The 54,422-nt window shown below is 71.1% G+C and carries 55 protein-coding genes (1 of these 55 running past the window's edge); 24 read left to right on the top strand and 31 right to left on the bottom strand.

All coding sequences use genetic code 11. From position 1 onward, the window contains the following. The 4 genes in view from NFT33_RS00270 to iolB are tightly spaced (at most 58 nt apart) and all read left to right on the top strand, a layout consistent with a single transcriptional unit that may run on beyond the window. Nucleotides 1-492, top strand: partial view of a bifunctional 5-dehydro-2-deoxygluconokinase/5-dehydro-2-deoxyphosphogluconate aldolase gene (locus NFT33_RS00270; protein ID WP_251672495.1) — the final stretch only. It extends 1,464 nt beyond the left edge of the window; 492 of the gene's 1,956 nt are visible here — the last part of the coding sequence; the start codon falls outside the window, past its left edge; it ends in the stop codon at nt 490-492. Between the two features lie 58 nt (nt 493-550). Beyond that, nucleotides 551-2,440, top strand: coding sequence for a 3D-(3,5/4)-trihydroxycyclohexane-1,2-dione acylhydrolase (decyclizing) (gene iolD / locus NFT33_RS00265; protein ID WP_251672494.1), 1,890 nt, complete (start codon nt 551-553; stop codon nt 2,438-2,440). Nucleotides 2,441-2,493: 53 nt separating this feature from the next. Continuing rightward, on the top strand, nt 2,494-3,432 hold the full coding sequence (iolE, locus tag NFT33_RS00260) for a myo-inosose-2 dehydratase (RefSeq protein WP_251672493.1): 939 nt from the start codon (nt 2,494-2,496) through the stop codon (nt 3,430-3,432). A 23-nt stretch (nt 3,433-3,455) separates the two neighbouring features. Then, the gene (gene iolB, locus NFT33_RS00255) at nt 3,456-4,271 is read left to right on the top strand and encodes a 5-deoxy-glucuronate isomerase (protein ID WP_251672492.1); all 816 of its coding nucleotides are present in this window, start codon (nt 3,456-3,458) and stop codon (nt 4,269-4,271) included. A gap of 11 nt (nt 4,272-4,282) precedes the next feature. Here iolB and NFT33_RS00250 read toward each other — a convergent pair whose 3' ends face one another. Further along, nucleotides 4,283-5,143: a methyl-accepting chemotaxis protein gene (locus NFT33_RS00250; RefSeq protein ID WP_251672491.1), complete on the bottom strand. Its 861-nt coding sequence runs from the start codon at nt 5,141-5,143 to the stop codon at nt 4,283-4,285. 223 nt (nt 5,144-5,366) lie between these two features. Here NFT33_RS00250 and NFT33_RS00245 point away from each other — a divergent pair, with 223 nt between their 5' ends. Next, nucleotides 5,367-6,323: a putative bifunctional diguanylate cyclase/phosphodiesterase gene (locus NFT33_RS00245; protein WP_251672490.1), complete on the top strand. Its 957-nt coding sequence runs from the start codon at nt 5,367-5,369 to the stop codon at nt 6,321-6,323. 6 nt (nt 6,324-6,329) lie between these two features. On the opposite strand, the gene NFT33_RS00240 is transcribed toward NFT33_RS00245, so the two are convergent. From NFT33_RS00240 to NFT33_RS00195, 10 genes are all read right to left on the bottom strand, one after another. Next, nucleotides 6,330-7,070, bottom strand: coding sequence for a PEPxxWA-CTERM sorting domain-containing protein (locus NFT33_RS00240; RefSeq protein ID WP_251672489.1), 741 nt, complete (start codon nt 7,068-7,070; stop codon nt 6,330-6,332). Between the two features lie 97 nt (nt 7,071-7,167). Further along, nucleotides 7,168-8,154 carry an SdiA-regulated domain-containing protein gene (locus NFT33_RS00235; protein ID WP_251672488.1) on the bottom strand — a complete coding sequence of 329 codons (987 nt, stop codon included), beginning with the start codon at nt 8,152-8,154 and terminating at the stop codon, nt 7,168-7,170. After that, nucleotides 8,148-8,702 carry a PEP-CTERM sorting domain-containing protein gene (locus NFT33_RS00230; RefSeq protein ID WP_251672487.1) on the bottom strand — a complete coding sequence of 185 codons (555 nt, stop codon included), beginning with the start codon at nt 8,700-8,702 and terminating at the stop codon, nt 8,148-8,150. Before NFT33_RS00230 ends, NFT33_RS00235 begins: the two co-directional genes overlap by 7 nt. Nucleotides 8,703-8,758: 56 nt before the next feature. Then, nucleotides 8,759-11,095, bottom strand: coding sequence for an ExeM/NucH family extracellular endonuclease (locus tag NFT33_RS00225; protein ID WP_251672486.1), 2,337 nt, complete (start codon nt 11,093-11,095; stop codon nt 8,759-8,761). Between the two features lie 146 nt (nt 11,096-11,241). After that, nucleotides 11,242-11,658, bottom strand: a complete 417-nt coding sequence (locus NFT33_RS00220; RefSeq protein WP_251672485.1) for a hypothetical protein — start codon at nt 11,656-11,658, stop codon at nt 11,242-11,244. A 398-nt stretch (nt 11,659-12,056) separates the two neighbouring features. After that, nucleotides 12,057-13,220 carry a TIGR03364 family FAD-dependent oxidoreductase gene (locus tag NFT33_RS00215; RefSeq protein ID WP_251672484.1) on the bottom strand — a complete coding sequence of 388 codons (1,164 nt, stop codon included), beginning with the start codon at nt 13,218-13,220 and terminating at the stop codon, nt 12,057-12,059. Beyond that, a complete protein-coding gene (locus tag NFT33_RS00210; RefSeq protein WP_251672483.1) occupies nt 13,204-14,358 on the bottom strand; it encodes an iron-containing alcohol dehydrogenase in 1,155 nt (384 codons plus the stop codon). The genes NFT33_RS00215 and NFT33_RS00210 overlap by 17 nt, the downstream gene beginning before the upstream one ends. 7 nt (nt 14,359-14,365) lie before the next feature. After that, nucleotides 14,366-15,181: a phosphonate ABC transporter, permease protein PhnE gene (phnE, locus tag NFT33_RS00205; protein ID WP_251672482.1), complete on the bottom strand. Its 816-nt coding sequence runs from the start codon at nt 15,179-15,181 to the stop codon at nt 14,366-14,368. After that, entirely contained in the window at nt 15,178-16,134 is a 957-nt protein-coding gene (gene phnD, locus NFT33_RS00200) for a phosphonate ABC transporter substrate-binding protein (protein WP_251672481.1), read from the bottom strand. Before phnD ends, phnE begins: the two co-directional genes overlap by 4 nt. Before the next feature lie 62 nt (nt 16,135-16,196). Further along, nucleotides 16,197-17,078, bottom strand: coding sequence for a phosphonate ABC transporter ATP-binding protein (locus NFT33_RS00195; RefSeq protein ID WP_251672480.1), 882 nt, complete (start codon nt 17,076-17,078; stop codon nt 16,197-16,199). A 174-nt stretch (nt 17,079-17,252) separates the two neighbouring features. On the opposite strand from NFT33_RS00195, the gene NFT33_RS00190 reads away from it, so the two are divergent. Then, a complete protein-coding gene (locus NFT33_RS00190) occupies nt 17,253-17,819 on the top strand; it encodes an HD domain-containing protein (protein WP_251672479.1) in 567 nt (188 codons plus the stop codon). Nucleotides 17,820-17,852: 33 nt separating this feature from the next. On the opposite strand, the gene NFT33_RS19125 is transcribed toward NFT33_RS00190, so the two are convergent. The 6 genes from NFT33_RS19125 to NFT33_RS00165 all read right to left on the bottom strand — a co-directional run bounded on the left by NFT33_RS19125 (nt 17,853) and on the right by NFT33_RS00165 (nt 24,585). Then, entirely contained in the window at nt 17,853-17,981 is a 129-nt protein-coding gene (locus NFT33_RS19125; protein WP_259373313.1) for a hypothetical protein, read from the bottom strand. A gap of 110 nt (nt 17,982-18,091) precedes the next feature. After that, nucleotides 18,092-18,772, bottom strand: coding sequence for a hypothetical protein (locus tag NFT33_RS00185; RefSeq protein ID WP_251672478.1), 681 nt, complete (start codon nt 18,770-18,772; stop codon nt 18,092-18,094). After that, nucleotides 18,759-20,414 carry a vWA domain-containing protein gene (locus NFT33_RS00180; protein WP_251672477.1) on the bottom strand — a complete coding sequence of 552 codons (1,656 nt, stop codon included), beginning with the start codon at nt 20,412-20,414 and terminating at the stop codon, nt 18,759-18,761. The genes NFT33_RS00185 and NFT33_RS00180 overlap by 14 nt, the downstream gene beginning before the upstream one ends. Next, nucleotides 20,411-21,622, bottom strand: coding sequence for a toxic anion resistance protein (locus tag NFT33_RS00175; RefSeq protein ID WP_251672476.1), 1,212 nt, complete (start codon nt 21,620-21,622; stop codon nt 20,411-20,413). The genes NFT33_RS00180 and NFT33_RS00175 overlap by 4 nt, the downstream gene beginning before the upstream one ends. A gap of 43 nt (nt 21,623-21,665) precedes the next feature. After that, entirely contained in the window at nt 21,666-22,808 is a 1,143-nt protein-coding gene (locus tag NFT33_RS00170; protein ID WP_251672475.1) for a hypothetical protein, read from the bottom strand. A 4-nt stretch (nt 22,809-22,812) separates the two neighbouring features. Continuing rightward, nucleotides 22,813-24,585: a PhoX family protein gene (locus NFT33_RS00165; RefSeq protein WP_251672508.1), complete on the bottom strand. Its 1,773-nt coding sequence runs from the start codon at nt 24,583-24,585 to the stop codon at nt 22,813-22,815. 216 nt (nt 24,586-24,801) lie between these two features. Here NFT33_RS00165 and NFT33_RS00160 point away from each other — a divergent pair, with 216 nt between their 5' ends. Genes NFT33_RS00160 through NFT33_RS00150 form a run of 3 tightly spaced genes read left to right on the top strand, consistent with a single transcriptional unit; the run spans nt 24,802 to nt 26,290 of the window. Beyond that, nucleotides 24,802-25,191, top strand: a complete 390-nt coding sequence (locus tag NFT33_RS00160; protein WP_251672474.1) for a DUF2946 family protein — start codon at nt 24,802-24,804, stop codon at nt 25,189-25,191. A 50-nt stretch (nt 25,192-25,241) separates the two neighbouring features. Continuing rightward, nucleotides 25,242-25,808, top strand: coding sequence for a PepSY-associated TM helix domain-containing protein (locus NFT33_RS00155; protein WP_220786675.1), 567 nt, complete (start codon nt 25,242-25,244; stop codon nt 25,806-25,808). Continuing rightward, entirely contained in the window at nt 25,805-26,290 is a 486-nt protein-coding gene (locus NFT33_RS00150; RefSeq protein WP_251672473.1) for a copper chaperone PCu(A)C, read from the top strand. Before NFT33_RS00155 ends, NFT33_RS00150 begins: the two co-directional genes overlap by 4 nt. On the opposite strand, the gene hppD is transcribed toward NFT33_RS00150, so the two are convergent. The 3 genes from hppD to NFT33_RS00135 form a co-directional block, all read right to left on the bottom strand. Next, complete coding sequence (gene hppD, locus NFT33_RS00145; protein ID WP_251672507.1) at nt 26,284-27,351, bottom strand: 4-hydroxyphenylpyruvate dioxygenase; 1,068 nt, start codon at nt 27,349-27,351, stop codon at nt 26,284-26,286. The genes NFT33_RS00150 and hppD overlap by 7 nt on opposite strands. Nucleotides 27,352-27,759: 408 nt before the next feature. After that, complete coding sequence (locus tag NFT33_RS00140; RefSeq protein ID WP_220786672.1) at nt 27,760-28,503, bottom strand: FadR/GntR family transcriptional regulator; 744 nt, start codon at nt 28,501-28,503, stop codon at nt 27,760-27,762. A 20-nt stretch (nt 28,504-28,523) separates the two neighbouring features. Beyond that, the gene (locus tag NFT33_RS00135; RefSeq protein WP_251672472.1) at nt 28,524-29,570 is read right to left on the bottom strand and encodes a LacI family DNA-binding transcriptional regulator; all 1,047 of its coding nucleotides are present in this window, start codon (nt 29,568-29,570) and stop codon (nt 28,524-28,526) included. A gap of 194 nt (nt 29,571-29,764) precedes the next feature. Here NFT33_RS00135 and NFT33_RS00130 point away from each other — a divergent pair, with 194 nt between their 5' ends. The 11 genes from NFT33_RS00130 (at nt 29,765) to ilvD (ending at nt 39,295) form a co-directional block, all read left to right on the top strand. After that, on the top strand, nt 29,765-30,733 hold the full coding sequence (locus NFT33_RS00130; RefSeq protein WP_251672471.1) for a TRAP transporter substrate-binding protein: 969 nt from the start codon (nt 29,765-29,767) through the stop codon (nt 30,731-30,733). Nucleotides 30,734-30,749: 16 nt separating this feature from the next. Further along, entirely contained in the window at nt 30,750-31,238 is a 489-nt protein-coding gene (locus tag NFT33_RS00125; protein WP_251672470.1) for a TRAP transporter small permease, read from the top strand. Further along, entirely contained in the window at nt 31,229-32,521 is a 1,293-nt protein-coding gene (locus tag NFT33_RS00120; protein ID WP_251672469.1) for a TRAP transporter large permease, read from the top strand. The genes NFT33_RS00125 and NFT33_RS00120 overlap by 10 nt, the downstream gene beginning before the upstream one ends. A 22-nt stretch (nt 32,522-32,543) precedes the next feature. Then, complete coding sequence (locus NFT33_RS00115; protein ID WP_376744107.1) at nt 32,544-33,374, top strand: NAD-dependent epimerase/dehydratase family protein; 831 nt, start codon at nt 32,544-32,546, stop codon at nt 33,372-33,374. A 1-nt stretch (nt 33,375) separates the two neighbouring features. Then, the gene (locus NFT33_RS00110; protein ID WP_251672467.1) at nt 33,376-34,359 is read left to right on the top strand and encodes an SMP-30/gluconolactonase/LRE family protein; all 984 of its coding nucleotides are present in this window, start codon (nt 33,376-33,378) and stop codon (nt 34,357-34,359) included. Nucleotides 34,360-34,557: 198 nt separating this feature from the next. Next, entirely contained in the window at nt 34,558-34,902 is a 345-nt protein-coding gene (locus tag NFT33_RS00105; protein WP_251672466.1) for a hypothetical protein, read from the top strand. Nucleotides 34,903-34,906: 4 nt separating this feature from the next. Beyond that, complete coding sequence (locus NFT33_RS00100; protein WP_219340996.1) at nt 34,907-35,425, top strand: hypothetical protein; 519 nt, start codon at nt 34,907-34,909, stop codon at nt 35,423-35,425. A 1-nt stretch (nt 35,426) separates the two neighbouring features. Continuing rightward, entirely contained in the window at nt 35,427-35,963 is a 537-nt protein-coding gene (locus NFT33_RS00095; protein ID WP_251672465.1) for a hypothetical protein, read from the top strand. Nucleotides 35,964-36,003: 40 nt separating this feature from the next. Next, complete coding sequence (locus tag NFT33_RS00090; protein ID WP_251672464.1) at nt 36,004-36,501, top strand: hypothetical protein; 498 nt, start codon at nt 36,004-36,006, stop codon at nt 36,499-36,501. Further along, nucleotides 36,501-37,337 carry a hypothetical protein gene (locus NFT33_RS00085; protein WP_251672463.1) on the top strand — a complete coding sequence of 279 codons (837 nt, stop codon included), beginning with the start codon at nt 36,501-36,503 and terminating at the stop codon, nt 37,335-37,337. The genes NFT33_RS00090 and NFT33_RS00085 overlap by 1 nt, the downstream gene beginning before the upstream one ends. Nucleotides 37,338-37,435: 98 nt before the next feature. Then, the gene (gene ilvD, locus NFT33_RS00080) at nt 37,436-39,295 is read left to right on the top strand and encodes a dihydroxy-acid dehydratase (RefSeq protein ID WP_251672462.1); all 1,860 of its coding nucleotides are present in this window, start codon (nt 37,436-37,438) and stop codon (nt 39,293-39,295) included. Between the two features lie 46 nt (nt 39,296-39,341). On the opposite strand, the gene NFT33_RS00075 is transcribed toward ilvD, so the two are convergent. From NFT33_RS00075 to NFT33_RS00060, 4 genes are all read right to left on the bottom strand, one after another. Beyond that, the gene (locus NFT33_RS00075; protein WP_251672461.1) at nt 39,342-40,343 is read right to left on the bottom strand and encodes a PDR/VanB family oxidoreductase; all 1,002 of its coding nucleotides are present in this window, start codon (nt 40,341-40,343) and stop codon (nt 39,342-39,344) included. Beyond that, nucleotides 40,340-41,368, bottom strand: a complete 1,029-nt coding sequence (locus tag NFT33_RS00070) for an aromatic ring-hydroxylating oxygenase subunit alpha (RefSeq protein ID WP_251672460.1) — start codon at nt 41,366-41,368, stop codon at nt 40,340-40,342. The genes NFT33_RS00075 and NFT33_RS00070 overlap by 4 nt, the downstream gene beginning before the upstream one ends. Before the next feature lie 99 nt (nt 41,369-41,467). Further along, entirely contained in the window at nt 41,468-41,977 is a 510-nt protein-coding gene (locus NFT33_RS00065; protein ID WP_251672459.1) for a MarR family winged helix-turn-helix transcriptional regulator, read from the bottom strand. A gap of 13 nt (nt 41,978-41,990) precedes the next feature. After that, nucleotides 41,991-42,383 (bottom strand): winged helix-turn-helix transcriptional regulator, encoded by a 393-nt coding sequence (locus tag NFT33_RS00060; protein WP_251672506.1) that lies wholly within the window; start codon nt 42,381-42,383, stop codon nt 41,991-41,993. Nucleotides 42,384-42,476: 93 nt separating this feature from the next. On the opposite strand from NFT33_RS00060, the gene NFT33_RS00055 reads away from it, so the two are divergent. Then, nucleotides 42,477-43,340, top strand: coding sequence for an SDR family oxidoreductase (locus NFT33_RS00055; RefSeq protein ID WP_251672505.1), 864 nt, complete (start codon nt 42,477-42,479; stop codon nt 43,338-43,340). Here the strand turns inward: NFT33_RS00055 and NFT33_RS00050 are convergent. The 5 genes from NFT33_RS00050 to iolG form a co-directional block, all read right to left on the bottom strand. Beyond that, nucleotides 43,313-44,767: an FAD-binding oxidoreductase gene (locus tag NFT33_RS00050; protein WP_251672458.1), complete on the bottom strand. Its 1,455-nt coding sequence runs from the start codon at nt 44,765-44,767 to the stop codon at nt 43,313-43,315. The genes NFT33_RS00055 and NFT33_RS00050 overlap by 28 nt on opposite strands. Before the next feature lie 46 nt (nt 44,768-44,813). Continuing rightward, complete coding sequence (locus tag NFT33_RS00045; protein ID WP_251672457.1) at nt 44,814-45,599, bottom strand: SDR family oxidoreductase; 786 nt, start codon at nt 45,597-45,599, stop codon at nt 44,814-44,816. Nucleotides 45,600-45,644: 45 nt separating this feature from the next. Further along, nucleotides 45,645-46,634: a Bug family tripartite tricarboxylate transporter substrate binding protein gene (locus tag NFT33_RS00040; RefSeq protein WP_251672456.1), complete on the bottom strand. Its 990-nt coding sequence runs from the start codon at nt 46,632-46,634 to the stop codon at nt 45,645-45,647. 142 nt (nt 46,635-46,776) lie between these two features. After that, the gene (locus NFT33_RS00035) at nt 46,777-47,817 is read right to left on the bottom strand and encodes a Gfo/Idh/MocA family oxidoreductase (RefSeq protein ID WP_251672455.1); all 1,041 of its coding nucleotides are present in this window, start codon (nt 47,815-47,817) and stop codon (nt 46,777-46,779) included. 31 nt (nt 47,818-47,848) lie between these two features. Beyond that, the gene (gene iolG / locus NFT33_RS00030; RefSeq protein WP_220786652.1) at nt 47,849-48,844 is read right to left on the bottom strand and encodes an inositol 2-dehydrogenase; all 996 of its coding nucleotides are present in this window, start codon (nt 48,842-48,844) and stop codon (nt 47,849-47,851) included. Between the two features lie 256 nt (nt 48,845-49,100). Here iolG and NFT33_RS00025 point away from each other — a divergent pair, with 256 nt between their 5' ends. Together NFT33_RS00025 and NFT33_RS00020 are read left to right on the top strand one after the other, a co-directional pair. Beyond that, complete coding sequence (locus NFT33_RS00025; protein WP_251672454.1) at nt 49,101-49,940, top strand: TIM barrel protein; 840 nt, start codon at nt 49,101-49,103, stop codon at nt 49,938-49,940. Between the two features lie 19 nt (nt 49,941-49,959). Continuing rightward, nucleotides 49,960-51,087 carry a LacI family DNA-binding transcriptional regulator gene (locus tag NFT33_RS00020; RefSeq protein ID WP_251672453.1) on the top strand — a complete coding sequence of 376 codons (1,128 nt, stop codon included), beginning with the start codon at nt 49,960-49,962 and terminating at the stop codon, nt 51,085-51,087. On the opposite strand, the gene NFT33_RS00015 is transcribed toward NFT33_RS00020, so the two are convergent. Both NFT33_RS00015 and NFT33_RS00010 read right to left on the bottom strand, forming a co-directional pair. Continuing rightward, nucleotides 51,077-51,952, bottom strand: coding sequence for a MurR/RpiR family transcriptional regulator (locus NFT33_RS00015; protein WP_251672452.1), 876 nt, complete (start codon nt 51,950-51,952; stop codon nt 51,077-51,079). The genes NFT33_RS00020 and NFT33_RS00015 overlap by 11 nt on opposite strands. Before the next feature lie 156 nt (nt 51,953-52,108). Then, nucleotides 52,109-52,744 carry a TetR/AcrR family transcriptional regulator gene (locus NFT33_RS00010; RefSeq protein ID WP_251672451.1) on the bottom strand — a complete coding sequence of 212 codons (636 nt, stop codon included), beginning with the start codon at nt 52,742-52,744 and terminating at the stop codon, nt 52,109-52,111. Nucleotides 52,745-52,897: 153 nt separating this feature from the next. On the opposite strand from NFT33_RS00010, the gene NFT33_RS00005 reads away from it, so the two are divergent. Then, a complete protein-coding gene (locus NFT33_RS00005; protein WP_251672450.1) occupies nt 52,898-54,346 on the top strand; it encodes an efflux transporter outer membrane subunit in 1,449 nt (482 codons plus the stop codon). The last annotated feature ends 76 nt before the right edge of the window (nt 54,347-54,422 follow it).

Here is a 54,422-nt window from a genome sequence, read left to right as displayed (position 1 = left end):
CTGGAGCAGGAGCAGCGCGTGCTCGAACTGTGGGAGGCCACCCGCGAGAGCGGCAACGAGCTGCTGCTGGAGATCATTCCCCCGAAGGCGATGACGGCCGCCGGCACCGAGGACGAGGCGGTGCTGCGCGCGGTCAAGCGCTTCTACAACCTGGGTGTCCGGCCGGAATGGTGGAAGCTCGCGCCGATGAGCCCCGAGGGCTGGACCCGCCTGGCCGCGCTGGTGGCCGAGCGCGACCCGCACTGCCGCGGCGCCGTCATCCTGGGCCTGAACCAGCCGCTGCAGTACCTGGCCGACAGCTTCGCGCTGGCGACCAACCCGATCGTCAAGGGCTTCATGGTCGGGCGCACGCTGTGGGTCGAGGCCTCGCTGAAGTGGTTCGCCGGCCAGATCGACGACGCGGCCTTCATCGACGAGGTGGCGCGCAACTTCGCCACGCTGGTCGAGGCCTGGAAGCGCCGCCACGACGGCCGCAGCGCAGCCGCCGCCTGAGTCCTGCAACACGCCACCGTTGCCTGCTGATCCCCCGAATTTTCTACCGAGATCCATGATGGACAGGAAGACCGTGAGACTGACCGTGGCCCAGGCGCTGGTGCGCTACCTGGCCGCGCTGAAGGCGGAAGTCACCCAGCCCGACGGCCGCACCGAGGTGCTGCCCTACTGCGGAGGCGTGTTCTCGATCTTCGGCCACGGCAATGTGGCCGGCCTGGGCGAGGCGCTGCAGGCCGAGAAGGCGGTGCTGCCGACCTTCCGCGCCCACAACGAGCAGGGCATGGCCAACGCGGCCATCGCCTACGCCAAGACGAACTTCCGCCAGCGCATCATGGCGGTGACCTCCAGCATCGGTCCCGGCGCCACCAACATGGTGACGTCGGCCGCGCTGGCCCATGTGGCCCGCCTGCCGGTGCTGCTGCTGCCGGGCGACGTCTTCGTCAGCCGCCTGCCCGACCCGGTGCTGCAGCAGGTCGAGAGCTTCGAGCAGGGCGATCTCAGTGCCAACGACTGCTTCCGCCCGGTCACCCGCTACTTCGATCGCATCACCACGCCCGAGCAGCTGCTGGTGGCGCTGCCGCGGGCCATCCAGGTGATGACCGACCCGGCCCAGTGCGGCCCGGTCTGCCTGGCGCTGCCGCAGGACGTGCAGACCTTCGCGCACGACTGGCCGGAGGACTTCTTCCAGCCCGAGGTGATCCGCTTCCGCCGCCCGCCGGCCGAAAGCCGCGAGCTGGCCGCGGCCGCCGAGCTGCTGAAGTCGGCGAAGAAGCCGCTGATCGTCGCCGGCGGCGGCGTGCTCTACAGCCAGGCCTGGGCCGGGCTGGCCGCCTTCGCCGAGGCGCACGGCATCCCGGTGGCCGAGTCGCAGGCCGGCAAGGGCAGCCTGGCCTGGAACCACCCGCTCAACCTGGGCTCGATCGGCGTCACCGGCTCGCCGGCGGCCAACCGCCTGGCCGAGGACTGCGACGTGGTCTTCGCCGTCGGCACCCGGCTGCAGGACTTCACCACTGGCTCGCATGCGCTCTATGCCCACGCCAAGCTGCTGAGCCTGAACGTGCAGCCCTTCGACGCCGGCAAGAAGCGCGGCCGCATGCTGGTGGCCGACGCCCGCGACGGTCTGGTCCAGCTCGGCGCTGCGCTGGGCGACTGGAAGGCCGACGCGGCCTGGACCGCGCAGGCCCGCGATCTGGCCGCCGGCTGGGTGGCCCGCGTGACCGAGCTGACGCTGAACACGCCCGCCGCCGGCACCCTGCCCTATGACGCCGAGGTGATCGGCGCGGTGCGCGAGTCCGCGGCCGACATCGGGCTGGACTCGGACGCCCAGGACATCGTCGTCTGCGCCGCCGGCACCCTGCCCGCCGAGCTGCACAAGCTGTGGCGCTCGGGCGTGCCCGGCAACTACCACATGGACTATGCCTATTCGTGCATGGGCTACGAGGTGGCGGGCGGCCTGGGCGCCAAGATGGCTCGCCCCGAGCGCGAGGTGATCGTCATGGTGGGCGACGGCTCCTACATGATGCTCAACAACGAGCTGGCCACCTCGGTCATGCTGGGTCGCAAGATCATCGTCGTGCTGCTGGACAACCGCGGCTACGGCTGCATCGAGCGGCTGCAGCTCAAGTCGGGCGGTGCGAGCTTCAACAACATGCTCGACGACTGCATCCCCGAGGGCGGCGTGCCCTCGGCGATCGACTTCGCGATGAACGGCCGCTCGCTCGGCGCCGAGGCAGTTCATGTCAAGGACGTGGCCGAGCTGCGCCGCGAGATGGCCCGCGCGCGCCGCGCCACCCGCAGCCAGGTGCTGGTGATCGACACCACGCACCATCGCACCACCGGCGACGGCGGCGCCTGGTGGGAGGTCGCCGTCCCGCAGGTCTCGCAGCGCCCCGAGGTCGAGGCTGCGCATGCCCGCTACCTCGACGCCAAGAAGAAGCAGTTCAACTGAACTGCCCCCTCGAACCACTGAACATCCCCATCTTCTTTCTCAGGAACCCCACCATGACCTGGAACGTCCGCATCGGCATCAATCCCCTGTCCTGGATGAACGACGATCTGCCCTCGCTGGGCGGCGAGACCCCGCTGGAGACGGCGCTCTCCGAAGGCCGCGAGATCGGCTACGCCGGCTTCGAGCTGGGCAACAAGTTCCCGAAGGACGGCCCCGGCCTGAAGGCCAAGCTCGACGAGTTCGGCCTGGTCTGCGTCTCGGGCTGGTATTCCGGCTTCCTGGCTGAAGTGCCCGCCAGCCAGACCGACGCCCAGGCGGTCGCCGCCGAGATCGAGCGCGCCCAGGCCCACCTGCGCAAGCTGCAGTACAACGGCGTCAAGGTGGTCGTGTACGGCGAGTGCGCCGGCACCATCCAGGGCCAGATCGACACCCCGGTGGCCAAGCGCCCGAAGTTCAAGGACGAGGCCGCCTGGGCCGGCTACGCCGCGCGCCTGAACGCCTTCGGCCAGCACCTGATCGAGACCTACGGCATCAAGCTGGCCTATCACCACCACATGGGTGCCTATGTCGAGAGCCCGGCCGACGTCGACCGGCTGATGGCCCTGACCGATCCGGCCAAGGTCTTCCTGCTGTTCGATACCGGCCACGCCTACTTCGGCGGCGCCGCCGACCCGGTCGCGGTGCTGAAGAAGCATGTCGACCGCGTGGTGCATGTGCACTGCAAGGACGTGCGCGCCCAGGTCATCGCCAAGGCCCGCAACGACGGCTGGAGCTTCCTGCACGGCGTGATCAACGGCACCTTCACCGTGCCCGGCGACGGCGTGATCGACTATGACGCGGTGCTCTCGACGCTGCACGACGCCGGCTACGAAGGCTGGCTGGTGGTCGAGGCCGAGCAGGATCCGGCGGTGGCCCCGAGCTACGAGTACGCCAGGAAGGGCTACGACACGCTGCGCGCCATCGTCGACCGCATCGACGCCAGCGTGGTCTGACCGCTCAACCGCCAGGAGCCGAGATGCCCCAGTCCCCCCTGCTGGTCAAGGCCGCCGCCGGCCGCCAGATCTGCGACATCACGCCGGAATCGGCTGGCTGGACGCACGTCGGCTTCCGGGCCCTGCGCCTGGAGGCCGGCGAGAGCGAATCGCTCGAGACCGGCACGCGCGAACTCTGCCTGGTCGTGCTGACCGGCACGGTCGACGTTCAGGTCGGCGGCACGACGCACGCCGGTCTGGGCTCGCGCGAGAGCGTCTTCGAGGAGAAGTCGCCCGACGCGCTCTATGTGCCCGGCGGCGAGACGGTGGTCATCACCGCGCGCGGCGCGGCGGAAGTGGCGCTGTGCACCGCCCCGTACGAGGGCGGCAAGTCGGTGCGGCGCATCGACGGCAGCTCCATGCGCCGCAGCGTGCGCGGCCAGGGCAGCAACACCCGCTATGTCTGCGACGTGCTGATGGCCGACGACCCGACCGCCGACCACCTGCTGGTGACCGAGGTCATCACGCCGGGCGGCCACTCGAGCAGCTATCCCCCGCACAAGCACGACCGCGACATGCCGCCGGAGGAGACGCTGCTGGAGGAGACCTACTACCACCGGCTCAACCCGCCGCAGGGCTTCGCCTTCCAGCGCGTCTACACCGACGACCGCAGCCTGGACGAGGCCTGCGTGGTCGAGGACCACGATGTGGTGATGGTGCCGCGCGGCTACCACCCCTGCGTGGCACCGCACGGCTATGACCTGTACTACCTCAACGTGATGGCCGGTCCCGGCCGCGCCTGGCATTTCAGGAACGACCCGGCGCACGAGTGGATGCTGCAGACTCCGCCCAAGGCCTGATCCGGGCGTCCTCAGGCCGCCTGGGCCTGAAGCCTGAAGTCGCCGACCAGCTCGCCGAGCCGGTCGGCCTGCTCGGTCAGCGCGCTGACCGCGGCAGCGGTCTGTTCGGCCATCGCCGCGTTCTGCTGCGCCACCGAGTCGAGCTGCTGCAGCGCGCCGCGGGTCTGCTCCAGCCCGCCCATCTGGCCGCTGGCCTGCTGCGAGATGGTGCTGATCAGGCCGAAGACCTGCTCGATCGAGCACATCAGCGCCTGGGTGCTGCGCTGCGCCAGGCTGCGCACCTCGCCGGCGACCACCGCGAAGCCGCGGCCCTGCTCGCCGGCACGGGCGGCTTCCACCGCCGCATTCAGCGCCAGGATGTTGGTCTGGAAGGCGATGCCGTCGATGATGCCGATGATGTCGGAGATCTTGCGCGCGGCGGCCTCGACCTCGCCCATCGTCGACACCGCCTGCGAGACGGTGCGCCCGCCATGGGTGGCGACCTCGCTGGCCGAGCGCGCCAGCTCGTCGGCCTGGCGGGCCGAGCCGCCGGTCTCGGTGACCGAGCCGCTCAGCGTGTCGAGCGTGCCCAGCGTCACCTGCAGCGTGGCGGCGGCCTGCTCGGCGCGCTGGCTCAGATCCTGACTGCCGCTGGCGAGCTCGCCGCCGGCCAGGCTGATCGAGGCCGCAGCCTCGTGCACGCCGCTGACCATCCGGTTCATCTGCTGGCGCAGATTCTCGAGCGCCAGCAGCACCTCGCCGATCTCGTCGGCGCGGCCGTCACCGATGCCAATCCGGCCCGGATGGCGGTCAACCGCATCGGGTTCATCACCCTGCTGCTGTGGCCGCTGGCGGCCTGGCGCAGCCCGACGCCGCTCGACGAGGAGCGCCACCGGCTGCGCTGGATGCTGACACTGAGCTGGGCGGTTCTGCTGGTCTACGTGATGCTGGCGCGGGGCGCGCCGCACCCGCAGGCCCTGCAGCTGCTGCAGGACGAGCTGCGGCTGGACCGGCTGGTCATCGGCGCCACGCTGATGGTGCAGTTCTCGATCTGGCGCAACCGGCGCCGTACGGCCGGGCGACGCGCCGAGTTCCTGGCCTTTCACGACGCTGGCCGTGCTCTATCTCGACCTGGACAAGTTCAAGCAGGTCAACGACACCCATGGTCATGCGCTGGGCGACCGGCTGCTGCGCGCGGTGGCCGAGCGCATGCGCGCCAGCCTGGGCGAGGCCGGCAGTGTCTTTCGCCTGTCCGGCGACGAGTTCATGGCCACCGTGCCTGAGGCCGGACCGGACGGCGAGCGTGCCCGCTCGCTGCGCCAGGGCGACTTCCGGCTCGAGTTCCAGCCGCAGTGCCGGCTGTGCGATGGCCGCATCACCGGCGTCGAGGCGCTGCTGCGCTGGCGCCTGCCCGACGGCACGGTGCCGGCCTCGCCCGAGCGCTTCATTCCGGTGGCCGAGGAAAGCGGCCTGATCGTGCCGCTGGGCGACTGGGTGCTCGACGAGGCCTGCCGGCAGGCCGCGGCCTGGCCGGAGCTGGTGGTCGCGGTCAATGTCTCGGCGATGCAGTTCCGTGGCGGCGACTTTTCCATGCGTGTCGCGGCGGCGCTGGCACGCCACGGCCTGCCGGCGCATCGCCTGGAGCTGGAGCTGACCGAGTCGGTGCTGATCGGTCACGAGGACGAGGCCCTGCGCTGGCTGGCCGAGCTGCGTGCGATGGGCGTGCGCCTGGCGATCGACGATTTCGGCACCGGCTACTCGAGCCTGTCCTATCTGCACCGCTTTCCGGTGCATCGGCTGAAGATCGACCGCAGCTTCATCCAGCAGATGGAGTCGGCCGGCCCGACGGGGGAGGCCACGCTGGTGGCCGCCATCCTGCAGATCGCCCGCCGGCTGGGACTGGAGACGGTGGCCGAGGGGGTGGAGTCGCCCGCCATGCTGACGCGGCTGGCCCGGATGGGCTGCGATGTGGCGCAGGGCCACGCGATCGCGCAGCCGCTGCCGTCCCAGGAGATGCGCCGCTGGCTCGATGCGCAGACGGACCGGCCGCAGGTGGCCGCAACGACCGCCTGATCCTGTTCAGCCCTGGCTGGACAGGCGGCGCCGACCGACGCTGCCCAGCGCGGCCAGGCCGGCGAGCATCATCGCCCAGGTCTCGGGCTCCGGAACCGGCGCGATCGGCGTGCCGCTGATGGTGACCATGTCGAAGCGCCAGGTGCCGCCGGCATAGCTGCCGGTCGGGCTGCTGGCCTCGTACAGCGAGCTGCCCGGCGCGAAGGCCGCCACCACGCGCAGCGCGAAGCTGGCGTTGTCGGCCACGCCGGCGATGGCGCTCAGGTCGACGCTGCGGCTGTTGAACCAGGTGTCGCCGGCCGCGCCCGAGAAGATCGCGGCATCGACGAAGTTCAGGCCGTCGATCGAGTACTGCACCAGCTCATGGCGTGCGCTGGTGTTGCTGTGGCGCAGGTCGTAGGAGAACGACACCGCCTCGTGACCGACGGTGCTGACATTGAACTGCACGCCGAACTGGCCATTGCCCAGGCCCTGGGCGGCATAGCCGGTGGTCTGCCAGCCGCTGTCGTCGCTGATGGCCGGGTCGGAAGAGCCGCCGTTCGCAGCGCCCGAGGCGAAGGATGCCGTCACGCCACCGAGCGTCAGCGCCGTGCCGCTGCCGGTCGAGGGATCGCTGCTGCCAGTCGAGGTCGAGCCGTCGGCAACGACCGAGTTGAAGTTCCATTGGGTGATCACGTCGGCGCGGGCGGCGCCGGCACCGGCCACCAGGGCCGGCAGGATCAGCAGGGACAGGGCGGGCTTGAACATCGGAACACTCCTTGAGGGGTGATGGTGCGAAGGGATTCGGGATGTCGGGAAGGTCGGGACAGGGTGGGCGCCCCGGCGATGCCGGACGCCCGGGTCTTCAGCGTCGCTGGCGGCGGCGCGCCTGCAGGCCCAGAGCGCCCAGGCCGGCGGCCATCAGCGCCCAGGTGCTGGGCTCGGGGACCGGCGCGGCGCTCAGCACATAGAGCGCGGGCGTCTCGCCGACCAGATAGAGGGTGCCGTCCGAGCCGATGGTCACGCCCTCGATGTCGCCGGCCACGCCGGAGAGATCCAGACGCGCCAGCACCCGGCCGCTGCGATCGACCTGCAGCAGCGCGGGCGACTCCTGGCTGAGCAGCAGCAGATGATCGGCACTGGCGCTGCCCGACAGCGCCGCGAAGGTCGACAGCACCTGCACATCGGCCAGATCGGCCACGCCGAGGCCGGCCGGATCGAACAGGGCGCTGACCGCCGGTGCGGCACCGCTGCCGAAGGTGGCGTTCATCGAGAGCACGGCCGACGGGGTCTTTTCCTTGACCGCGACGAAGCTGCCGTCGCGAGGATCCCAGGACAGGCCTTCCAGGCCGATGTTGCCGACGGTCGGGCCGAAGACGGCCGAGTCCAGCTGCGCCCGGTCGATGCTGGTGCCGGCGCCATAGCTCAGCAGGTAGCCGGTCTGCAGCCGCTCTTCCAGGACGACGAAGCGATGGGCGCCGCCGGCATCGGTGCCGATGTAGGTCAGGCCTTCGGTGTCGTGAAAGCCGGTCAGCGTCATCGCGCTGAGGCGACGGCCCTGACGGTCCACCTCGACCAGCGCATCGCCCTCGTCGCCCAGCACGAACAGCGTGCCGGTGTTCCAGTTCCAGGTCACGGCCGAGGCTTCGGCGGCCTCGATGTCCGGCAGCGCATGGGTGGCGCTCAGGCTGTAGCGCGACAGGTCGAAGTCCAGCGCCGCGGCGGGGCGGACGATGGCCATGCTGGACAGGGCCGCCAGCGCCGCCAGGGCGAGCGGGCGGGCGATGCGCCGCATCAGGCGGGATCCGCGTTCCTGCTTGTGCTCGTGCATGTTCTGGTGCTCCTTCAGCATGTCGGTTTCCTGAGAGGGGGGGTGACCGCGAGTGCGGAGTGCCGGCGAGCCCGGGCGCCCAGCATCAGCAGTCCGGCGCCGAGCAGCGCCATGCTGGCGGGTTCAGGCACCGGACTGATCTGGTAGCTGCCGATGCCGGCGCTGCCCGGAATGCCCGGCAGCTCGTAGGCCAGCCAGGCCTCGCCGAGCTGGGTGAAGCCCGGCACGAAGGCGATCGAGGCCAGGCCAGGCGAGTCCAGATCGGTCAGCTCGAGGCCCAGCAGCGCGCCGTCGAGAAAATGCACCTGGGCCGGGGCATCGGCCGCATCCAGGCGGCGGATCTGGCCGTCGAGCAGCATCTCGAAGCGGTCGATCGCGACCGCCTCGAGGCCGACGCCGGAAATCATGCCGTCCTGCCAGGACAGCAGGGCGGAAAAGCTGCCGCCGCTCAGCGCGCCGCTGTCGATCTGGCCGTCCAGACGGTAGTCGGCCGCCTTGACAGGCGAGTGGGCCAGCAGCCCGTAGAGCAGCAGCGGGACGAGCGCAGCCGCTGCGCGGAAAATGCGCATGGGAGTTCCTTTCGGGGCGGGGGAGAAGAGGCGCCGTGGAGGGGGCGCCGGTCGGATCAGAGCTTCAGGCTCTCGGGGCGTGCCAGCAGGGCGGTGCAGCCGACACCGCGCAGCAGCAGCAGCGGCCGTGCAGCCAGCGGACCGCGGGCGCCGTCGACATCGATGCCGATCAGCGCGTCGCTGCCATGGGTGGAGCAGACCAGCCAGCCGCCCGACAGGGCCTGGCTGCCCGCGATGCCCAGCGAGCGCAGCAGCTCGTCGAGCACCAGCACGTCGATGCCCGGCTGGAAGTCGCCGATGATGTCGCCCGCCTCGAGCAGGCTGCGCATCACGAACTGGTCGCGGCCGGCGCCGCCGCTGAGCAGGTCGCGGCCGGGTCCGCCGACCAGGATCTCGTCGGCGGCGCTGCCGGTCAGGCGATCGCTGCCAGGGCCGCCGGTCATCAGGCGCGGGGGCGTCAGCCGCAGATCGATCAGCACCGGATCGTGATCGGAGCTGCGGAACTCGTCGGCGGCGTACAGCGAGGCCTGCAGGCCGGCGCTCTTGAAGTTGATGTTGTAGTCCAGCGCGGCCGGCTCGTCGGCGTTGATCGCCCAGTGCTGCGCACGCACCACCTGCGCCGCCATCGAGGCGCTGGCCAGCGCGTGGTCCAGATAGCCCCAGCGGCCATCGAAGACATGGCTGGTGGCCTGGATGCCGCCGGCGTCGCGGCCGATCAGGTCGGTCCAGCCCTGGGCGGTGAAGGCGCTCACCGCATCCTCGCGGGCATAGGCGTTGAGGTCGCCGATCACCAGCAGGTCGGCCTCGCCGGTGCCGGTCGGATCGGTGGCCAGCCACTGGCGCAGCGCGACCGCGGCGCGGCGGCGCACCTGGGCGCACTCGCCCTGGCCGTCGCCGGCATCCGGCGTGTCGCAGGCGCTGCCCTTGCTCTTGAGGTGGTTGACCGCGACGACGAAGCGTGCGCCGTCGCCCTGCTCGAAGGCCTGCGCCAGCGCCGGACGGTTGCGCTCGCTGGCATCGCCGCCACGCACGAACTCGGCGCTGTCGAGCACCGCGGTGCGGCCGACCGGCTTCACCCGTGCCGGGCGATAGATCAGCGCGACCTTGATCGCGTCGCTGCCGAGGCGGTTCGGCGTGCCCAGGCGCGTGTCGACATCCAGCGCTGCCCAGGTGCCGGGCGCGCTGGCGGCATCGAGCGCATCGACCAGTGCCTGCAGCGCGCTGCCCGGTCCGTGCCCGTCGTTCTCGATCTCGATCAGGCCGACCACGTCGGCGTTCATGCGACCGATCGCCGCCACCGTCTTGGCACGCTGGCGCGGATACTCGATCGCGAACTGCGCGAACTGCGCGGCCTGGGCGGCCGCACCGCTCGCATCGGAGCCGGCACCGCGGCAGGCCAGGCTCGGTCCGCCGACACCGCCGCTGCAGCCGGCGACATTGTCGAAGAAGTTCAGCACGTTGAACGAGGCCACCCGCAGCGTGCCCTGGGGCTGAGGTGCACCGGTCGGGCGCGCGTGGGTCGGCTGGAAGGCCGGCAGGGTGCCGCCGAGCGCGCCGATCGGACGCACGCGCCAGGCATTGCCGCTGGCGCTCGCACCGGCCCAGGTCCAGGTCATGACGCCGACCACGCCGCTGACGCTGTCGCCGCCACGCAGGGTGTTGGCGGCCGACAGCGGCAGGCCGCCGCGGGCGAACAGGATCGGGTCGTCGTTCTGGGCGTTGCGTGCGTCGTCGAGGATCAGCCGGTCGAGCTGCTGTGCCTGCAGCAGCGCCTGCGCGGCCGCGCCGGGCGGATGGATCTGGGTCGGCTGGATCTGGCGGCCGGCCGAGCTCAGCAGCACCTGGCCGAAGCGGGCGAGCTGGTAGTGCTCGGTGACCTGCAGCGTCTGCGGCAGTCTCACCAGCATGCCCTCGAGGCGCTCTGCATCGTCGGCGCTGGCGAAGGGCAGTCGCAGCTCCACCGGCGCGACCGTGCCGCTGCCGCAGGCCACCAGCGTGCCGGCCTGGGCGGAGATCTGGGTCTGGCCCTGGAATTCCGACACCGTGCCGGTCACCCGAACCCGCTGGCCGACGCCGACCTCGTCGCGGTCGGCGTTGAAGACGAAGATCGCGTCCGAGGTGGCTGCGTCGCCGTCGCCCTGCTCGTCCTGCAGATAGAAGCCGCGCAGGGCCGGCGACGGTCCCTCGAAGTCGCCGACGACGATGCCCTGGACGGTGACGGTCGCGCCGGCCAGGGCGGTGGCGGCACCCCGGCCCTGGATCGCCGGTGCGGCGGTGAAGGAAGCCGCGCAGGCGGCCGACTGCGCCGCTGCCGGCAGCGTGGCCGCCGACAGCAGCAGCGCGGGCCAGGCCAGGCGCAGTCCGGTCGCGATGGAACGAGCAAGCGGTTTCATGAGCACATCCTGGTGGAAACCTGTGGGAGGAGTCGGATGGGCTCAGGCTAGGCAGCGTTCGTGACGCTTCGGTGATCCGTGCAGGCTTGCTGCGCCCTCCCCCCCGCAATCCGGGGGGATTTTGCGCTTTCGGGTCCGGATCGACTTCAGATCGGCCGGGCGCCGTCGGCCAGCCAGCGGTCGATGGTGCGGATCACCGAGGGCAGCTCGGCCACCGAGTCGATGATGAAGTCGGGCTCGGCCACCTCGAGCTGACGGCGAGCCTGCACCGAGCAGGCCTCGCGCGCCTCGTCGTCCAGCGCCTGCCACTGCGCCAGCGTCAGGCCGCAGGCATTGCCGCTGGCCGCGATGCCGACGGTCCAGCAGCCGGCATGGCGGCCCTCGAGCAGGCCCGGCACGGTGTCGTCGACCTTGACCACCCGCCAGGCCGGCCAGACGCCCAGCTCGAGGAAGCTGCGGTACATGCCCATCGGGCTGGGGCGGTTCTCGCTCAGGTCGCCGGCGCAGACCAGGCTGTCGGGCACGAAGCCCTGAGCGGCGGCCAGCGGCGCCAGCACCGCCATGATCGGCCGGGTGTAGCCGGTGGTCGAGCCGATGCGCAGGCCGCGCGCGCAGCCAGGCCAGCGTCTCGAGCGTGCCGGGAATCAGCTCGGCATGGCCGGCGACCGCCTCGGCGCTCATCGGCGTGAACTCCTCGTGCAGACGGTCGGCGTCATGCTCGTCGAAGTCGCGTCCGTGCACCGCGCGCCAGGCCGCCTTGATGCGCGGCTGCCGGCCCAGGGCCAGGATGTGGTGCCATTTCGGCAGCCCCATCGGCGCACGCGCCTCGTCGATGTCGATCGGCACGCCGTGACGCTCGAACAGCCGCACGAAGGCGCCCATCGGGGCCAGGCTGCCGAAATCGACCACCGTGCCGGCCCAGTCGAAGACGACCGCGGCCAAGGCCTGGGTCTGCGGTGTCTCACCAGTCATTGCAGACCTCCTCGGCGATGCCGAACGCGGTGCTGGCCCCGGTTCCGCTGGTGACCACGACCACCCTCAGCCCGGGCTCCGGCGCGACGATCAGGCAGTCCTGGTCGTGGCCGGTCGGATAGACCCCGGTCCAGCGCTCGACGACCCGGCACTGCGTCAGCTCGACCGACTCGCGCAGGTGATCCAGGATCAGCCGGTCGACCGCCTCGCTGGCGAAGGGTTCGGGCGTGGCGTCGTCATGGTGGGAGTCGCCGACCACCAGCGAGCCGTCGCGGCCCTGCACCGCGATCAGGTGGATGCCATGAGCCAGGCTCTCCGGCACCTCCTCCTCGAGCTGCCGGTGCAGCGCCGCGACCTCGGGCAGCGCGGCATAGCCGGCGTAGCGCACCAGGCCGAGGTCGGACATCACCGGTGCGGGCAGCCGGAAGCCGGGCTCGGGCTGCACCCTCAGCATCTGCAGCCGGGTCAGCTTCAGGGCATGCGGCGCCAGCCAGGGCGCGGCCACGCCGGTCAGCTCGGTGCCCGGGCACAGCACCACCCGGCCGGCCTGCAGCGTGCGCAGGGCGGTGCGCACGCCGCCGGGCCGGACCTCCAGCACCGCCTCGCCGCGGATGAAGTCCACCCCATGTCGCTCGGCCAGCCAGGCGGCCAGACGTGGAACGGCGTGACGCGATTCCACCCGCAGCTCATGCGGCGAGTGCAGCGCGCCGCTCAGGCGCTCGGCCCGCAGGCCCGGTGCCAGCGCGGCGACCTCGGCGGCGTCATGCAGCCGGCAGTCCTCGCCCATCGGGGTCTGCGCGAAGGCCTCCAGCACCGCACGTGCCGCCGGCCGGTGTGCCAGCATCCACAGTCCGCGCTGCTCGATGGCGATGCCTGCGTCCGGCGCGATCTCGGCCCAGACCTGGCGCGACCGCATCGCGCGCTGCCAGGTGGACCCCTGGCGCTGACCGGTCACGGTGACAAAACCGAAATTGCGGATCGAGGCACCGACGCAGCGCCAGTCGCGCTCGACGACGGTGACCCGCCAGCCGCGACGCACGCCCGCCAGCGCATGCGCCAGGCCGACGATGCCAGCGCCGACGACCAGCAGGTCGCAGGCCGAGGCGGTGGCCCGGGCGGCTCCGGGATTTCCGATATCAGCAGGCAGGGACATCGATCTGCGGCTCCTGGGGGAAGGGTTTCGGGACAGGTGCGATGAAGTTGCGCCCGCGCGGACTGTCCAGGGCGGCGCGAATGCGGTCTTGCGCCTCGGTGATGCCGAACGCGGCTGGATCGGCCTGTGCGCCGACCGATCCCAGCCAGCGCGCCAGATGCACCGCGCCGAGTTCAGGCGCGGTGTCGAACACCCGGGCCAGACCGGCATCGACCCGCTCGTCATGCCCGACCGCCAGTTCCCAGCAGGCCACCAGCCAGCAGGCACAGGCCTGCCCGTGCGACAGCCCGTGCTCGAGCGTCAGCGCATAGGACAGCGCATGCGCCAATGCGGTGCGGGTCTGCGCGAAGGCCAGTCCGGCCTCGAGCGCGGCCAGCGACAGGGCGCTGCGGTGGGCCAGATCGTGTGGCTCGGCCTGCGCCCGGGGCAGTGCAGCGATGACGCGCCGGGCTGCGCTGACCGCCAGCAGGTCGCTCAGCGGGCTGGCGTGGTGGTTCCAGATCGCCTCGAGCGCATGCGAGAGCGCGTCCAGCGCCGCATCGCGCAGCACGGCTGGCGGGCAGCTCAGCGTCAGCACCGGATCGATCAGGGCCCGCTCTGCATGGCCGAAGGGCCTGTCGAAGGAGCGCTTGACCGGGGGCTCGGCACCGGTGTCCCAGAGCGTGGCCCAGCGGGTCACCTCGCTGCCGGTGCCCGCGGTGGTCGGCACCAGCCAGAGCCGGTCGATGCTCAGCATCGGCCAGTCGCCGCGATCGCACAGTGCCGCCTCGAGCGTAGCCGCATCGCCATCGAGACTGCGGCAGCGCAGCACCTTGGCCAGATCGAGCACCGTGCCGCCCCCGACCGCCAGCAGCACCGTCTCCGGCCAGCGCGCCATGATCGGCCACAGGCGTGCGGCCAGCGGTTCGAGCCGGCTCAGCTCGGCCAGCCCCTCGGGCACGAGCTCGACATGCAGCAGCTGGTCGCCGAGCAGCCCGCGCAGCCGGCTCAGCAGACCGCAGGCCTCGGCTCCGGCGAAGGTCAGCAGCACCACCCGGTCGCCGTCGAGCCGTGCCGGCAGGGTCTCGAGCACGCCGGCACCGAAGTGCAGCGCCACCGGCATCTGCCAGTCGAACATCGCAGTCAGGGCATCCGTCATCATGGGTTCAGATGAAGCGTCGTCGCAGCCAGGCCGAGGCCAGGTCGATCAGCGACACCACGACCACCAGCATCAGCAGCACCGCGCAGGTCTGCGCGTACTGGAAGCCGCGGATCACCTCGAACAGCACCACGCCGATGCCGCCGGCACCGACCATGCCGACCACCGAGGCCGAGCGCACGTTCGACTCGAAGCGGTAGAGCGCAAACGACAGCCACAGCGGCATGACCTGGGGCAGCACGCCGTGGCAGATCTCGTACAGGCGCGGCGCGCCGCTGGCGCGCAGGCCTTCGACCGGGCGCGGATCGATCGCCTCGACCGCCTCGGAGAACAGCTTGGCCAGCGTGCCTGCGGTATGCACCGCCAGTGCAAGCACGCCGGCAAAGGGCCCGAGCCCGACCGCGACGATGAACAGCATCGCGAACACCATTTCGTTGATCGCGCGGCAGGCATCCATCAGCCGGCGCACCGGCTGATGCAGCCAGGGTGGCGCGATGTTGGCCGCGCTCAGCAGCCCGGCCGGCACCGCGACGATCACCGCCAGCAGCGTGCCCCAGATGGCGATGTGCAGCGTGACCAGCATCTCCTTCAGATAGATGCGCCAGTCGCGGAAGTCCGGCGGGAAGAAGTCGCCGGCATAGGTGGCGATGTTGCCGGCATCCCGGATCAGGTCGAGCGGGCGGATCTCCGCGCCGCGCCAGGACAGCAGCAGCACCGCCAGCACCAGCGCCCAGCCGAGCGCATGAGGCCAGCCCGGCCGTTCGGCCGCGGCGCGGGCCTGCAGCCGCTCCAGCGCCGGTGGCAGCGCCACGGCCGGGTTCATTTGAGCGCGGCCAGCTTGCGGTCGATCTCGGCGAGCTGCCGGGCACGCTCGTCGGCGCCGAGCTTGTCGTCGGTCTCGATGCGGCGGCGCTCCTTGAACAGCTCGAGCTGGCGGATCGGCAGCAGCTGCGCATTGCTGGACTCGCGGAAGCCGCCGTAGTTGTAGATCACCTTCAGCGTGGCCTTTTCGGCCGGATCGGTCTTGGCATAGCCCAGCACGAAGGTCTTGAGCCGGGCCTTGACCGCCGGGTCGAGATCCTTGCGCCAGACGAAGGGGTCGCTCGGGATCAGCGGGCTCTTCCACAGCACGCGGATCTGCGCGAACTGCTCCGGACGGGCGCTCTCCAGCTTGCCCATGTCCTCGGTGTTGTTGGTGGCGACATCGACCTGGCGGGCCAGCACCGCCTGGATGTTGGCGCCGTGGCTGGCATTGCGCACCGTCTTGAAGGCGGTGCGATGGTCCAGGCTGTTCTGCGCGAACAGGTAGTAGGTCGGCACCAGGAAGCCGGAGGTCGAGTTCGGGTCGCCGATGCCCAGGTTGATCGACTTCGTGTTCTTCAGCACGTCGTCGAGGCTCTGGTAGGGGCTGTCCCTGTGGGTGATCAGCAGGCCGTGATAGCCGTAGCTGCCGTCTGCATACATGACCTGCGCGAAGACCTCGCCCTGGGCGCGGTCGACCGCCTCCATCGCCGCCTTGTTGCCGTACCAGGCCACCTGGATCTTGTTGAAGCGCATCGCCTCGATCACGCCGGCATAGTCGGGTGCATAGAAGGCGTTGATCTTCAGGCCGGTCTTCTTCTCCATGTCGCGGAAGAAGGGCTCCCAGCGCTCGCGCTGGGTGCTGGCGGAGTCGGTGGCGATGATGCCGAAGCCGATTTCCTGGGCCTGGGCGGACAGGGACAGGCTCAGCGCGGCCAGCGCGGCCAGCGTGACGCGGGGCAGGAGACGAAGCATCGTGGGACTCGCGAGGATGGGGTTGAAGGAACGGGACGGTGAAGCGGATCAGGCTACGCGACTCAGGCCACGAGCGTCCGCTCCGGCAGGTCCTGCCGGCGGATCTCGTCGGCCGGGTCCGCATCGGCCAGCAGCTCCCCGGCATCGGTGCCGTAGAGCTGTCGCAGGAACTCGGGCGTCAGCGCGCCGGTCGGGCCGTCGAACAGCAGCGTGCCGTCGCGCAGGGCCAGCACCCGATCGAAATGACGCCGCGCCAGTCCGACGTGATGCAGGCTGGCGATCAGCGTCAGGCCCTGTGTGCGGTGCAGTTCCTGAAGCAGTTCCATGACCCGTCGGGTCGACTCGGGATCGAGCGAGGCCACCGGCTCGTCGGCCAGCAGCACCCGTGCACCCTGCACCAGCGCCCGCGCCAGCGCGGCGCGCTGCTGCTGTCCGCCCGACAGGGTCGATGCGCGCTGGAAGGCCTGTTCCGACAGCCCGATCGCGTCGAGCGCCTGCAGCGCGCGCACCCGGTCGGCCATCGGGAACCAGCCCGGCAGGCTGCGCCACAGCGGCACCGTGGCGCTGCGCCCGGCCAGCACATTGCGCATCACGCTGGCCCGGCCGACCAGGTTGAACTGCTGGAAGACCATGCCGACCTGACGGTGCAGTGCCCGTGCCTCGGCGCTCGGTCGGCCGTCGACCTGGGCCGGCCGGCCGAACAGCTCGATGCGACCGGCGCCGGCGTCGATCGTCTCCAGTCCGCACAGGCAGCGCAGCAGCGTCGACTTGCCCGAACCGGAGGCGCCCAGCAGGGCCACCCGCTCGCCTTGGCGGATCTCGATGTGGAGATCGCGCAACGCCGGGCGCAGGCCGCTGTCCGTGCGGAAGGTGCGGCTGGCCGCCACGAGCCGCACCACCACTTCGCGATCGGCGATCGGGGTGAAGAAGGGCGGTTCGGACACGGGCAGCGGTATGGGGTCGACCATGATGGGCGCATGCTGAACGCTGGCAGTGAAGCACTGATGACAGCCGCGACGGCTCGCAGCGATGGCCGTGCCGATGCCGGATCGGGACATGCCGCCGTCATGGGCCACGCGCAGCATCCGGCCCATCGCACGACCGAGAAGCCCCCCGCCATGCTCAACTCCTCCGATCTTGTCGATCTGTACCGCCGCCGCGGCGCGCTGGCCTATGAAGGCGAGGGCGTGTCGCAGTGGCTGCATGGCTGGCAGTGCGGCCATCTGGCTCTGCAGGCTGGCGCCGAGCCGGCGCTGCAGCTGGCCGCCTGGCTGCATGACATCGGCCATCTGCTGGACGAGCAGCCGGGCACGCCGACGCTGCAGGGCCTCGACGACCGGCATGAAAGCCGTGGTGCCGCACTGCTGGACGCCGTCTTCGGGTGCGATGTGGCTGCACCGGTGGCGCTGCATGTGCAGGCCAAGCGCCACCTGGTGGCGATCCGGCCGGACTATCTGCAGCGGCTCTCGGCGGACTCGCTGCGCAGTCTGGCGCTGCAGGGCGGCCCGATGAGTCCGGCCGAGTCCGCGCACTTCAAGACCCTGCCCGGTGCGCAGGAGTCGCTGCGCCTGCGCGCCTGGGACGATTTCGCCAAGGACCCGCGGTGGCAGCCTGAATCCTTCGATGCGGCGCTGCATGAGCTCGAGCGGCTGATCCATCGGGTGCGGCACACCGCACCGTGCTGACGCGCCGGCCCGAGCGGGCGGGCCATCCGGTGCTCAGGTCATCAGCCCGAACAGCAGCGTGCAGGCCAGGGCCAGCAGCTGCAGGCCCAGGACCGAGCCCCGGAACGCGAACACGGAACGGGCGGGCCGGTTGCGGCGGGCGGTGACAGGCAGCGTGGACATCGCGGACTCCTGATTCCTGTGGCACGGTGACAGGATCTCACGATCGGCCCTGGCGGTGACAGGCGCGTGAAGACGACGGGACAGCGCGATGACGCGCCGCCGGCTGCGCTTCAGTCAGCCCGGAAATCCGCATGGCCGAAACGGTCCTGGAGGAAGCGGCCGTTGGCGAGCAGGGCCTGCGCGTCGCCGCGGGCCACCAGCAGCACCGCCTGCCGCAGCTGCTCGTCGAGCAGCGCAAGCTGGCCGTCGAGCAGCTGCCGGGCGGTCCGGCCGCCTTCGAGCGGATGCGCCACCCGGAAGGCCGGTGGCAGCGCGGCATAGTTGGCCAGCGTCTCGGGCAGATAGCGCATCACCGTCTCGCGCAGCGTGAACGAGAGCTCGCCGCTGTCGCCGCCCTGGCCCTGGGCCTCCAGCCGGGGCAGCACATCGCTCACCGAGGCGCGAATGCCGGCCAGATGCGCCAGCGCGGTCTCGCCCAGGATCGGCCGCACCTCGTTGATCAGCGCATCGAGCCGGACGGGCAGTTCGGCCAGCGTCAGGGACTCGTCCAGACGCTGCACCAGGTGCAGCGGGCTGGGCGCCAGCAGCGCCCCGATCGCGTACAGCCCGGCGGTGATCGCCCACCAGCCCTCGCGGATCACGCCGGCGAACAGCAGCCCCGGCCCGGCACAGGCCAGCAGGCTGCCGGCGATGTGCCTGTTCGAATAGAGCCACAGCAGCAGGCGCCGGCGCAGTCCCGACCCTGGCCGCGACCGTGGCCGGCCCTGCCGGTGGTCCTCACTGGTAGCCACGGATGTCCTTGAAGACCGCCTCGAGCGAGGCCGATCGGGCATCGAAGACCCGTCCGCCGCCGAGCGCGGCGATGTGCTGCATCTCGCTCTGGCTGGCATCGCCGAACAGGATCGGGAAGATGCGCACCGGGTCGCCGTCGTGCCAGCGCTGCTCGAAATCCTGCAGATCGATGCCGGCGGTCTTCAGGCCGTCGGACAGCAGCACCACCGAGACCAGCCGGTCCGGGTTCATGCGCATTTCCTGGCGGGCGATCTCCAGCGCCCGGACCAGCGCCGAGTACAGCGCGGTGCCACCGCCGGTCGACAGCGCCTCGGCATAGGCGCGGATGCGCGCGGCGGCCTGCGTGTCCGCGGCCTGGGCGCTGGCACCGATGTCGGTGCCGGCTGCGCCGAACTCCACCCGCTCGACCGGACCGACCTCGGAGCCGAACGGCAGCATCACCACCCGTTCTCGCTGCTGGAAGCGGGCATGGCGGGCGCTGAGGCTGTCGGCCGGCTCCGCGCCGGCCAGCAGTCGCAGCGACTGCCGCAGCGCCGCGATGCGCTCGCCCTCCATCGAGCCGGAAACATCGAGCACGAAGATCGCGGTGGCGGGCCGACGCCACTCGCCCTGCCAGGCGCCGAGCACCGCGTCGATCACCTCCAGACGGCCGGGAAAGGCCAGCTCGACCACTGGCGTGACCGGCAGCGCCGCAGCCGGGCGCACCTCCGGATTCGATGGCCGCAGGAAGGCCTGGGCCAGCACCTCGCCCTGCACTGCCGGACTGCGCCAGGCCTGCACCAGCTTCTGGAAGCGCGCACGCAGTGCCTCGTCGGCGGGCGCCAGCAGCATCAGCGGATAGTCGGCCGAGATCACCCCGTCGGCCGGGTAGACCGGCACCAGCGGCTCCTTCAGCGCATCGGTGCCCTGGCGGGCGTTCAGACCCAGGATGACCGATTCGTAGTTGACCATCGCGTCGAGCGTGTCCTGCTCGCGCCCGTAGGCCTCGGCCAGCCAGCCCGAGCTGCCGGCGGTGAGCTTGTGGCCGGACAGGAAATCGCGCAGCAGCGCCTCGGCCTCAGGCGTGCGCACGTCGGCCAGCGTCATGTCCTCGGTCTTGCCGGCTGCTGCGGCCGCGACCGCGAACAGCGCGCTCATGCCGCTGTTGGAGCGGCTGGGGCTGCTCATCGCGTAGCGCAGCCGACCCGCCCGCACCGCCTCGGCGATCTGCGCCCAGCCGGGCGGCTGGCGGTCCCAGCCCAGCTCGCGCCAGCGCGATGTCTTCACGCCCAGCGCGATGCGGGAATAGAACAGCCGCTCGACAGCCAGCGGCGGACTTTGCAGCGCCAGGGCCGGATAGGCGCCGCCCGCGGGCAGGATCGCGTCGAAGCCGCGCGCGTCCGAGCCCGGTCCGGCGCGGTTGCTGCGATCGACGATGTCCAGCGAGCCGGCGAACTCGAACTGCACCGGCACGCCCGCCTGCTGCGCGGCCTGCTGCAGCGCCGGGGCCAGCTCGCGCAGCTCGGAGCCGGCCAGGATCCGCAGCGCACCGGCGGACGAGGAGGACGCGGCCTGGGGGGAGGGCGCCGGACCGGATCGGTCGCAGCCGCCCAGCAGTGCAGCGGCCAGCAGCGTGCCCGCCAGCGCGGCCAGGGCGTTCACGGGCGTGCTCCGGCTGGATGCTCGGGCAGGCCGGACAGCAGCGTGCCCTCGGACTGGCGTGCCCGCACCACCTGCTGGCGTGCCTTGTCGACCTCGGCGCCGAGCAGCTCCACGGTGGCCTGCATCGAGCCCAGCGCCTCGGTCTTGAAGCTGGCGATCGCATCCATCGTCTGGTAGATGTTCTGGAAGGCCCGCTGGAGCTGGGCGATGTCGAGCGTGCTCGAGGCGGCCTGCTGGTGCAGGGTGCCGGTCTGCTGGCGCAGCATCTCGCTGGTGCGCTCGATCAGGTGGCCGGTGGTGGTGTTGAGCGCGCCGATCTGGTCGAGCACCAGCTTCTGGTTGGCCAGCGCCTGTGCCACGATCACCGCGGTGCGCAGGGCCGACACCGTGGTGGTGGTGGCCCGGTCGACGCCCTTGATCAGTTCCAGGTTGTTGCGCCGCACCATGTCCAGCGCCAGATAGCCCTGGATGCTGACACTGAGCTGGGTCAGCAGGTCCATGACCTTCTGCCGCATGTAGAACAGCATGTCCTCGCGCACCACCCGGGCTTTTTCGGGGTCCTGCAGCTCGAGCCGGGCGGCACGGTCCTCCAGCCTGGCGTCGAGCTGGCGGCCGAGGTAGACATGGCCTTCCAGCCGTTCCATCAGCGTCCACAGATGGAGCTTTTCCTGCTCGATCGCGGCGTTGTCGCGCATCAGCTCGTCCTTGCCGCGTCGCAGCGCCTCCAGGATGGCGTTCAGATGCGCCTGGGAGGACTGGAAGCGTGCGAAGTAGTCCGCCAGCCGGTTGCCCATCGGAATCATCCCGAGCAGCCGGCGGGGCGCCAGCAGGTCGCCCTGGCGCGAGGGGTCGAGCGCCTCGACGGTGCGGCGCAGGTCCACGAGCGTGTGCCCGATGCCCGAGCTGCCATCGATCAGGCCGTTGTTCAGCGTGCGCACCGGCCGCTCCAGCATCCGGCTGGAAACGGCCGCCGCGCCCTCGATGTCGCGGCTGCCCAGGCCGTGGATGCGCTGCACGCAGTCGCGGAACTTCGGGTCCTGGGGGTCGAGCGTGCTGACCTGCTGGACGAAGTCGGCGACCTGCGCATCCAGCGCTGCCACCGCCTCGGGCTTGAGCCGCACCCGGCCGCTCGCGCTCTCGACCGGGATCGGGGTCAGCGCCTCGGGCGCCTGCAGCGCCAGATCGCTCGGGGGGGACAGCTCGTTCATCACGGACTCCTCATGCTCGTCGACGGACTTCGGACTTCGGATTTCAAAGGGGCGTCTCGATGGCGGTGATCAGCGCTTCGAGCCAGCGGGGATCGGGCGGATCGACCACGTCGACCAGCGTTTCGGGCACCTGGACGCCTTGCCGGGCCCAGGTCGCCGGGCCGCGCTCCTCGCCGCCGGTGCGCAGGCCGAACTCGTGCGCCAGCGTGCGCAGCGCGGCATCGCCCTCGAGTGCCGCTGCCAGCCGACGGCCCTTGTCGCTGAAGGGCACCAGCACATGCTTGGAGTAGACGGTCGGTCGTGGATAGAGCATCACCTGCGCCGCCTCGGCGCGCCGCTGCGGGTGCCTCAGCCAGAACTCGACCAGCTGCGATTCGTAGGCCACCAGCAGCGGCGCCTTGCCCATGCCGAGCGCCAGATAGTCCTGGAAAGGCTCCTGGCTCGAGCCCTGCTGGAAGCCCTGGCGGCGGAACAGACCGGCCACCGCGGGCAGCACCCGCTGCACCTGCTCCGGCCCCTGCACCACCGCGTCGCCATTGGCGACATAGCTCAGCAGCGACAGGTACATCGCCGCGCTGTTGGAGGAGCTCAGGTCGGTCGAGCCGACCAGCACCGCCTTGCGGGTCGGAAAGGCGGCGCTGTCCTTCAGCTCGGACCAGCGCGTGCCCCGGTTCATCAGCGCGATCAGCTGTGGCAGATCGGTCAGGAACCAGTGCTCGCCCTCGCGGCGCGCCAGGCCGTTGGCCTCGAGAATGGCCGCGATCGGCTGCCAGCTGGCGATGACGATCGGGGTGTAGAACGGGGTGGTCTCGCCGCCGGACACGCCGGCGGCCCGAGCCCGGGCGCGCAGTTCCACCGCCGCCGGCTCACCGGCCGGAAAGGCGAAGTCGTGCCGCGCCGGATCCAGCTGCGCCGCCATGGCCCGCGAGCCGGCCTTCTCGGCGGTCACTTCCAGGCCGTGGCGCGCCAGCGCGGCCCGGACACGGGCATCGGCGAAGAACTCGGCCTTTTCCGAGCCGATCAGCCCGACCAGCCGGATCTGCCGGGCCTGCTGCTCGGCCGCCTGGCGCTGCTGCGCCCGTTCGGCCTCGTCCTGGCGCAGCAGCACTCCGGACTGCCAGATGCCGGCGCCCACCGCGATGGCCAGCACGCCAGCCAGCGTCGGACCCAGCCAGCGCCTGCGCATCGCCTCAGCTCCCGATCACGCCGCCGTCGTCCTTGCGGATCACCACGGTGGCCGAGCGCGGCCGGCCGGCGCCGTCGGGCCAGCGCGAGAGCTTCATCGGGTCGGCCGGATCGCTGCGCTCGCTGGGCGACTCGCCCGGGTGCTGGATGTTGACGAACATCGTGCGCAGGTCGGGCGTCATGACCACCCCGGTCACCTCGCAGCCGGCCGGGCCGAGCAGGAAGCGGCGGATCTCGCCCTGGGTCGGGTCGCAGGCCAGCATCTGGTTGTTGGGCAGGCCGGCGTAGTCGCCCTTGCCCAGGGCCGAGGTCGACACGTCGGTCTGGATCCACATCGTGCCGCGCGGGTCGATCCACAGGCCGTCGGGGCTGCCGAAGGCGTCGCCGCGGATGTTGCCCCGGGCCTCGGCACGCGCCAGCGTGGCGTCGCCCGCCAGCACGAAGTGCGTCCAGGCGAAGCGGCGCGCGTCCAGGTCGCCGTCTTCCTTCCAGCGGATGATGTGGCCCATCGTGTTGTTCGCGCGCGGGTTGGCCGCGTCGACCGCCGGATGGTTGTTGCCGCCCCGGTTGGTGTTGTTGGTCAGCGTGCAGTAGACCTCCTTGCTGACCGGGTCGACGGCGGTCCATTCCGGGCGGTCCATCTTCGTCGCGCCGAGCAGGTCGCTGGCCTGGCGGGCCTTGATCAGCACCTCGCCCTGGTCGGCGAAGCCCCGGGCTGCGGTGAGCGGGCCCTGGCCATGCACCGGCGGCAGCCATTCGCCGCGGCCGTCGGCTGTCAGTGCAAGCGCGGCGCCCTCGTGTGCGGCACGGCCCAGCGCGGTGCGCTTGACCGGCGTGGCCTTCGGGTCGGCGGGATCGATCTCGACCACCCAGCCGAAGCGGTTGAACTCGTTCGGATGCCGGCTGGCGTCGAAGCGCTCCTCATGCTCGTGCCAGCGGTAGAACTGGCCATTGCCCTTCTTCATGCCCCAGCGCTTCTGATGCGCGTCGGGCTGCTCGGGGCCCTCGAAGTAGTTGACGAAGTTCTCCTCGCAGGTCAGGTAGGTGCCCCAGGGGGTGGCGCCGTGGCCGCAGTTGTTGAGCGTTCCCAGCACGGTGCGGCCGGCCGGATCGGCGGCGGTGCGCATCAGCGCATGGCCGGCGGCCGGACCGGCCAGCGCCATCGGCGTGGCCGCGGTGATGCGTCGCGCGTACCGCGACGGCGACACCACCGACCAGGCCGCGCCCTGGCGCTGCACCTCGACCACCGACACGCCATGTGCGGCGATCGACTTGGCGACCTTCTCGGCCGACCAGGTCTTCATGCCGTCGGCATGCAGCAGGCCGTCGTCGACATACTCGTGGTTCATCGCCAGCAGGCCGCGTGCCGAGCCGTCGGCGCCGCTGCCGAGCGGGAAATAGTGGATGCCGTCGTGATGCATGCCGGCCTGCAGCGCCTGCTCGGCCGCGGTGTTGCCGGCATCCGCGCGGAAGACGGGCTGGCCGGCGGTCGCGCCGACCGGATCGCCCCAGCGGTACAGCACCGAGGCGGTGTAGCCCGCAGGCACCACCACCTGGTCGACCGCGCGCATCGGCACCGAGGCGAAGCCGATGCCGCGGCCGGCCGATGCCGTGCCCTGACCCAGGCTGGCGCAGCCACCCAGGCCGCCGAGCAGGCCGGCGGCCACGCCGCCCAGGCCGCCGCGCAGCAGCAGGCGGCGGGTCGGGTTCGACATCTCGTGAATGCTGGGGTTGGTGCTGCGGTTGGAGTCTTCCATCCGCGAAAAGTCCTTGGCCATCGTGTCCTCGCAGTCAGCGTCGCCGGGCGACAGGGTGATGCGGCACATCGTGGACACGGGTCATGAAAGTGTCATGACATGACGCGGTGAGGCGATGGCGTGCGGGCGCGCAGGTGCCAGGTGCGCCAGGGCTCGGGTCTTTCCCTGAATGTGGGCATCCGGCAACATCGTGACGGGATCATGAAGTTTCATGTCCGACTTCACTATCATCGCAGGATGCTTTTCTGGCGTCGTCACAGCTTCCGTCTCGTCAGCGCGGCCATCGCGCTGCTGATGATGGTCGCGCTGGCGCCGACGCTGTCGCGCCTGCTGGCCGCCGCCGATCCGGTGCGTGCGGCGATGCTGGCCGAGATCTGCTCGGCCACGATGCCGGCGTCCTCGCGCACCGATGCCGGTGCGCTCGGCATGACCGACGCCGCCGGTGGCAGCCACTGCCCGGCCTGCCTGAGCCCGGCACTGGGCGCCCTGCTCCCCGAGCCGGACCGCCGCGCTGACTACCGCCTGATCGAGCCCCGGCCTGCGCCGGTGCTGCGCATCGACTTCGTGCCGGATGCGGCGGCACATCATCCTCCCCTGCCCGCCCGGGCCCCGCCTGCGCTCTCCTGAGCGCGAACTGATCCGACGCCTTCACGCCAGCGCGCGCCATCGGGCGTGTCATGGCCGCAGCACGCCTGCGGCGGCTGCCGCACATCCGTCGATCGTTCTCCACCCCGCCTGAATCCTGTCCTGGCCGCACCGGCACGGTGTGGCCCGGCTTGCGCTCGTCCGGACCTTCGCTCCGGCCCGCGACGGGCTGCCGCTTTTCCTTGCGAATTTCCGTTCATGCCTGCCATCACATTCACCCCCTCGCCGGTGCCGTTCCCGAAGAAGACGCTGCCGTTGCTGTGTGCGCTGATGCTGCGGAAGGCGATCATCCCGGCGACCGCTTCCCCGACACCCTGGTCTGGATCGATTCGACCCGCGGCGAGATCGTCGCGCGTCGCGATCCGCGCCATTTCAGCGCTGGCGACACCGTCTGGCAGTGGATGCATCCGCTGCACAGCGGCGAGGGCTTCGGCCCGGTCGGCCGCCTGCTCGTCTGCCTGTGCGGCGTGCTGCCGGTGCTGCTCGCAGTGACCGGCCTGTGGCGCTGGCTCGACAAGCGCCGCGCCCGGCGTCGGACCGCGCCCAGGTCGCCCCGCGTTCTTCCTGTTTCCCCTGTCACCGAAGGAGTCTCCCGATGATCACCCTCCGTCCCCTGCTGCGCGCTGCGGCGCTGTCCGCCCTGACCCTCGCCAGCCTGGCCGTCCAGGCCCAGGTCAGCGTCAAGGAACCCTGGGTCCGCGCCACCGTCGCGCAGCAGAAGGCCACCGGCGCCTTCATGCAGATCAGCAGCACCGAGCCGGTGCGGCTGGTCGAGGCGAAATCCACGGCGGCCAGGATCGTCGAGATCCATGAGATGCGCATGGAGGGCGACCGGATGATGATGAAGGCGATCGACGCACTCGACATCGTCCCGGGCCGGACGCTTGAGCTCAAGCCCGGCAGTTATCACATCATGCTGATCGACGTGCTCAAGCCGGTGAACGCCGGCGACAAGCTGCTGCTGACCCTGGTGATCGAGGGCCGCGACGGCAAGCGCAGCGCGGTCGAGGTCAGCGCCGAGGCCCGGGCGATGAACGCGGCTCGGCCGGCTGCGGCGGCCGAGCACAGGCACGCTCACTGATCGGTCTGCAGCGTGCCGCGGCGCATCTGGTCGCGCTCCAGCGACTCGAACAGCGCCTTGAAGTTGCCTTCGCCGAAGCCCTCGTCGCGCTTGCGCTGGATGAACTCGAAGAAGACCGGCCCGAGCAGCGGCTGGCTGAAGATCTGCAGCAGCAGGCGCGGCGTGCCGCCGGCGGTGGAGCCGTCGAGCAGGATGCCGCGCGTCTGCAGCTCGGTCACCGGTTCGCCGTGGCCGGGCAGGCGCTCGGCCAGCATCTCGTAGTAGACCGCGTTGGGCGCGCTCATCAGCGGCACGCCGGCCATCTGCAGCGCGTCCACCGTCGCGATCAGGTCATCGCAGAGCAGCGCCACATGCTGGATGCCCTCGCCGTTGAACTGCATCAGGAACTCCTCGATCTGGCCGCCGCCCTGGCGCGCCTCCTCGTTGAGCGGGATGCGGATCAGGCCGTCGGGCGCGGTCATCGCCTTCGAGGTCAGGCCGGTGTACTCGCCCTGGATGTCGAAGTAGCGGATCTCGCGGAAGTTGAACAGGTGCTCGTAGAAATGCGCCCAGTAGGCCATGCGGCCGCGGTAGACGTTGTGCGTCAGGTGGTCGATCAGGCGCAGGCCGTGGCCGACCGGGCGGCGGCGCGCGGCGTCCTGGAATTCGGGCAGGAACTCGAAGTCGATGTCGTAGATGGACTTGCCGTCCTCGAATCGGTCGATCAGGTAGAGCGGCGCGCCGCCGATGCCCCTGATCGCCGGCAGGCGCAGCTCCATCGGACCGGTCGGGATCTCCACCGGCTGTGCGCCCAGCTCCAGCGCCCGGGCATAGGCGCGGTGCGCATCCTTCACCCGGAAGGCCAGGCCGCAGGCGCTGGGGCCGTGCTCGGCGGCGAAGTAGGCCGCCAGGCTCCTGGGCTCGCGGTTGACGATGAAGTTGATCTCGCCCTGGCGGTAGAGCACCACGTCCTTGGAGCGGTGGCGGGCGACGAGCGAGAAGCCCATCCGCTCGAACAGCGGCTCGAGCAGGCCGGCCACCGGCGCGGCGAACTCGACGAACTCGAAGCCGCACAGGCCCATCGGATTGTCGAACAGGTCGGCGCGGGGGGAGGACAGGGATGTGGCGGCAGGAACGGGAACGAAAACGGGAACAGAGACGGGAACGGTCGGGTCAGCCATGACAGGCTCCTTCGGCAGAGGTCGGGACGTGCGCCGTCGAGCGCGAGCGCGCAGGCCGAAGCGGCCGCGTCGATCACGACGACGGAAAAACGCGGAGGGAAAAGGGGGAGAAGCCGCGGGGCGGCTCAGGCGCACGAAGGCGGCGAGCACGGCACGCCGCGCACGCTGCGGGCGAGGTGATCACCGATGACCAGCTGGAAGCAGCCGTCGAAACCGTGAAGGCGGAAAGGCATGCGCCGAATCTAGTCGATCCGTCAGGGCCTGCCTAGAGGGATGACCAGCGGGCGCCGCCGTGGGCGCCGAGGAAGGTCAGGCGCCGCCCATGCGGCGGCGGCGCTCGCGGCTGTTGGCCAGGTGGGTGCGCATCGCCGCGCGTGCGGCCTCCGGGTCGCCGGCGGCGATCGCATCGCAGATGCTGTCGTGCTCGGCATTGACCCGGCGCAGGTAGTGGCGTCGCTCCTGCTCCTGTTCCGGCGTGCTCTGCCCGTCCAGGCGCGAGCGCGGAATGATGGTGCGGCCCAGCGTGCCGATCAGCTCGGCGAAGTGATGGTTGCCGGTGGCGCGCGCGATCGCCAGATGGAAGTGGAAGTCGGCCTCGACCGCATCGCGGCCGGCCTCGATCGCGGCGGTGACCTCGGCCAGCGCGGCGCGCATCGCCGTCAGGTCGGCCTCGGTGCGGCGCTGCGCGGCCAGCGCGGCCGCTTCGGTTTCCACCCCGATGCGCAGCTCCAGCATCGCGATGACGTCATGCAGCGTGGCGACCTGTTCGGGCGCGATGCGAAAGCCCGGCGCCTCGCCCAGGCCCAGCACGAAGGTGCCGATGCCGTGGCGGGTCTCGACCAGACCGCTGGCCTGCAGCCGCGAGATGGCCTCGCGCACCACGGTGCGGCTGACCGCGAACTCGGCCATGATCGCCGCCTCGGTGGGCAGCTTGGTGCCGGGGGCCAGCTGGCCGTCGCGGATGCGCTCGCCGATCGACGCGACCAGTTCGAGCGCGAGGGTGCGGGGGCGGCGGCGTTCGGTGGGCGGATGCAGCGACATGGGTTCGGACATGGACGAAAAAACGATCGACTTTACCGCGTGCGGCCCTCGCCCCGGCTGACAGCCGGGCGGCCGAGCGTCGAGCCGCGCACGATCACCCGCGAGGCGATCAGCTCATGGCCGCTTCTGGCGGCTGGATCGCCGCCGATGCGCGCGATCAGCCGGCGCATCGCGCGCTCGCCGGTCTGCTCGCTGCCGCTGTCGACGGTGGTCAGCGCCGGACTGGTGTAGCGGCCGTAGACGATGTTGTCGAAGCCGGTGATCGAGACATCGCGCGGCACCGACAGGCCCAGCGCCTGCGCCTGTCCGAGCAGGCCCAGCGCGATCAGGTCGTTGTAGGCCACCACCGCGTCGGGTGCGTCCGCGCCCAGCAGCACTTCGGAGGCGATGCGCTCGCCCTCGTCGGCGCTGGCCTCGGCCACATCATGGCGGTGCAGCTCGGCCCCGCTGCCCTCGAAGGCCTGCTGCAGCCCGAGCCAGCGCTCCTGGCTCCAGCGTGCGCCGGAGAATCCCACATAGCGCAGGCGCCGATGGCCCAGCTCGCGCAGGTGGCGGCCGAGCATCGCGGCGGCGGCGCGGTTGTCGATGCCGACGCTGCTGCAGTCCTGCTGTGCCGGCGGTCCGCCGTAGTAGACCACCGGCATGTCCGAGGTGCCCAGCCAGGCCAGCGCCTCGTCCGACAGCCGCGCGCTGACGATCAGGCCGTCGACCCGCCGGCTCAGCGCCTGCAGCGTCGGCAGCTCCGGCGCCAGGCCCTCGGCGATGTCGGCGAACAGCAGGTTCAGCCCGGCCTCGGCCGCCGGCCGCGAGGCGCCGCGGATCAGGCTGGTGAAATGCGGGTTGCGCACATCCAGCACCACGATGCCGACGTTGCCGGTGCGGCCGGTGATCATGCCGCGTGCCATCGGGTTGGAGCTGTAGCCCAGATCGCGCACCGCCTGGGCCACCCGCTCCTCCACCTCGCGGGTGAAGCGCTGACCGCCGTTGAGGAATTTCGACACCGTCGCGGTCGACACGCCGGCCGCCTGGGCGACATCGCGGATCGTCGCGGCGCGGCGGCGTCCAGCCCCGTTGGGCATGGCGATGGACGTTCTGGTGTTCACTGTCATGGCGCAGATTCTATCGCCTTAGTAAAACGTTTATTTCCTGCTTCAGACAATGTGCTCCACTGGTGATTACCCTGGCAATGATCAGCTTGACCCTCAAGGTGAGTTAAACGTTTAATCACTGGTACGACATCCGACCAGTCCGATATCCATCTGAGGAGACAAGCATGTCCAAACTGAATGCCGTTCTTGCTGCCGCCGCGCTTGTCGCGCTGACCCCGCTGGCCCAGGCGGTCGATTTCCGCTCGGCCGACATCCACAACTCCGACGACTATCCCACGGTCGCCGCGGTTCGCCACATGGGCCAGCTGCTCGAGCAGCGCAGCGGTGGCCGCCACAAGATCAAGGTCTTCAACAAGGGGGCGCTGGGCACCGAGAAGGAGACGATCGATCAGCTCAAGATCGGCGCGCTGGAGATTGCGCGCGTCAACATCAGCCCGATGAACGGCATCTGCCAGAAGACGCTGGTGCCCACCATGCCCTTCCTGTTCAGCTCGATCGATCACATGCGCCGCACCCTCGACGGCGCGGTCGGCGAGGAGATCCTGAAGTCCTGCGAGGACCAGGGCTTCGTCGGGCTGGCCTTCTACGACTCGGGCGCGCGCTCGCTCTATGCCAAGAAGCCGATCCGCACGGTCGCCGATGTCAAGGGCATGAAGGTGCGGGTGCAGCAATCGGACCTGTGGGTGGCCCTGGTCGGCGCGATGGGCGGCAACGCCACGCCGATGCCCTTCGGCGAGGTCTACACCGGCCTGAAGACCGGCCTGATCGACGCGGCCGAGAACAACATCCCCTCGTACGACAGCGTCAAGCACTTCGAGTCGGCCAAGTACTACTCGAAGACCGAGCACTCGATGGCGCCCGAGATGCTGCTGATGTCCAAGATCGTCTGGGACAAGCTGCCCAAGGCCGACCAGGACCTGGTGCGTGCTGCAGCCAGGGAATCGGTCGCCTTCCAGCGCCGCAAGTGGGACGAGCAGGAGGCGAAGTCGCTGGCCTCGGTCAAGGCGGGCGGCGCGGAGATCATCGAGGTCGACAAGAAGTCCTTCCAGGCGGTGATGGGGCCGGTCTACGACAAGTTCATGACCACGCCGGACCTCAAGCGCCTGGTCAAGTCGGTCCAGGACGGCAAGTAAGGCGGGGCGCAGGACCATGTACACCAAGTTCTGCGCCGGGCTGTCCCGGCTCAGCCTGATGCTGGCGGTCGCCGGCCTGATCGCCGTGGTGCTGTGCGTGCAGTACCAGGTGATCGGCCGCTACCTCTTCAACGACACGCCAACCTGGGCCGAGGCCCTGTCGATGCTGCTGGTGCTCTTCGTGACCGCGTTCGGCCTGGCGGTGGGCGTGCGCGACGCCGGCCACATCGGGCTTGAATCGATGGTGGCGCTGCTGCCTCCCGCCTGGCGGCATCGCATCGAGCTGCTGATCCACGCGCTGGTCGGCCTGTTCGGCGCGCTGATGGTGCACGGCGGCTGGCGTTGGATGAGCGCCAAATGGGGCGAGAAGAAGCCGATGCTGCCGGTCCCGGACGGCATCGACTACGTGCCGGTGGTGATCGCCGGCGGCCTGATCGTGCTGTTCTCGATCGAACACATCGTCGCCATCCTGCGCGGTGAGGAAGTGGTGCCGGCATGGAATTGACGATTCTCGCGGTGAGCTTCACCGTCCTGCTGCTGCTGGGGGTTCCGGTGGCGTTCGCGATCGGGCTGTCCTCGGTCGCCACGATCCTGGCGGCGGGCCTGCCGGTCGCCATCGTGTTCCAGAAGATGGTCGGCGGGATGCAGGTCTTCAGCTTCCTGGCCATCCCCTTCTTCGTCTTCGCGGGCGAGCTGATGCTCTACGGCGGCATCGCCGAGCGCATCGTCCGGTTCGCCAACAGCCTGGTCGGGCATGTCAAGGGCGGCCTGGGCATGAGCAACGTGCTGGGCTGCACCATCTTCGGCGGGGTCGCGGGCTCGCCGCTGGCAGACGTGTCGGCGATCGGCTCGGTGATGATCCCGCTGATGAAGAAGGACGGCTATGACGCCGACTACGCCGTCAACGTCACCACGCACGCCTCGCTGGTCGGCGCGGTCATGCCCACCTCGCACAACCTGATCATCTACACGCTGGCGACCTCCGGCATCGCGTCGGTGAGCGTGCTGAGCCTGATGCTGGCCGGGCTGGTGCCGGCGATCATCCTGACGCTGTGCAACCTCGCTGCCGCCTACTGGGTGGCGGTCCGGCGCGGCTACCCGGTGCGGCCGGGCGGCTTCGGCGGCTGGCCGGCGGTGCTGACGGCGTTCCTGGCGTCGCTGCCGGGGCTGCTGGTGGTGGTGATCATCCTGGGCGGCATCCTGTCGGGCGCGTTCACCGCGACCGAATCGGCCTCGATCGCGGTGGCCTGGGCGCTGCTGATCACCACGCTGGTCTATCGCTCTCTGACCTGGAAGAACTTCCTCAAGGCCTGTGCCAAGGCCTGCAAGACCACTGGCGTGGTGCTGCTGCTGATCGGCATCTCGGCGGCCTTCGGCTACTTCATGGCGCTGTACGAGGTACCGCAGAAGACCGGTGAGCTGATGAAGTCGATCTCGACGGAGCCGTGGGTGATCTTCCTGATGATCAACCTGCTGCTGTTCATCCTGGGCACCTTCCTGGACATGGCCGCCACCATCCTGATCTGCACGCCGATCTTCCTGCCGATCGCGATGCAGTTCGGCATGGACCCGGTGCAGTTCGGGATCATCATGCTCATCAACTGCGCGCTCGGTCTCAACACCCCGCCGGTGGGCTCGGTGCAGTTCGTCGGCTGTGCCATCGGCGGCATCTCGGTCGGGCAGGTGATGCGCACCATCGGGCCGTTCTACGGCGCACTCGGGGCCTGCCTGCTGCTGGTGACCTATGTGCCGGCCTTCTCGCTGTGGCTGCCCGGCCTCTTCAAGTGAACCTGTCCCAGGAATGCCCTCGATGCTGAGTTCTCCTGTTTCCCCGATCCGCTTCGGCCGGATCCTGCTGACCGGCGCAGCCGGTCACCTTGGCCGTGAGATGCGTCCGCGCCTGAAGGCCTGCTGCGACCGGCTGCGCCTGAGCGACCGCGAGCCGATGGCACCGGCCGCCGACGGCGAGGAGGTGATCGTCGCCGACCTGGCCGACCGCGCGGCGGTGCTTGCGCTGCTCGAGGGCGTCGATGCGGTCGTGCATCTCGGCGGCGTCTCGACCGAGCAGAGCTGGGAGCGCATCGCCGCGGCCAACATCCACGGTGCGGTGAACCTGTACGAGGCGGCGCGCCGGCACGGCGTGCGCCGCATCGTCTTCGCCAGCTCCAACCATGTCACCGGCTTCTACCGCCAGGACCAGGTCATCAGCCCGCGCGACCCGGTGCGGCCGGACGGCTTCTACGGCCTGTCCAAGGCCTTCGGCGAGGATCTGGCCCAGCTCTACTGGGACCGCTTCGGGCTCGAGACGGTCAGCGTGCGCATCGGCTCGGCCTTCGCCGCGCCGAAGGACCGGCGCATGCTCGCCACCTGGATGAGCTTCGACGACACCGAGCGGCTGTTCATGGCCGCGCTCACCGCGCCGGTGGTCGGCCACAGCATCGTCTACGGCCTGAGCGACAACGCCACCGCCTGGTGGGACAACACCCCGGCGCGCCACCTCGGCTACCGGCCGCAGGATTCGTCCGAGGTCTTCCGCGCCGAGGTCGAGGCGCGCCAGCCGGTGCTCGACCGCGAGGATCCGGCCGTGATCCATCAGGGCGGCGCCTTCGTGCGCACCGGCCCCTTCTTCGAGGAGGCCTGAGATGCCGGTTCCCGAGCCGATCGACCGCCTCGGTCCCCTGGCGCTGCGCTGTCCCGACCCGGCGGTCGAGGTGCTGCATCCCGACTTCCTGAAGCTGCGGCTGTTCAGCGCCTCGGTCGAGCGCCTGGCCGGCGGCCTGCGCTGGGCCGAGGGGCCGGTCTGGTTCGGCGACGGCCGCTTCCTGCTGCTGTCGGACATCCCGAACGACCGCATCCTGCGCTGGGACGACTGCTCGGGCCAGCTCAGCGTGTTCCGCCAGCCCTCGAACTACGCCAACGCCCATGCCCGCGATGAGCAAGGGCGGCTCGTCAGCTGCGAGCACCTGACGCGCCGTGTCACCCGCACCGAGCACGACGGCCGCATCACCGTGCTGGCCGATCGCTTCGACGGCGCGCGGCTGAACTCGCCCAACGACATCACCTGCTGCCGGCGCGACGGCGCGGTCTGGTTCACCGACCCGGACTTCGGCATCGGCGGTCACTGGGAGGGCGAGCCGGCCGCGCCGCAGCGCCCGCACGGCGTCTACCGGATCGACGCCGCAGGCCGCCTCGACTGCATGATCGACGACCTGGCCGGACCGAACGGGCTGGCGTTCTCGCCGGACGAGTCGGTGCTCTACCTGATCGAGAGCCGCGCCGCGCCGCACCGCCGCCTCTGGGCCTGGGACCATGCCGCGGACGGCCGGCTGTCGAACCGGCGCCTGATCGTCGATGCCGACGGCCCCGGCGCGCTCGACGGCATGGCGGTCGACGTGGCGGGCCATCTCTGGTGCGGCTTCGGCAGCAACGGCGCGCCGGGCGCCGAGCCGGACGGGCTCGACGGCGTGCGCGTCTTCGCGCCCGACGGCCGCCCGATCGGCCACATCCACCTGCCCGAGCGCTGCGCCAACCTCTGCTTCGGCGGCGCGAAGGGCAACCGGCTGTTCATGGCCGCGAGCCATTCGCTGTACGCGCTGCATGTCAACACCACGGGAGCGGTGCGCTGAGCCGCACCAGCAGCCTGCGGCCTGCACTTTTCTTGTGCATGCGATCGTTCCGGCGGGATCAAAATGAAAAATTCATTGGCCTGAGTCCCGATCCCTGCACATCATCGCTGCCAGTCGTGCAGAAACTGCATAGAAGTCGCACAGAAGTCGTGCAGCGAAGAGCTGGCGGAATTCCGCCGCCGGATGGAGGTCGTGCCCATGACGATCGCGGAGCAGTTCGGTGCGCGCATCTCGCTGTCGCTGCCCGGTCTGGGTCTTTTCCTGATGGTCAGCCGCCGGCCCGGGCGCATCGCGGCCCTGGCCGGGCAGGGCGGGCGCGTGGCGGTGCCGCTCGATCCCTGCCGTGCGCTGGTGATGATGCCGGTGACCCGCTATCTCGGCCTGCGCGGACATCCTGAGCTGAGTTTCATCGGACCGGTCCATCTTGATCAGGACCGGTTTGCCCGGGTGGCTGCGGCCCATGCCGCCCTGCCCTCCTTCCCGGACCGGTCGTCCAGCGCGGCGCCGTCGTCCGTCACCGTCACGTCATCACCCAGGAGTTGAGGAAATGGCTGCAAGCGTGGGACAGGAACTGCTCGATGTACCGCTGCCGGACATGGTGCTGAAGCTGGCACTCGGCATCGCCGAGGCGCAGCGTGCGCTGGACGAGAACTCGGTGGAGACCGCCAAGGCGCTGGCCGACACCACGCTGCCGATGGTGCTCGGCATGACGCAGACCATCGCGCAGGACGGCTCGGTGAGCTACCAGAACTCGCCGCCCGTCAATGTGTCGCTGATCCAGGTCGGCCTGATGCCGACCTTCTACCAGTTCGCCGAAGCGACGATCGAAGTGGCGATGGACATCAAGACCACCACCTCGACCGAGACCAATGTCAAGGTCGGGCTGAAGGCCAAGGTGGGCTTTTCCTGCTGGAGCGCTTCGGTCACCGCCGACGTCTCGCACAACCGCAAGTTCGGCAAGGAAGTGCACGGCACCAGCCGGCTGGTGACGCGTCTGGTGCCGGTGCCGCCGCCGCCGCGCCTGGCCCCGCAGCTCGTGGTCGTCGACAACCGGCCGCAGCAGTGACATGAGCAGCGCCACCCGCGCCTTCCGGCCTGCGCTGCATGCGCCGGAAACAGCGGTCAGCGAGGTCGGCTCGGCCTCGCTGACCGACCTGATCCGCATGATGGCCGAGAGCATCGCCGACGCTCAGGTCGCGCTGGACCGCAGCGCCGCCGAGCTGGTGGCCGAGCTGGCGCAGACCCGCGTGCCGGTCGTGCCGAGCATCACCGAGACGATCGGTGCCGACGGCAGCATCAGCTATGCGACCGCCAAGCCGCAGATGGTGTCGCTGCTGGAGCTCGGGGTGCGGCCGACCTTCTACCAGTTCTCCCAGGCCACCCTCGAGGTCAGCATGGACATGAAGCTGGTCGAGCAGCTCGACGAGCGCGGCCAGCGTCGATCGGGCAGCCTGGGCCTGTTCGCCGACACCGCTTCGGTGCGCTTCGAGCGCAAGCTCCAGCGCGATGTGCAGGTGCGCTCGAAGATCACCGCGACCCTGGTTCCGGTGCCCGCGCCGCTGCGGCTCGACATCCCGCGCCGCACGGTGGGCACGCCGGAATGAGCGCACCGCACCCGACCCGATCCGCACGGGAGATCTGACGATGGCCACCTTCACCAAGCCGGCTGCCGCCGCGACGCTCTCCGAGCTGGCCGACAGCGCCGGGCGCTCGCTGGCCCGCGCGCAGGAGCAGCTGGTGCGTGCCGGCGAGACCGGCGCCGCCTCGATGATGATGTCCGAGGTCACGCTGGAGATCCGCGCCGCATTGACCCCGGGCGCCGGCGAGCTCGGGGTCGAGCCGGTCTCCCTGGCGCGGCTGAGCGCCGGACTGCCCCAGGACGGCCTGTCGACGCTGAAGCTGCGCTTCGTGGCCACCGCGCCGCCTGCCGAGGCGGCTGCGCGCCCGCCCCAGCGCAGCGCCGAAGCGGTGGCCGCCGAATTCCGTGCCCGCGCCGAGACCGCGCGCCTCGACAAGCTGCTCGGGCCGATCCAGGTCCGGGCCGACTACCTTGCCCCGCAGCGCCGCTGGCTGGTGAGCGCGACCGACGCACGCGGTCGCCTGCTGCGCGAGACGCTGGTCGACGACACCGGAGCTGCCTGATGGTCACCGATCTTCGCAAACCGACCACGCTGGCGCAGTTCCGGGCTGCGCTGGCCGAGTCCGACACCGCCCGCCAGCTGCTCGTCAAGGAATGTGACCAGCTGCGCCAGGCCCTGAACGACAGCGAGCAGCGCAACGAGCAGGCCGCCAGGCAGCTGGTGCAGGCCGAGGCGATGCTCGGACAGTTCCGCCTGGCCGCCACCGCCGCGGCCGACCGCGAGCTGACGCTGCGCCGCGAACTCGACCAGCTGGCGCAGCGCCTGGCCGCCAGCCCGTCCGCGCCCGCCGCACTGACCGAGCCCGACGAGATCGCGCGTCTGCAGCAGCAGATCGACGGTCTGGTCGAGGACAACCGCCGGATGGCGCAGGAGCAGGAGCAGTCGGCGCGTGCGCTGTCCGGTGCCGAGGCGATGCTGCAGGAGCAGAAGACGACGCTGGCCAAGGCGGTGGCCGAGGCACTCGAGCGCGGCACGGCCGAGCTGCGCCGGCAGCTGGGCCGACAGGACGAGGAACTGAAGCTCGCACGCGAGCGCCTGGGCGCGCAGGCGGCCCAGCTCAAGGCGACCGGCCGGCTGGAGGTGGTCGCACCGGAGCAGGTCGGCGCGATGATGGACCGCTTCCTGCAGCGCATCGGCCAGGGTCTGCCGGCCTTGCAGCTGGCCGAAGGCGAGCTGAAGCTGAAGCTGGGCGTCGGCAGCCAGGGCCATGTGCCAGGTTTCGTGATCCTGCCGCCGGAGGCCTCGCCCGAGCTGAAGCAGACGCTGCAGGAAATCTCGCTGCGCTTCGACCGGCGCGGCCTGCTCGACACGGATCCGGGTCTCTCCGCAGAGAAATAGCGCCGCAGGAAGGCATGCCGCCCCGGACTGGGCGAAAATCGCAGGCTCCGTTTCCCCGCTCCCGTGCCCTGCGCACGGGGCTGCCCGAAAGAGCTGCCATGCCCGCCTACCGTTCGAAGACCTCCACCGCCGGCCGCAACATGGCCGGAGCCCGTTCCCTGTGGCGTGCCACCGGCATGAAGGATGACGACTTCTCGAAGCCGATCATCGCCGTGGCCAACAGCTTCACCCAGTTCGTGCCGGGTCATGTGCACCTGAAGGATCTGGGCCAGCTGGTCGCGCGCGAGATCGAGGCCGCCGGCGGCGTCGCCAAGGAATTCAACACCATCGCGGTCGACGACGGCATCGCGATGGGCCACGACGGCATGCTGTACTCGCTGCCGAGTCGCGACCTGATCGCCGACTCGGTCGAGTTCATGGTCAACGCCCACTGCGCCGACGCGCTGGTGTGCATCTCCAACTGCGACAAGATCACGCCCGGCATGCTGATGGCCGCGATGCGCCTGAACATCCCGGTCGTCTTCGTCTCCGGTGGCCCGATGGAGGCCGGCAAGGTGCGCCTGGCGGTGCCGGGCACCCAGACCGTGCAGATCAAGAAGCTGGATCTGGTCGACGCCATGGTCATGGCCGTCGACAGCAAGGTGTCGGACGCCGATCTGGCCGAGGTCGAGCGCTCGGCCTGCCCGACCTGCGGCTCCTGCTCGGGCATGTTCACCGCCAACTCGATGAACTGCCTGACCGAGGCGCTGGGCCTGTCCCTGCCGGGCAACGGCACCGTGCTGGCCACGCACGCCGACCGCGAGCAGCTCTTCAAGCACGCCGGCCGTCTGGCGGTCGAGTTGTGCAAGCGCTACTACGAGCAGGACGACAGCAGCGTGCTGCCGCGCTCGATGGGCTTCAAGGCCTTCGAGAACGCGATCACGCTCGACATCGCGATGGGCGGCTCGACCAACACCATCCTCCACCTGCTGGCCATCGCCCAGGAGGCCGGCATCGACTTCACGATGGCCGACATCGACCGCCTGTCGCGTGTCGTGCCGCAGCTGTGCAAGGTCGCGCCCAACACCAACAAGTACCACATCGAGGACGTGCACCGCGCCGGCGGCATCATGGCCATCCTGGGCGAGCTGGACCGCGCCGGCAAGCTGCACACCGACGTGCCGACCATCCACGCCAAGACCATGAAGGACGCGCTGGACCAGTGGGACATCGCCCGCGCGCCGTCTGACGAGGTGAAGACCTTCTACATGGCCGGCCCCGCCGGCATCCCGACGCAGGTCGCGTTCAGCCAGGCCACCCGCTGGCCGAGCCTGGACCTGGACCGTGCCGAGGGCTGCATCCGCTCGAACGAGCATGCCTTCTCGCAGGAAGGCGGCCTGGCGGTGCTGCGTGGCAACATCGCGCTCGACGGCTGCGTGGTCAAGACCGCCGGCGTCGACGAGTCCATCCTGGTGTTCGAGGGCTCGGCCTATGTGACCGAGTCGCAGGACGAGGCGGTGGCCGACATCCTGGCCGACAAGGTCAAGGCCGGCGACGTGGTCATCGTGCGCTACGAAGGCCCGAAGGGCGGCCCGGGCATGCAGGAAATGCTCTATCCCACCAGCTACATCAAGTCCAAGGGCCTGGGCAAGGCCTGCGCGCTGCTGACCGACGGCCGCTTCTCGGGCGGCACCTCGGGCCTGTCGATCGGCCACTGCTCGCCGGAAGCGGCGGCCGGCGGCGCGATCGGCCTGGTGAAGAACGGCGACCGCATCCGCATCGACATCCCGAACCGCTCGATCAATGTGCTGCTCAGCGACGAAGAGCTGGCCGCGCGCCGCGTCGAGCAGGACGCCAAGGGCTGGAAGCCCGCCCAGCCGCGTCCGCGCCAGGTCTCGGCCGCGCTGAAGGCCTATGCGCTGCTGGCCACCAGCGCCGACAAGGGTGCGGTGCGCGACCTCTCCAAGCTGGAAGGCTGAACCACGGCAGCCGGGCACGGCCGGGACACCCGCCCGGCCTGTCTCCTCACAGATCCAGCACCAGCCGCGACGACTTCGCCCGCGAGCGGCAGGGCAGGAACTGGTCGCATGCGGCCTGCTCCTCGGGCGTGAGGTACTGGTCGCGGTGGTCGGGCTCGCCGGAGATCACCCGGGTCAGGCAGGTGCCGCAGACGCCCTCGCCGCAGGAGGTGAGGATCTCGATGCCCTCGGCGCCGAGCGCCTCGACCACCGTCTGGTCGGCGCGCACGCTGATGACGCGGCCGCTGTGCGCCAGCTCCACCTCGAAGGCCTCGTCCTCCTCGACCGGTCCGCCGTCGCCGCCCTCCAGCGCCGGGTCGGCGGCGAAGCGCTCCCAGTGCAGGCGCGACTCCGCCCAGCCCTGGCGGCGCGCCTCGGCCAGCGCCGCGTCGATCAGGCCGGCCGGGCCGCAGACCTGCAGCGCCGTGTCCGGCGGCTGGGCGGCCAGCAGCGCGGGCAGGTCCAGGCGCTGCGCCGGCTCGCCGTCGTCCAGATGGACGACCGCGTCGCCCGCGCCCGGCAGATCGCGCAGGCCGGCGCCGAAGGGCACCCGCGCCGCCGTGCGGCAGGCCAGGTGCAGCGCATACGGCCGCGCGTCCCGCGCCAGCACCGCGGCCATCGACAGCAGCGGCGTCAGCCCGATGCCGCCGGCCAGCAGCAGCACCTTCGGCGCCTGCGCGTCCAGCGGGAAGCGCGCCTTGGGCGGGCCGATCTGCAGCCGCGTCCACGGCAGCAGCAGCTCGTGCACCGCCCGCGAGCCGCCGCGCGACGCAGGCTCGCGCAGCACCGCGATGCGGTAGCGGTCCCGGTCCTGCGGGTCGCCGTAGAGCGAGTACGGCCTGATCATGCCGCCGGGCAGGAAGAGCTCGATGTGCGCGCCCGCCTCGAAGGCGGGCAGCTCGCCGCCCTCGCCGTCGACCAGATCGAGCGCGACGATGTCCTGGGCGATGCGCTCGCGGCGCTCGACGCGCACCCAGCGACGCGCCGGCAGGTTCACCGCGCTGCTCATGCGCGCTCCGCCGCGACCAGGCGATCGATCACGCGCCGGGCCTGCACGCCGCCGGCGTCGATGTTGAGCATCAGCAGGCGCCGCTCGGGATGCTGCTGCAGGTTGAGCTGCTGACGCTCGAGCATCTCGCGGTCCTCGGCGAAGATGCGGCCCTGGCCTTCGCGGATGGACGCGGTCAGCTCGGCGTCCTCGCTGCGGAAGCGCCGCGCCATGCCCCAGAAGTACCAGATCGAGGTCTCGGTCTCGGGCGTGATGAAGTCGGTCACCACCGAGGAGGCCTTGGCCTCGGCCGGCGCATCGAAGCCGCCCTGGCCCGCCAGCGCCACGCCGACATCGATCAGGATCTGGCTCGGCGGCAGGAAGCGGCAGATCTGCCAGCGGTCCACCGGCGCGCTGTCGTCCAGGCCGTTGGCGCGCATCGCCATCTTCCAGAACGGCGGCGCCTGGATGCCGTTCATGAAGCGGCTGGTGACGACCTGGTCGCCGTCGGTGCGGGTGCTGCACGGTGTCTCGTCGATCTCGGGCTGGCCGATGCTGGTGGCGTGCACATAGGTCTCGTGCGTCAGGTCCATCAGGTTGTCGATCATCAGCCGGTAGTCGCAGGCGATGTGATAGAGGCCGCCGCCGTGCGCCCAGCCGGGCTCGTCGACCCAGGGCAGGCGTGGCAGCGGCGTGTTCTCGGCCTGCGCGGCCTCGCCCGGCCAGACCCAGATGTAGCCGCCGTGCTCGCGCACCGCGAAGCGCTTCAGGCAGGGAAATCCGCGCACCCGCTGGCCCGGCATCGCCACCGTGCGGCCGTCGCCGCCCATCTCCAGGCCGTGGTAGCCGCAGACCAGCCGGCCGTCGCAGACCCGGCCCAGTGACAGCGGCGCGCCGCGGTGCGGGCAGAAGTCCTCGACCGCCGCGACCCGGCCGTCGGCCTCGCGCCAGAAGACCAGGGCCTCGCCACAGATGCGGCGTCCCAGCGGCCGGCCCTCGATCTCGTCGGGCGTGGCGGCCACATACCAGGCGTTCTTCGGAAACATCGTGCTGCGCTCCTGATCCTTGTCGATCACTGTGATTCAGTATGCTGAATGATGATCCCGTGCAGGCCCGGAACCGATCGTGGTTTACCCCGACGGCCCTCAGTCGGACGACGGGAATTCCGGCATCGGCTCCTGCACCGGCGCCGCGCTGGCCAGCAGCTTGCGCAGCAGCCGCATCAGCTCCTGCTGCTCGCCGGGCTCGAGCATGTGCATCAGCGTCGCCTGCATCGTCACCATCGACGCGCGCAGGCTGGCCAGCAGCGTCTGGCCCTCGGGCGTCAGATAGAGCGCACGCTGGCGCCGCGCCAGCAGCTCGCGCACGATCCAGCCCTTGCGCTCCAGGCGCACCGCGGTCTCGGCGGTGGTCGAGGTGTCGAGCGCGATCTCGGCCGCCAGCGTCACCTGGTCGATGCCGGGCCGGGCCTCCAGCGCGCGCAGCACCGCGTACTGCACCGGCGTGACATCGCGGCCGAGGTTCTCGTGGAACAGCGCCACCGCGAGCTGATGCGCGCGGCGGATCAGATGGCCGGCCTGGTCGGCCAGCGCGATGTCGTCGGCGGGGCAGTCGGCAGTGCAGTCAACAGGAGGGGCGGAGGTCGGGATCGTCATGGCGGCAGACACTCTAGCCCAGCCTCATCGGCTGCATCCCCGACTTCAGCCGGGCCTGCTCGATCGCGGGCATGCTGCCCTCGATCCAGTCCGCGAGATCCTGCACACGTTCGGCCACCTCGCGGCCCAGCGGCGTCAGGCTGTAGTCGACATGCGGCGGCACCACCGGATGCGCCACGCGCAGCACGATCGCGTCGGCCTCCAGCGCCTGCAGCGTCTGCGCCAGCATCTTCTCGCTGACGCCGCCGATGACGCGGCGCAGGTCGCTGAAGCGGTGCGTGCCGCGGCGCAGCGCCACCAGCACCAGCACGCCCCAGCGGCTGGTCACATGGCGCAGCACCTCGCGCGAGGGGCAGGCCTCGGCGAACAGGTCGCCGCGCAGCAGCGGCTCGTCGCTTGTCGACATCTTCACTTACCTTTTCGTATGTACTTACGGAAAGTAAGCCTGAAAGGCAGCATGGCGTCCATCGATTCCCCTGCCCTGTTTCTGGAGAAGTTCATGATCGTCATCACCGGTGCCACCGGCCAGCTCGGCCGCCTCGTCATCCAGTCGCTGCTCGAGCGCGGCGCCACGCCCGCCTCCCTGGTCGCCGCGGTGCGCCAGCCGGCGCGCGCTGCCGATCTGGCCGCGCTGGGCGTGCAGGTCCCCCAGGCCGACTACGAGCAGCCCGAGACGCTGCAGACCGCCTTCGCCGGCGCCGAGAAGGTGCTGCTGATCTCCTCGAGCGAGCTGGGCCGCCGCGCCGCGCAGCACCGCGCGGTGATCGACGCGGCCCGTGCCGCCGGCGTGGCGCTGCTGGCCTACACCAGCGTGCTGCGCGCCGACACCTCCGAGCTCGGCCTGGCCGGCGAGCATCGCGAGACCGAGGCGATGCTGGCCGCCAGCGGCCTGCCGCATGTGGTGCTGCGCAACGGTTGGTACACCGAGAACTATCTGGCCAGCGTGCCGGCGGCGCTGCAGCATGGCGTGCTGCTGGGCAGCGCGGGCGCGGGCCGCATCGCCTCGGCCGCGCGCGCCGACTATGCGGCGGCCGCTGCCGCGGTGCTGCTGGCCCCGGCGGCCGAGCAGGCCGGCCGGGTGCACGAGCTGGCCGGTGCGCCCGCGTGGACGCTGGCCGAGTTCGCCGCCGAACTCAGTCGCCTGAGCGGCCGCAGCATTCCCTATCAGGACCTGCCGCCGGCCGAATACCAGGGCATCCTGGCCGGCGCCGGCCTGCCGGGACCGCTGGCCGAGCTGCTGGCCGACTCGGACGCCTGCGCCTCGCGCGGCGCGCTCGACGGCAGCCATGCAGCGCTGCAGGCGCTGATCGGCCGTCCGGCCACGCCCTGGACCGCTCAGCTCGCCGCTGCGCTGGCGGCCTGATCGGGTCGGGCCAGCACCTTGCCGGGATTGAGCAGGCCCTGCGGGTCGAGCGCGGCCTTGATGCGCGCCATCAGCCGCAGCTCGTGAGCGCTCTTGTAGCGCGCGACCTCCGCGACCTTGAGCTGGCCGACGCCATGCTCGGCGCTGACCGAGCCGCCCAGCGCATGCACCGCGTCATGCACGCAGGCGTAGATCTCGTCCTGCCGGGCGGCCAGGGCCTCGGCGTCGAAGCCGGGGCCGCTCAGCAGGTTGTAGTGCAGATTGCCGTCGCCCAGATGGCCGAAGGGCATGACGCGCAGACCCGCAAAGCGCTCGGCCAGCCGCGCGCCGGTCTCGCGCATGAACTGCGGAATGCGCGAGATCGGCAGCGCCACATCATGCTTCAGGCTGCGCCCGGCCTGGGCCTGCGCCAGCGTGATGCTCTCGCGCAGGTGCCAGAGCGCCCGCCCGTGCGCCAGACTCTCGGCGATGACCGCGTCCAGCGCCTCGCCCGCCTCCAGCGCCGCGCCGAGCACCGTCTCGAAGCGCTCGCGGCCGTGCTGCTCGCTCTCGGCGTCCGACATCTCCAGCAGCGCGAACCAGGGCGCCTGCGCGCCCTCGCCGGCGAAGGGCAGGCGCTGCTGCCGGAAGGTCGCGGTGACCAGGGCCAGGCAGTCGGCCGACATCAGCTCGAAGCCGGTCAGCGCGGCGCCGAAGCCCGTGCGTGCGCGCGACAGCAGGGCCAGCGCCGACTCGAGGTCCGGCACCGCCAGCATTGCGGTGCAGCGCGCCGCCGGCAGCGGATGCAGCTTCAGCGTCGCCGCGGTGATGATGCCCAGCGTGCCCTCGCTGCCGATGTAGAGATCGCGCAGGTCGTAGCCGGTGTTGTCCTTGCGCAGCGCGCGCAGGCCGTGCCAGACCTCGCCCTCGGCGTCGACCACCTCCAGGCCCAGGCAGAGCTCGCGCATGTTGCCGTAGCGCAGCACCTGGGTGCCGCCGGCGTTGGTCGCCAGATTGCCGCCCACCGTGCAGCTGCCCTCGGCCGCCAGGCTCAAGGGGAAGAGGCGCCCGGCCGCCTGCGCGGCCTGCTGCACCGTCTGCAGCAGGCAGCCGGCCTCGACCGTCATCGAGTCGTTGTCGGTGTCGATCTCGCGGATGCGGTCGAGCCGGGTCAGCAGCAGCACGATCGCGCGGCCGCTGGTGTCGGGCGTGGCACCGCCGCACAGGCCGGTGTTGCCGCCCTGCGGCACGATCGGCACGCCGGCGGCAGCGCAGCAGCGCAGCACCGCAGCCACCTCGGCGGTGCTGCCCGGACGCACCACCGCGCGTGCGGCGCCGCGGAAATGGCCGCGCCAGTCGACCAGAAAGGGCGCGGCCTGCTCGCCGCCCAGCACATGGGCGGCGCCGACCCGGGCGCGCAGGCTCTGCAGGAAATCGTCTTGGCTCATCGGATCGGTCGTGTGCGGTTCATGTGCGGTTCATGGGGGATGAATGTCAGTGGCTGGCGATCAGGCCGCCGTCGACCCGCAGCTGCGAGCCGGTGATGTAGGACGCGCCGGCGCTGGCAAGGAAGGCCACCGCGTGGGCGAACTCGGCCGGCGTGCCGGTGCGTCCGGCCGGAATCGTGGCGCGGCTGGCCGCCTCGACCTCGGCCAGCGTGCGGCCCTCGCGCTGCGCCTTCGCGCCATCGAGCACCGTCAGCCGCGGCGTGGCGATGCGCCCGGGAATGACGATGTTGACCGTCACGCCCTCGGCGGCGACCTCGCGCGCCAGCGTCTTCGACCAGCCCACCAGCGCCATGCGCAGCGCGTTCGACAGCGCCAGATTCGGGATCGGCGCCACCGTGCCGGACGAGGTGCTGGTGATGATGCGGCCCCAGCCGCGCGCGCGCATGCCCGGCAGCACGCCGGCGCTGATCGCCATCACCGAGGCCACCATCGCACGGAACTGCGCCTCGAGCTGCGCGGCGTCGAAATGGCTCGCCGGCGTCGGTGGCGGCCCGCCGGTGTTGTTGAACAGGATGTCGATCGGGCCGGCTTCGGCCTCGATCGCGGCCAGATGGCCGGGCACCGCGTCCAGATCGCCGAGATCCCAGACGCGCGCGGTGGCGGTGGCGCCGATCGCCTGCAGCCGCGCGAGCGTGGCCTGCAGCGGGCCGGCGCTGCGCCCGGCCGCGACGATGCGCACGCCCTCGCGCGCCAGCGCCTCGCAGACTGCCGAGCCCAGGCCGCCGCCTGCGCCGAGAACGAGCGCGGTGCGCCCGGAAATGCCGTAGTCCATGGTGTTGTGCGGGCGTCGATGCGCCGTTCGGGTCTCAGGTCGTGCTCAGTCCGACATGATGCCGCCGTCATGCACCAGCCGCTGCCAGCGGGTGATCTCCCGGGCCAGCAGCTGCGCATGGGCTTCGGCGCCGGCCGGTGGCAGGGTCAGGCCCTCGGCCTGCATCGTACGCTGCATCTCGGCCGAGGCCATCACCCGGCGCAGCGCTGCCTCCAGCCGCTCGACCACCGGCGCCGGCGTGCCGCGCGCCACCATCAGGCCGGACCAGCTCAGCACCTCGAAGCCGGGCAGGCCGCTCTCGGCCAGCGTCGGCACTTCGGGCAGCAGCGGGTGGCGCCGTGCGCTGCTGACCGCCAGCGCGCGCACCCGGCCGGCGCGCAGATCGGCCAGCGCGCTGTCGAGATTGACGAACAGCAGGCCGACCCGGCCGTCGACCAGATCCTGCAGCAGCCGTCCGCCGCCCCGGTAGGGCTGGCCGGCCAGCGGCAGCGCGCTGCATCCGGGCTGGGTCATCGGGCAGCGGGCCGCCTCGCGGCGCAGCAGCTCCATCGCCATGTGGCCGGACGAGGCCGGGGTGTAGGCGTACTGGATCGGGTCGGGCCGACGGCGCGCCTCGGCGATCAGGTCCTCGAGCCGGCGCAGCGGCGAGTCGGCCCGCACCAGCAGCACGTTGGCGCCGACATGCAGCAGTCCCAGCGCGATCAGGTCCCGGCGCGAGTCGTAGTCCGGTGGTGCAGGCAAGGCATGCGCGATCGCGTTCTGGCCGATGCCGCCGAGGATCAGGGTGTAGCCGTCGGCCGGCTGGCGCAGGGCCTGCGCCACGCCGACACTGCCACCTCCGCCGCCGATGTTGTCGACCAGGATGCGCTGGCCGATCTCGCGGCCGAGCAGATCGGCCGCGCGCCGGCCGATGCGGTCGCTGGTGCCGCCGACCGGAAAGGGCACCACCAGGCGCAGCGGCTCGCGCTCCGGCCAGACCGCCTCGCCGTCCTGGGGCTGCGCATGGACTGCCACCGTCGCCAGGGGCGACAGCATCAACAGTACATGCAGGTTCAGACAGCCACTCAGACAGGCACGACGGCGCACGGACAGCTCCGGCAGATGGGGCTGTCGATGCTAGCCGGAACCCGGAAGTATCAGATCGACCGTCCGGGGGACGCTTCAGTCTTTTCTGTCTTCAGACCGCCTCCGGCAGGCCGCTGCGCAGCGAGCGGGTGATCGCCAGGCCGATGCGGGTGGCCTCCAGCGCGTCCGACAGCGTCAGCGTCAGTGCCCTTTCTCCGCGGCAGGCGGCCACGAAGTCGACCATCTCCAGCGCGAAGGCCTCGCGGAAGCGCTCGAAGAAGTCGGGCAGCACCTCGTGGTGCACGCCCGCGGCGCTGCGGCGCTCGATGCGGTCGCGCGCCGCGCCGAAGCCGACCTGCAGCGTGCCCTCGGTGCCGATCACCTCGGTGGTGGTCTCGTGGCCGTGCGGCAGCGTGCGGCTGGCGTAGAAGACCGCGCGGGCGCCGCCCTCGAACTCGACGATGGCTAGGCCGTTGTCGACGTCGCCGCAGTCGGCCAGACCCGGGTGCAGCGCGATGGTGCCGCTGGCGAAGGCCCGCAGCGCCTTCGGCCGGCCCAGCATCCAGCGTGCCAGGTCGATGTCATGGACGCTGCAGTCCATGAAGATGCCGCCCGAGGTCGGCGCGAAGCGCACGAAGAAGCCCTGCGGATCGTTGCGGTCGCAGGTCTGCGAGCGCACCAGGAAGGGACGACCGATGCGGCCCGCCTCGATGTCCTCGGCGGCGCGGCGGTAGCTGGGGTCGAAGCGGCGCACGAAGCCGACCATCGCGACCTGCTGCGGATGCTCGGCCGCGACCGCCAGCACCCGCTCGCAGTCCTCGACGTTGAGAGCCAGCGGCTTCTCGACGAAGACATGCTTGCCGGCGCGCAAGGCGGCGATGGTCTGGTCGGCGTGCAGCGAGGTGGGCGTGACCAGCACCACCGCGTCGATGGCCGCGTCGTCGACGAAGGCCTCGAAGTCGGCGTGCAGATGCTCGGGCGCGATGCCGAACTCGGCGGCGGCCAGCTCCAGCTCGGCGGCGACCGGGCTGCAGGCCGCGACCAGCTCGACATGGCGGGTCGAGAAGGCCAGCGCCTCGGCGTGGCGGCGGCCCAGCCGGCCCAGGCCGGCGATGCCGACGCGCAGCTTGGCTGCGGATGCGGAGGTGCTCATCGGTGTGCTTTCCGGTGTACGGCCTTGGGGATCAGAGCTTGACCGGCTGGCCGCTGGCGGCGCTCTCGGCGGCGGCGTCGGCCAGGATCTGCGCCTTCACGCCGTCATGCACCGTGGTGCGGAAGGCGGCGCCGGTCTGCAGGCACTCGAAGAAGTGCTCGATCTCCAGGCGGTAGGCGGCGGCGTAGCGCTGCAGGAAGAAGGCTTCCGGCTTGTCGGCCCGGATGCCGCTGGCGTCCCACTGGCGCACTTCGCTCGGGGCGTGGTTGCCGGCCTGCAGCATGCCGTCGGACCCCAGCACCTCGAAGCGCTGGTCGTAGCCGTAGGCGGCGCGGCGCGTCGTGTTGATCTGGCACAGGCGGCCCTGCCGGGTGCGGATCGTCACCGCGGTCGAGTCGAAGTCGCCGGCCTCGCCGACGGCCGGATCGGTCAGCACCGAGCCGGTGGCGCTCAGCCACTCGGCCTCGTCGCCGTCGCCACAGAGAATCCAGCGGAACACGTCGAAGTCGTGGATCAGCATGTCGCGGAAGATGCCGCCCGAGCCCTTGATGTATTCGACCGGCGGCGCACCGGGGTCGCGGCTGGTGATGACCAGCATCTCGGGGTTGCCGATCTCGCCGGCGTCGATGCGACGGCGCACCTCGTTGAAGGTCGGGTCGAAGCGGCGCTGGAAGCCGATCATGCAGGCGACACCGGCGGCGCGCACCTTCTCGCCGCACTCGACGGCGCGCGGCACCGACAGGTCGACCGGCTTCTCGCAGAAGATGTGCTTGCCGGCGGCGGCCGCGCGGGTGATCAGGTCGGAGTGGGTGCTGGTGGGCGAGCCGATGACGACCGCATCGATCGAGGGATCGAGCAGCGCGTCGTCCATCGTGGCGACCTGCGCGCCGAGCTGCTGCGCGAGCTGCGCGGCGCTGTCGCCGAACGGGTCGCAGACGTACTTGAGGCTGACGCCGGGCAGACGGGCGAGGTTGCCGGCGTGAATGCGGCCGATGCGGCCGGCGCCGAAGACGGCGACGTTCTTCATGGATGGATCTCCGGGGGCGGAACGGGGTGGGGCAAGGCGGGTCGCCGTGGCAGATGGCTCGGGGCCGCGTGCGTTGCGGGTGACTATAGCGGCCAATCCTCAATAATGAAAATGAATTTTCATTGATGTTTTCCATTGGAAAAGTGTTTCGTGGAGCCGATGACCCTTCAATGACCATTTCAGGTCAATGCAGGCGGCCCGCAGGGGGATTGCGGCTTCTAGAGTCCGATCCGCCCCCAACGCAAGGAGACTGTCCATGAGTACCCCGATCCACTTCGCCATCAACCGCATCAGCGCCCCGCGTCTGGGCTTTGCCGAGTTCGCCGCGATGTCGCGCCGCCTGGGCGTGAGCGCCATCGAGATCCGCAACGACCTGCCGGGCGTCGAGCTGCGCGACGGCATGCCCGCCAGCGATGTCGGTGCCATCGCCCAGGCGCACGGCCTGACGATCCGCTCGATCAACGCGCTCTACCCCTTCGACGTCTTCAACGCCGAGCGCGCCGCCCAGGCCACCGAGCTGGCTCGCTACGCCCAGGCCTGCGGCGCCGAGGCGCTGGTGATGTGCCCGCTCAACAGCCTGGAGGACCGCCGCAGCACCGAGGAGCGCTACGCCGATCTGGTCGCCGCGCTGCGCGGCCTGCGCCCGATCCTGCAGGCGCACGGCCTGGTCGGCCTGGTCGAGCCGCTGGGCTTCGAGGAATGCTCGCTGCGCCACAAGTCGGTGGCGGTGCGCGCCATCGAGGAAGTCGGCCATGACGGCACCTTCCTGCTGGTGCATGACACCTTCCACCACCACCTGGCCGGCGAGAACGCCTTCTATCCCGAGTACACCGGTCTGGTGCATGTCTCCGGCGTCGAGGACGCGGGCCTGGGCGTGAACCAGATGCGCGACGGCCACCGCGTGCTGGTCGGCCAGGATGACCGCCTGGGCAACCTGCCGCAGCTGCGCCGCCTGCTCGACCTGGGCTACACCGGCTTCGTCTCCTTCGAGCCCTTCGCCGAGTCGGTCGCCGCCGCCACCGACATCGAGGCCCAGCTGGCCGCCAGCATGGCGCACCTGCGCGATGGCGTCGCCTCGCTTGCCACCACGGCCTGAGTCGTGGCATGAAGGCGGGATGAGCGTGTCCCTCCTCTCTCCCGCCCCGGCGGCGCCGCGACGCAAGCGCAGCGCACGCTTCATCGAGATCGCCGCCGTCGCCGGCGTCAGCGAAACCACCGTCAACCGGGTGCTCAACGAGCGCGGCAGCGTCTCGCCCGAGACCCGCGCGCGGGTGATCGCCGCGGCGCGCCAGCTCGGCGTGCCGCGGGTGCTGCCCGATCCGCGCCACGGCCTGACCCGCTTCGACGTGGTGATGGCGCGCAGCACCACGCCCTATGTGCACCGGCTGGACCTGGCGCTGCAGCGCATCCAGCAGATGCTCGACCCGCGCATCCTGATCCACCGCCACATCGTCGACGGCGACGACGAGCGCCGGGTGCTGGAACTGCTGGCCGGCAGTGTGCACCGGCGCGACGGCCTGATCGTGGCGCTGCGCGACAGCCCGGCGGTGCGCACGGCGCTGCAGCAGCAGCTCGCGCGCGGCGTGCCGGTGGTGGCGTTGATGAGCGGCATCGGCGCGCTCGAGGGCGTGCGCTATGCCGGCATCGACAATGTCGCAGCCGGGCGCACCGCCGGGCATTTCCTGGCCCGGCTGGCGCGGCGCCTGCCCGGGCGGGTGCTGATCCTGACTAACCGGCTGGATTTCCGCGCCCATGCCGAGCGGGTGCGCGGCTGCCAGCAGGCGCTGGCCGAGCGCCAGCCGCAGCTGCAGGCGCTGGCGCCGGTGGCGTGCGGCGACGATCCCGCGCTGGCGCGCATCGCGCTGGAGGCGGCGCTGCAGGACGCGCGCCGCGACGGCGTGCCGCTGGTCGGGCTCTATCACAGCGGCGCCGGCTCCGACGGGCTGGCGCGGGTGCTGCGCCAGCTCACCCCCCCGGAGCGCCCGGTCTGGATCGGCCACGAGCTCAGCGACGAGCACCGCCCGCTGCTGCGCCTGGGGCTGATGGATCTGGTGATCGACCAGGACCCGGACGGCCAGGTCGCCGCCAGCCTGCACCATCTGCTGCACGCCACCGGCCATGTCGAGCAGCCGGGGCCCGGCGCGCCCAACGAGTTCCGCCTGTTCGGCCCGGAGAACCTGCCCGGCGAGGGCTCCTACCTGGACGCGCCGCTGAAGGCGCCGGTCGAGCGGCTCAGGCGCTGACGCCCGGCGCCGTCGTCGGCCGGTAGGACAGCTCCAGCCGGAAGGCCAGCGCGACGAACAGGCTCTGCGCCAGGCCCATCGTCGCGGTCAGCGATCGGAAGCCGAAGGTCGCGCTGTCCTGCACCAGCAGTGTCGCGGCGGCCTCGCGCGCCAGCGGGCTCATGCGGCTGTCGGTGATCGCGATCAGCCGCGCGCCGCGCTCGACCGCCTGCTGCGCCACCTGCATCGTCTCTTCGGCGTAGGGCGCGTAGGAGATCGCGATCATCACGTCGCCCGGGCGCACCGAGCGCATCTGGCCCTCGTGCATGCTGCCCAGTGCGGTGACCAGGCCGATGCGCTTGTCGGTGTGCTGCAGCGCGTAGTCGAGATAGACCGCCGCCGGGAAGGAGCGTCGCGAGCCCGCGATCCAGATCGCGTCGGCCTGCACCATCAGGTCGATCGCGCGCGAGAAGGCCTCCTCGTCGAGCGACTGCTGCAGCTCCTGCATGCCGGCGATGCTGCCGCGCAGGAACTCGTGCGCGATCTCCGCCTCGCTCAGGCTGCCCGAGCCGGACTCGATGACGTCGCGCAGCCGGCGGCTGTAGTTGCGGCTCGGCGCGATCTGCTCCGACAGGCCCTGGCGGAAGAGCCGCTGCATCTCGGTGAAGCCGCTGAAGCCGAAGTGCTTGGCGAAGCGCACCACCGCCGAGGGCTGCACCCCGCACTGCGCCGCCACGTCCTGGATGCCTTCGAGCCCCAGGTGGTCGCGGTGCGCCTCGACATGGCGGGCGATCAGCTTGAGCTGGCGGCTGAGGTTCTCGTACTCGGCGGTGATGCGGTGCAGGAAGGCGGCCACGTCGGTCGGCATCGGGGGCGTGGAGGTCATCGTCGGTGTCGGGGCGGAAGTGGGACGGGGCATGGCCTGGCCATCGTGCGGGATTCTCGCCGAGTCAGGAACAAGGATTTCCCGCGTATCGCCATTATGGAAACGGTTTTCGACATCAGGCCGATCCCGGAGCGAGCATGCCCGCCGCAGCTGACGTCAGGCTGCACGCGCCGGCGCGCTCAGCAGCCCGCGCAGCATGTCCACATGGGCCTGCCGCGCCTGCGCGAGCGCCTGCGGCGCCTGCTCGCCCAGCACCAGCTGGGCCGTCAGCAGGTGCACCGCCGGCGCGATCGCCAGCCAGGGCTCGCGGCCGAGCAGGTGATCCGGACCGGCCAGGCTGGCCAGCAGCTCGCCCAGCAGCTCCAGCCAGGGCCGCACCAGCGCCTGGTGCCACTGCGCCACCCGCTGCGGCACCCGCTCGCGCTCGGCCACCAGCAGGCGCAGCACCGCGACAACCGACGGCCGCATCAGCTGCCGGTGCAGCTCGTCGACCAGTGCCTCGGCGAGCCGGTCGGCCTCGCCCGACTCGCCGCGCTGCGCCAGCGCGTGCAGCGGCGCCAGGTCCGGCGGCACGAGCTCGCGCTGCATCAGCGCGTCGAACAGCGCCTCCTTTGCGCCGAAATGCGCGTAGAGCCCACCCTTGGACAGGCCGCAGCGCGCGGCGATGTCGTCCATGCGTGCGGCAGCGAAGCCGCAGCGGGTGAACTCCGCCAGCGCGGCGTCGAGGATCTGCGGAATGCGCTCGTCCGGGCTGAGCCGCTGCCGGGTGCGCACTTTCTCCAGGGTCGTCAAGTCCGTCTCCATGTCGTGTCTCGGCGAGTCGTGCCGCCTGTCGGGCGACACTACATACCGACTGGTCAGTCGGTATGTTGCGCTGCATCAAGGCTGTCCACCGCCGGGTGAGCCGATGATGCTCGCATCGCAGGCCCCCGTGACGCTCGACGCATGACCCTGATCCCTTTTCCCCGCCTCGCACCGGCCGCCGGGCTGGCGATGCTGCTGGCCGGCTGCACCTCGCTGGCGCCGCCGCCCGCGACGCCGGATCCGGCCCTGCCGGCGCATTTCGACGCGGCGCCCTCCGAGCCGGCCGGCCCCGCGGTCGGCGACGACTGGCAGGCCTTCTTCACCGATGCCCGGCTGCAGGCGCGCATCCGCCAGGCGCTGGCCTTCAACCGCGACCTGCGCGGCGCGATGCTGCAGGTCGCCGAGGCCCGCGCGGCCTACGGCATCCGCCGCGGCGAGCCGCTGCCGGCCGTCGGCCTCGGGGCCGGCGGCATGCGCGAGCGCGTGCCGGCCGACCTGAGCCTGACCCGGCACACCAGCTACGGCACGCAGTACCAGGCCGGCCTGGGCATCGCGAGCTGGGAGCTTGACTTCTGGGGCCGCGTGGCCAGCCTCGAGGAGGCGGCGCTGCAGCAGTACTTCGCCAGCGTCGAGGTCCGGCAGGCCGCGACGCTGTCGCTGATCGCGCAGGTGGCGCAGACGCACCTGCTGCTGCAGGAGCTCGACGAGCGCCTGCGGCTGGCGCGGCGCACCGTCGCCAGCCGCGCCGAGAGCCGGCGCATCGTCGCGCGCCGGGTCGAGGTCGGTGCGGCCTCGCGGCTGAGCCTGACCCAGGTCGACACGCTGCTGAACCAGGCCGAGGTGCTCGCCGCCCAGCTCGAGCAGGCGCGCGCGCAGCAGGCGCACGCGATGCGGCTGCTGACCGGCGAGACCGAGCCGGCCGCCAGCGACACGCCCGAGGCGCCGCTGCAGCTCGGGTCCGCGCCGCGTGCCGGGCTGCCCTCGGAGCTGCTGCTGCGCCGGCCGGACCTGCTCGCGGCCGAGCACCGCCTGCGCGCGGCGCAGGCCCAGATCGGCGCGGCGCGCGCGGCCTTCTTCCCGAGCATCTCGCTGACGGCGCTGGCCGGCACCGCCAGCACCGACCTGTCGCGTCTGCTCGGCGCCAGCGCCGGCGGCTGGGCCTTCATGCCCTCGCTGACGCTGCCGCTGTTCGACGGCCAGCGCCGGCGCAACAGCCTGACGCTGGCCGAGGCCCGCCGCGACGAGGCGGTCGCCGCCTACGAGAAGGCGGTGCAGAACGCCTTCCGCGAGGTCAGCGACGCGCTGTCGACGCGGCACTGGCTGGGCGAGCAGCTCGCGCTGGCGCGCGACGCGGTGCGCATCCAGCGCGAGCGCACCCGGCTGTCGGAGCGGCGGCTCGACGTCGGCGCGACCACCTCGCTCGAGCTGCTCGACGCGCAGCGCGACCTGCTCGCCGCCGAGCAGCAGGAGGTGCAGCTGCGCCGCGCGCTGGCCTCCAGCGAGGTGGCGCTGTACGCCGCGCTCGGCGGCGGCGTGCCCCGCCAGGACACCGCCAGCCCCGCCGCCCCCCGAGATTCCCGAGGAGAATGACCGTGTCGAACACGAACAGGACGATCGTGCGCGCCGTCGCGGCGCTGCTGGCCGCCGGCACGCTGGCCGGCGGCGG

It is taken from the genome of Sphaerotilus sp. FB-3 (assembly GCF_023706025.1).
Classification (GTDB): Bacteria; Pseudomonadota; Gammaproteobacteria; order Burkholderiales; family Burkholderiaceae_C; genus Sphaerotilus; species Sphaerotilus sulfidivorans.
Note: the sequence above shows the minus strand (reverse complement) of the source record. Positions and strands in the feature narration are given on the sequence as shown.

What these genes read in the sequence shown, in the direction of transcription:
- NFT33_RS00110 (WP_251672467.1), top strand. Translation starts at nt 33,376, where the DNA reads ATGCCGGTTCCCGAGCCGATCGACCGCCTCGGTCCCCTGGCGCTGCGC.
- NFT33_RS00090 (WP_251672464.1), top strand. Translation starts at nt 36,004, where the DNA reads ATGGCCACCTTCACCAAGCCGGCTGCCGCCGCGACGCTCTCCGAGCTG.
- NFT33_RS00155 (WP_220786675.1), top strand. Translation starts at nt 25,242, where the DNA reads ATGGCCGCAGCACGCCTGCGGCGGCTGCCGCACATCCGTCGATCGTTC.
- NFT33_RS00005 (WP_251672450.1), top strand. Translation starts at nt 52,898, where the DNA reads ATGACCCTGATCCCTTTTCCCCGCCTCGCACCGGCCGCCGGGCTGGCG.
- NFT33_RS00050 (WP_251672458.1), bottom strand. Translation starts at nt 44,767, where the DNA reads ATGAGCCAAGACGATTTCCTGCAGAGCCTGCGCGCCCGGGTCGGCGCC.
- NFT33_RS00225 (WP_251672486.1), bottom strand. Translation starts at nt 11,095, where the DNA reads ATGAAACCGCTTGCTCGTTCCATCGCGACCGGACTGCGCCTGGCCTGG.
- NFT33_RS00040 (WP_251672456.1), bottom strand. Translation starts at nt 46,634, where the DNA reads ATGCTGTCGCCCCTGGCGACGGTGGCAGTCCATGCGCAGCCCCAGGAC.
- NFT33_RS00175 (WP_251672476.1), bottom strand. Translation starts at nt 21,622, where the DNA reads ATGAACGAGCTGTCCCCCCCGAGCGATCTGGCGCTGCAGGCGCCCGAG.
- NFT33_RS00100 (WP_219340996.1), top strand. Translation starts at nt 34,907, where the DNA reads ATGGCTGCAAGCGTGGGACAGGAACTGCTCGATGTACCGCTGCCGGAC.
- NFT33_RS00150 (WP_251672473.1), top strand. Translation starts at nt 25,805, where the DNA reads ATGATCACCCTCCGTCCCCTGCTGCGCGCTGCGGCGCTGTCCGCCCTG.
- NFT33_RS00045 (WP_251672457.1), bottom strand. Translation starts at nt 45,599, where the DNA reads ATGGACTACGGCATTTCCGGGCGCACCGCGCTCGTTCTCGGCGCAGGC.
- NFT33_RS00140 (WP_220786672.1), bottom strand. Translation starts at nt 28,503, where the DNA reads ATGTCCGAACCCATGTCGCTGCATCCGCCCACCGAACGCCGCCGCCCC.
- iolE (WP_251672493.1), top strand. Translation starts at nt 2,494, where the DNA reads ATGACCTGGAACGTCCGCATCGGCATCAATCCCCTGTCCTGGATGAAC.
- ilvD (WP_251672462.1), top strand. Translation starts at nt 37,436, where the DNA reads ATGCCCGCCTACCGTTCGAAGACCTCCACCGCCGGCCGCAACATGGCC.
- NFT33_RS00070 (WP_251672460.1), bottom strand. Translation starts at nt 41,368, where the DNA reads ATGTTTCCGAAGAACGCCTGGTATGTGGCCGCCACGCCCGACGAGATC.
- NFT33_RS00235 (WP_251672488.1), bottom strand. Translation starts at nt 8,154, where the DNA reads ATGCTGAAGGAGCACCAGAACATGCACGAGCACAAGCAGGAACGCGGA.
- NFT33_RS00130 (WP_251672471.1), top strand. Translation starts at nt 29,765, where the DNA reads ATGTCCAAACTGAATGCCGTTCTTGCTGCCGCCGCGCTTGTCGCGCTG.
- phnE (WP_251672482.1), bottom strand. Translation starts at nt 15,181, where the DNA reads ATGAACCCGGCCGTGGCGCTGCCACCGGCGCTGGAGCGGCTGCAGGCC.
- NFT33_RS00105 (WP_251672466.1), top strand. Translation starts at nt 34,558, where the DNA reads ATGACGATCGCGGAGCAGTTCGGTGCGCGCATCTCGCTGTCGCTGCCC.
- NFT33_RS00025 (WP_251672454.1), top strand. Translation starts at nt 49,101, where the DNA reads ATGAGTACCCCGATCCACTTCGCCATCAACCGCATCAGCGCCCCGCGT.
- NFT33_RS00055 (WP_251672505.1), top strand. Translation starts at nt 42,477, where the DNA reads ATGATCGTCATCACCGGTGCCACCGGCCAGCTCGGCCGCCTCGTCATC.
- NFT33_RS00165 (WP_251672508.1), bottom strand. Translation starts at nt 24,585, where the DNA reads ATGGCCAAGGACTTTTCGCGGATGGAAGACTCCAACCGCAGCACCAAC.
- NFT33_RS00060 (WP_251672506.1), bottom strand. Translation starts at nt 42,383, where the DNA reads ATGTCGACAAGCGACGAGCCGCTGCTGCGCGGCGACCTGTTCGCCGAG.
- iolD (WP_251672494.1), top strand. Translation starts at nt 551, where the DNA reads ATGGACAGGAAGACCGTGAGACTGACCGTGGCCCAGGCGCTGGTGCGC.
- NFT33_RS00215 (WP_251672484.1), bottom strand. Translation starts at nt 13,220, where the DNA reads ATGTCCCTGCCTGCTGATATCGGAAATCCCGGAGCCGCCCGGGCCACC.
- NFT33_RS00020 (WP_251672453.1), top strand. Translation starts at nt 49,960, where the DNA reads ATGAGCGTGTCCCTCCTCTCTCCCGCCCCGGCGGCGCCGCGACGCAAG.
- NFT33_RS00190 (WP_251672479.1), top strand. Translation starts at nt 17,253, where the DNA reads ATGCTCAACTCCTCCGATCTTGTCGATCTGTACCGCCGCCGCGGCGCG.
- NFT33_RS00170 (WP_251672475.1), bottom strand. Translation starts at nt 22,808, where the DNA reads ATGCGCAGGCGCTGGCTGGGTCCGACGCTGGCTGGCGTGCTGGCCATC.
- NFT33_RS00095 (WP_251672465.1), top strand. Translation starts at nt 35,427, where the DNA reads ATGAGCAGCGCCACCCGCGCCTTCCGGCCTGCGCTGCATGCGCCGGAA.
- NFT33_RS00065 (WP_251672459.1), bottom strand. Translation starts at nt 41,977, where the DNA reads ATGACGATCCCGACCTCCGCCCCTCCTGTTGACTGCACTGCCGACTGC.
- NFT33_RS00015 (WP_251672452.1), bottom strand. Translation starts at nt 51,952, where the DNA reads ATGACCTCCACGCCCCCGATGCCGACCGACGTGGCCGCCTTCCTGCAC.
- NFT33_RS00240 (WP_251672489.1), bottom strand. Translation starts at nt 7,070, where the DNA reads ATGTTCAAGCCCGCCCTGTCCCTGCTGATCCTGCCGGCCCTGGTGGCC.
- NFT33_RS19125 (WP_259373313.1), bottom strand. Translation starts at nt 17,981, where the DNA reads ATGTCCACGCTGCCTGTCACCGCCCGCCGCAACCGGCCCGCCCGTTCC.
- NFT33_RS00035 (WP_251672455.1), bottom strand. Translation starts at nt 47,817, where the DNA reads ATGAGCACCTCCGCATCCGCAGCCAAGCTGCGCGTCGGCATCGCCGGC.
- NFT33_RS00210 (WP_251672483.1), bottom strand. Translation starts at nt 14,358, where the DNA reads ATGACGGATGCCCTGACTGCGATGTTCGACTGGCAGATGCCGGTGGCG.
- NFT33_RS00085 (WP_251672463.1), top strand. Translation starts at nt 36,501, where the DNA reads ATGGTCACCGATCTTCGCAAACCGACCACGCTGGCGCAGTTCCGGGCT.
- phnD (WP_251672481.1), bottom strand. Translation starts at nt 16,134, where the DNA reads ATGCTTCGTCTCCTGCCCCGCGTCACGCTGGCCGCGCTGGCCGCGCTG.
- NFT33_RS00135 (WP_251672472.1), bottom strand. Translation starts at nt 29,570, where the DNA reads ATGCCCAACGGGGCTGGACGCCGCCGCGCCGCGACGATCCGCGATGTC.
- NFT33_RS00125 (WP_251672470.1), top strand. Translation starts at nt 30,750, where the DNA reads ATGTACACCAAGTTCTGCGCCGGGCTGTCCCGGCTCAGCCTGATGCTG.
- NFT33_RS00075 (WP_251672461.1), bottom strand. Translation starts at nt 40,343, where the DNA reads ATGAGCAGCGCGGTGAACCTGCCGGCGCGTCGCTGGGTGCGCGTCGAG.
- NFT33_RS00115 (WP_376744107.1), top strand. Translation starts at nt 32,544, where the DNA reads ATGCTGAGTTCTCCTGTTTCCCCGATCCGCTTCGGCCGGATCCTGCTG.
- iolB (WP_251672492.1), top strand. Translation starts at nt 3,456, where the DNA reads ATGCCCCAGTCCCCCCTGCTGGTCAAGGCCGCCGCCGGCCGCCAGATC.
- NFT33_RS00220 (WP_251672485.1), bottom strand. Translation starts at nt 11,658, where the DNA reads ATGGCGGTGCTGGCGCCGCTGGCCGCCGCTCAGGGCTTCGTGCCCGAC.
- NFT33_RS00230 (WP_251672487.1), bottom strand. Translation starts at nt 8,702, where the DNA reads ATGCGCATTTTCCGCGCAGCGGCTGCGCTCGTCCCGCTGCTGCTCTAC.
- NFT33_RS00160 (WP_251672474.1), top strand. Translation starts at nt 24,802, where the DNA reads ATGCTTTTCTGGCGTCGTCACAGCTTCCGTCTCGTCAGCGCGGCCATC.
- iolG (WP_220786652.1), bottom strand. Translation starts at nt 48,844, where the DNA reads ATGAAGAACGTCGCCGTCTTCGGCGCCGGCCGCATCGGCCGCATTCAC.
- hppD (WP_251672507.1), bottom strand. Translation starts at nt 27,351, where the DNA reads ATGGGCCTGTGCGGCTTCGAGTTCGTCGAGTTCGCCGCGCCGGTGGCC.
- NFT33_RS00120 (WP_251672469.1), top strand. Translation starts at nt 31,229, where the DNA reads ATGGAATTGACGATTCTCGCGGTGAGCTTCACCGTCCTGCTGCTGCTG.